44 protein-coding genes are annotated in these 41797 nt (G+C 35.3%); 32 read left to right on the forward strand and 12 right to left on the reverse strand.

What is annotated here, in order from left to right; genetic code table 11:
- The coding region (locus V7M80_RS09690) for a T9SS type A sorting domain-containing protein (protein WP_333695717.1) at positions 1–530 on the forward strand (530 nt) is incomplete at its 5' end.
- 28 nt (positions 531–558) lie between these two features.
- Here V7M80_RS09690 and V7M80_RS09695 read toward each other — a convergent pair.
- Complete coding sequence (locus V7M80_RS09695; RefSeq protein ID WP_333695719.1) at positions 559–930, reverse strand: group III truncated hemoglobin; 372 nt, start codon at positions 928–930, stop codon at positions 559–561.
- 73 nt (positions 931–1003) lie between these two features.
- Entirely contained in the window at positions 1004–3847 is a 2844-nt protein-coding gene (gene gcvP, locus V7M80_RS09700) for an aminomethyl-transferring glycine dehydrogenase (protein WP_333695720.1), read from the reverse strand.
- A gap of 144 nt (positions 3848–3991) precedes the next feature.
- Here gcvP and V7M80_RS09705 point away from each other — a divergent pair, with 144 nt between their 5' ends.
- Positions 3992–4762 (forward strand): hypothetical protein, encoded by a 771-nt coding sequence (locus V7M80_RS09705; protein ID WP_333695722.1) that lies wholly within the window; start codon positions 3992–3994, stop codon positions 4760–4762.
- Positions 4763–4836: 74 nt separating this feature from the next.
- Here V7M80_RS09705 and V7M80_RS09710 read toward each other — a convergent pair whose 3' ends face one another.
- Positions 4837–5340: a GbsR/MarR family transcriptional regulator gene (locus tag V7M80_RS09710; protein WP_333695724.1), complete on the reverse strand. Its 504-nt coding sequence runs from the start codon at positions 5338–5340 to the stop codon at positions 4837–4839.
- A gap of 266 nt (positions 5341–5606) precedes the next feature.
- Between V7M80_RS09710 and V7M80_RS09715 the strand changes: the two genes are divergently transcribed.
- Positions 5607–9560 carry a GEVED domain-containing protein gene (locus V7M80_RS09715; RefSeq protein ID WP_333695726.1) on the forward strand — a complete coding sequence of 1318 codons (3954 nt, stop codon included), beginning with the start codon at positions 5607–5609 and terminating at the stop codon, positions 9558–9560.
- Between the two features lie 296 nt (positions 9561–9856).
- Here V7M80_RS09715 and V7M80_RS09720 read toward each other — a convergent pair whose 3' ends face one another.
- From V7M80_RS09720 to V7M80_RS09740, 5 genes are all read right to left on the reverse strand, one after another.
- Positions 9857–11881, reverse strand: a complete 2025-nt coding sequence (locus V7M80_RS09720) for a M3 family metallopeptidase (protein WP_333695728.1) — start codon at positions 11879–11881, stop codon at positions 9857–9859.
- A gap of 325 nt (positions 11882–12206) precedes the next feature.
- The gene (locus tag V7M80_RS09725) at positions 12207–12440 is read right to left on the reverse strand and encodes a hypothetical protein (RefSeq protein WP_333695730.1); all 234 of its coding nucleotides are present in this window, start codon (positions 12438–12440) and stop codon (positions 12207–12209) included.
- A 15-nt stretch (positions 12441–12455) separates the two neighbouring features.
- Positions 12456–12941: a 5-(carboxyamino)imidazole ribonucleotide mutase gene (purE, locus tag V7M80_RS09730; protein ID WP_333695732.1), complete on the reverse strand. Its 486-nt coding sequence runs from the start codon at positions 12939–12941 to the stop codon at positions 12456–12458.
- A 61-nt stretch (positions 12942–13002) separates the two neighbouring features.
- Entirely contained in the window at positions 13003–14154 is a 1152-nt protein-coding gene (locus V7M80_RS09735; RefSeq protein WP_333695734.1) for a 5-(carboxyamino)imidazole ribonucleotide synthase, read from the reverse strand.
- A 52-nt stretch (positions 14155–14206) separates the two neighbouring features.
- Positions 14207–14752: a hypothetical protein gene (locus tag V7M80_RS09740; protein WP_333695735.1), complete on the reverse strand. Its 546-nt coding sequence runs from the start codon at positions 14750–14752 to the stop codon at positions 14207–14209.
- A 93-nt stretch (positions 14753–14845) separates the two neighbouring features.
- On the opposite strand from V7M80_RS09740, the gene hpt reads away from it, so the two are divergent.
- From hpt to V7M80_RS09775, 7 genes are all read left to right on the forward strand, one after another.
- Positions 14846–15376 carry a hypoxanthine phosphoribosyltransferase gene (hpt, locus tag V7M80_RS09745; RefSeq protein WP_333695736.1) on the forward strand — a complete coding sequence of 177 codons (531 nt, stop codon included), beginning with the start codon at positions 14846–14848 and terminating at the stop codon, positions 15374–15376.
- Between the two features lie 67 nt (positions 15377–15443).
- Positions 15444–16019, forward strand: a complete 576-nt coding sequence (locus V7M80_RS09750; RefSeq protein WP_333695737.1) for an adenylate kinase — start codon at positions 15444–15446, stop codon at positions 16017–16019.
- A 171-nt stretch (positions 16020–16190) separates the two neighbouring features.
- Complete coding sequence (locus V7M80_RS09755) at positions 16191–17414, forward strand: hemolysin family protein (RefSeq protein ID WP_442902347.1); 1224 nt, start codon at positions 16191–16193, stop codon at positions 17412–17414.
- 87 nt (positions 17415–17501) lie between these two features.
- Positions 17502–18506, forward strand: a complete 1005-nt coding sequence (gene obgE / locus V7M80_RS09760) for a GTPase ObgE (RefSeq protein WP_333695740.1) — start codon at positions 17502–17504, stop codon at positions 18504–18506.
- Between the two features lie 169 nt (positions 18507–18675).
- Positions 18676–20823: a S46 family peptidase gene (locus V7M80_RS09765; protein ID WP_333695742.1), complete on the forward strand. Its 2148-nt coding sequence runs from the start codon at positions 18676–18678 to the stop codon at positions 20821–20823.
- 127 nt (positions 20824–20950) lie between these two features.
- On the forward strand, positions 20951–21637 hold the full coding sequence (locus tag V7M80_RS09770; RefSeq protein WP_333695744.1) for a tetratricopeptide repeat protein: 687 nt from the start codon (positions 20951–20953) through the stop codon (positions 21635–21637).
- Positions 21638–21710: 73 nt separating this feature from the next.
- Positions 21711–23066: a UDP-N-acetylmuramate--L-alanine ligase gene (locus tag V7M80_RS09775; protein WP_333695746.1), complete on the forward strand. Its 1356-nt coding sequence runs from the start codon at positions 21711–21713 to the stop codon at positions 23064–23066.
- 76 nt (positions 23067–23142) lie between these two features.
- On the opposite strand, the gene V7M80_RS09780 is transcribed toward V7M80_RS09775, so the two are convergent.
- On the reverse strand, positions 23143–23727 hold the full coding sequence (locus V7M80_RS09780; protein ID WP_333695748.1) for a DUF1287 domain-containing protein: 585 nt from the start codon (positions 23725–23727) through the stop codon (positions 23143–23145).
- Between the two features lie 89 nt (positions 23728–23816).
- On the opposite strand from V7M80_RS09780, the gene radC reads away from it, so the two are divergent.
- The 6 genes from radC to V7M80_RS09810 are packed head-to-tail and all read left to right on the forward strand — an operon-like array spanning position 23817 to position 28610.
- Positions 23817–24512, forward strand: a complete 696-nt coding sequence (radC, locus tag V7M80_RS09785; RefSeq protein WP_333695750.1) for a RadC family protein — start codon at positions 23817–23819, stop codon at positions 24510–24512.
- Positions 24513–24570: 58 nt separating this feature from the next.
- Positions 24571–25200 carry an ABC transporter ATP-binding protein gene (locus V7M80_RS09790; protein ID WP_333695751.1) on the forward strand — a complete coding sequence of 210 codons (630 nt, stop codon included), beginning with the start codon at positions 24571–24573 and terminating at the stop codon, positions 25198–25200.
- Positions 25201–26580, forward strand: coding sequence for an FtsX-like permease family protein (locus tag V7M80_RS09795; protein ID WP_333695752.1), 1380 nt, complete (start codon positions 25201–25203; stop codon positions 26578–26580). It begins immediately after the preceding gene.
- Entirely contained in the window at positions 26573–27145 is a 573-nt protein-coding gene (locus V7M80_RS09800) for a hypothetical protein (RefSeq protein WP_333695753.1), read from the forward strand. The genes V7M80_RS09795 and V7M80_RS09800 overlap by 8 nt, the downstream gene beginning before the upstream one ends.
- 23 nt (positions 27146–27168) lie before the next feature.
- Positions 27169–27861, forward strand: coding sequence for a YjjG family noncanonical pyrimidine nucleotidase (locus V7M80_RS09805; RefSeq protein WP_333695754.1), 693 nt, complete (start codon positions 27169–27171; stop codon positions 27859–27861).
- An 11-nt stretch (positions 27862–27872) separates the two neighbouring features.
- The gene (locus V7M80_RS09810; RefSeq protein WP_333695755.1) at positions 27873–28610 is read left to right on the forward strand and encodes a hypothetical protein; all 738 of its coding nucleotides are present in this window, start codon (positions 27873–27875) and stop codon (positions 28608–28610) included.
- Here V7M80_RS09810 and V7M80_RS09815 read toward each other — a convergent pair.
- Positions 28607–29884 carry a replication-associated recombination protein A gene (locus V7M80_RS09815; RefSeq protein WP_333695756.1) on the reverse strand — a complete coding sequence of 426 codons (1278 nt, stop codon included), beginning with the start codon at positions 29882–29884 and terminating at the stop codon, positions 28607–28609. The genes V7M80_RS09810 and V7M80_RS09815 overlap by 4 nt on opposite strands.
- Positions 29885–29957: 73 nt before the next feature.
- On the opposite strand from V7M80_RS09815, the gene V7M80_RS09820 reads away from it, so the two are divergent.
- Positions 29958–30713, forward strand: coding sequence for a rhomboid family intramembrane serine protease (locus V7M80_RS09820; RefSeq protein WP_333695758.1), 756 nt, complete (start codon positions 29958–29960; stop codon positions 30711–30713).
- 65 nt (positions 30714–30778) lie between these two features.
- On the opposite strand, the gene rlmB is transcribed toward V7M80_RS09820, so the two are convergent.
- On the reverse strand, positions 30779–31513 hold the full coding sequence (gene rlmB / locus V7M80_RS09825) for a 23S rRNA (guanosine(2251)-2'-O)-methyltransferase RlmB (protein WP_333695760.1): 735 nt from the start codon (positions 31511–31513) through the stop codon (positions 30779–30781).
- Positions 31514–31539: 26 nt separating this feature from the next.
- Positions 31540–33168 (reverse strand): hypothetical protein, encoded by a 1629-nt coding sequence (locus tag V7M80_RS09830; RefSeq protein ID WP_333695762.1) that lies wholly within the window; start codon positions 33166–33168, stop codon positions 31540–31542.
- 320 nt (positions 33169–33488) lie between these two features.
- Between V7M80_RS09830 and rpsL the strand changes: the two genes are divergently transcribed.
- The 15 genes from rpsL to V7M80_RS09905 form a co-directional block, all read left to right on the forward strand.
- A complete protein-coding gene (gene rpsL / locus V7M80_RS09835) occupies positions 33489–33893 on the forward strand; it encodes a 30S ribosomal protein S12 (protein WP_333695764.1) in 405 nt (134 codons plus the stop codon).
- A 23-nt stretch (positions 33894–33916) separates the two neighbouring features.
- Entirely contained in the window at positions 33917–34393 is a 477-nt protein-coding gene (rpsG, locus tag V7M80_RS09840; RefSeq protein WP_333695766.1) for a 30S ribosomal protein S7, read from the forward strand.
- A gap of 11 nt (positions 34394–34404) precedes the next feature.
- On the forward strand, positions 34405–36561 hold the full coding sequence (gene fusA, locus V7M80_RS09845; RefSeq protein ID WP_333695768.1) for an elongation factor G: 2157 nt from the start codon (positions 34405–34407) through the stop codon (positions 36559–36561).
- Positions 36562–36573: 12 nt separating this feature from the next.
- Positions 36574–36879, forward strand: coding sequence for a 30S ribosomal protein S10 (gene rpsJ / locus V7M80_RS09850; RefSeq protein WP_023579610.1), 306 nt, complete (start codon positions 36574–36576; stop codon positions 36877–36879).
- A gap of 110 nt (positions 36880–36989) precedes the next feature.
- On the forward strand, positions 36990–37607 hold the full coding sequence (rplC, locus tag V7M80_RS09855) for a 50S ribosomal protein L3 (protein ID WP_333695774.1): 618 nt from the start codon (positions 36990–36992) through the stop codon (positions 37605–37607).
- Positions 37607–38236, forward strand: coding sequence for a 50S ribosomal protein L4 (gene rplD, locus V7M80_RS09860; protein ID WP_333695775.1), 630 nt, complete (start codon positions 37607–37609; stop codon positions 38234–38236). Before rplC ends, rplD begins: the two co-directional genes overlap by 1 nt.
- A gap of 6 nt (positions 38237–38242) precedes the next feature.
- Positions 38243–38533, forward strand: coding sequence for a 50S ribosomal protein L23 (gene rplW / locus V7M80_RS09865; protein WP_333695777.1), 291 nt, complete (start codon positions 38243–38245; stop codon positions 38531–38533).
- A 6-nt stretch (positions 38534–38539) separates the two neighbouring features.
- The gene (rplB, locus tag V7M80_RS09870) at positions 38540–39364 is read left to right on the forward strand and encodes a 50S ribosomal protein L2 (RefSeq protein WP_333695778.1); all 825 of its coding nucleotides are present in this window, start codon (positions 38540–38542) and stop codon (positions 39362–39364) included.
- 10 nt (positions 39365–39374) lie between these two features.
- The gene (gene rpsS / locus V7M80_RS09875; protein WP_026710311.1) at positions 39375–39653 is read left to right on the forward strand and encodes a 30S ribosomal protein S19; all 279 of its coding nucleotides are present in this window, start codon (positions 39375–39377) and stop codon (positions 39651–39653) included.
- A gap of 5 nt (positions 39654–39658) precedes the next feature.
- Positions 39659–40069, forward strand: a complete 411-nt coding sequence (gene rplV, locus V7M80_RS09880) for a 50S ribosomal protein L22 (RefSeq protein WP_333695781.1) — start codon at positions 39659–39661, stop codon at positions 40067–40069.
- A gap of 8 nt (positions 40070–40077) precedes the next feature.
- A complete protein-coding gene (gene rpsC / locus V7M80_RS09885) occupies positions 40078–40809 on the forward strand; it encodes a 30S ribosomal protein S3 (protein ID WP_333695782.1) in 732 nt (243 codons plus the stop codon).
- 19 nt (positions 40810–40828) lie between these two features.
- A complete protein-coding gene (gene rplP, locus V7M80_RS09890) occupies positions 40829–41248 on the forward strand; it encodes a 50S ribosomal protein L16 (RefSeq protein ID WP_008254483.1) in 420 nt (139 codons plus the stop codon).
- Between the two features lie 12 nt (positions 41249–41260).
- Positions 41261–41452 (forward strand): 50S ribosomal protein L29, encoded by a 192-nt coding sequence (gene rpmC / locus V7M80_RS09895; RefSeq protein WP_073583320.1) that lies wholly within the window; start codon positions 41261–41263, stop codon positions 41450–41452.
- 18 nt (positions 41453–41470) lie between these two features.
- A complete protein-coding gene (rpsQ, locus tag V7M80_RS09900) occupies positions 41471–41728 on the forward strand; it encodes a 30S ribosomal protein S17 (protein WP_026725636.1) in 258 nt (85 codons plus the stop codon).
- Positions 41729–41730: 2 nt separating this feature from the next.
- Positions 41731–41797: uL14 family ribosomal protein (locus V7M80_RS09905; RefSeq protein ID WP_333695784.1), on the forward strand; the 67-nt coding region annotated here is incomplete at its 3' end.

Below are 41797 nucleotides of genomic sequence, written 5' to 3' on the forward strand. Positions count from 1 at the left end.
CTTGTTTTGCGAATTCACTTCAGGATGTTTGGTATAGTTTTGTGGCTACCGATCCCATGATGAGTATTTTGGTTACAAATGGAGTAAACCTTAATTTAGGTATGGAAATTTTTGCCGGTTCATGCTCAGGACCAAGTTTTGTATGTGACAACAGTTCGAATAGCACCACTAATGAGTTTTATGAAAGCAACACATTTACGGTAGGTCAAACGTACTATGTGAGAGTTTTTCAAACGGAAACCTCTCTAATTACATCTTTTTTCAATATATGCGTTCAAAATCCAACACTTAGTATAGCTCCTAATACTATTGACTTTGTCAAAATTTATCCAAACCCTGTTACAGATTATATTGAAATCGAAGGTAATATAATTGTTAAAGAAGTTAATTTATTTGCATTAAACGGTCAATTGATTTTGAGTTCTAAACAGAATAAATTTTCAGTTTCAAATTTACCAATTGGAATATACCTCTTGAAAATAGAAGATGAAAATGGAAATATTGCGACCCGAAAAATAATTAAGAATTAATGAAAAAGCGGAATAATTTCCGCTTTTTTTATGATTTTTGAATTTTAATCTGCATCACTGTGGCAATATTTAAGGCCTGCGTTTTAATTTTCTCAGCCTTTTCGCCTTTAAAATTTTCATCAACCGAATTGTTAAAATGAGTCAACCAAATCTGAAATAATTCTGGGGATAAATACGATTTTTCGTTTACATCCAAATGAATCTGTGTCAGGTTGTTGGTGTAACCACCTGTGCCTAAAATGGCTTGCGACCAAAAAGTAACTAAGATGGGCAAATGTTCCTCTAACTTAATTTTGACCACATCGGTAAAAATGTAACTGATTTTTGGGTCGGATAAGAGTTTTTTGTAGAATTCATCTACTAAGAAATATAAATCTTCTTGGGATAAGATGTCTTTCATAAGGAGGATTAGTTTCAGGTTTCAAGTTTCAAGTTGTGAAAACCTGAAACCTGAAACTTGAAACAAATTTTATTTACATATACGCTTCAATAGGAGCACAGCTACATACTAAATTTCTATCGCCATAGGCTTCATCAACACGACGAACACTTGGCCAGAATTTATTTTCAGCAATATATTCTAATGGATAAGCAGCTTGTTCTCTAGTGTAAGGGAAATTCCAATCGTTAGCTGTTATCATCGCCAACGTGTGGGGAGCATTTCTCAAAATATTGTTGGCGTCGTCTTTTGTAGAAGTTTCAATTTCTTTACGAATTGAAATCAATGCATCACAAAAACGATCTAACTCAGCTAAATCTTCCGATTCGGTAGGTTCTACCATCAACGTTCCGGCAACCGGGAAGGAAACCGTTGGAGCATGGAAACCATAATCCATTAAACGTTTGGCAATATCGGTTACTTTGATACCTTTTTCTTCAAATGCTCTGCAATCTAAAATCATTTCGTGAGCTGCTCTTCCCATTTCTCCAGAATATAAAATAGGGTAGTGGGCTTCCAAGCGAGCTTTCATATAATTAGCATTCAAAATAGCATATTGCGTAGCATTTTTTAAGCCTTCGGCACCCAACATCGTGATGTAGCCATACGAAATCAAACAAACCAAAGCAGAACCAAAAGGAGCTGATGAAATAGCCGTTATCGCTTGACTTCCTCCGGTTGGAATGATAGGATTGGTAGGTAAAAAGGGTACGAGTTTTTCGTTTACACAAATAGGGCCAACTCCAGGTCCACCACCACCGTGAGGAATGGCAAAGGTTTTATGTAGATTCAAGTGACAAACATCCGCACCAATAGTGGCGGGATTTGTCAAACCAACCTGTGCATTCATGTTGGCACCATCCATATAAACCAAACCGCCATTATCGTGAATAATTTTGGTAATTTCGCAAATCGCACTTTCAAAAACACCATGTGTAGAAGGATAAGTCACCATCAAACAAGATAAATTTGCTGCGTGCTGTATGGCTTTAGCTCTCAAATCTTCTACATCGATATTTCCATTATCCATGGTTTTGGTAACGATAATTTCCATGCCTGCCATGGCAGCAGAAGCCGGATTGGTTCCGTGTGCAGAAGCCGGAATCAAACACACATTTCTGTGGTTATCGCCTCTAGAAAGATGATAAGCTCTAATAGCCATCAAACCGGCATATTCGCCTTGAGCACCTGAATTGGGTTGTAAAGTTGTACCTTGAAAACCGGTAACCACATTCAATTGCTGCTCTAGTTTTTTTAGCATAATTTGATAACCTTCGGCTTGTTCTATAGGAGCAAAAGGGTGAATGCTGTTCCAATTGGCCATAGATAAAGGCAACATTTCGGCAGCAGCGTTTAATTTCATGGTACAAGAACCTAACGAAATCATCGAGTGATTTAACGATAAATCTTTGCGTTCTAATTTTTTGATATACCGCATCAATTGCGATTCAGAATGATGGTTGTTGAAAACGTCATGTTGTAAGAAAGTAGATTTTCTTACTAAGTTTTCAGGTATCATTGATTCATTGGCTAATTGACTAATGGCCACATTGTCTTTACCAACTGCTTCCGCAAAAATGGAAATAATTTGGTTGATGTCTTTAATTGAAGTCGTTTCATTTAATGAAATTGAAATGGTTTCGGCATCTACATAAAAGAAATTTACTTCATTTTTTTCGGCAATGGCTTTTACTTTTTGAGCATTTGCTTTTACCAAAATGGTATCAAAGAAAGAGGTGTTGGTTTGATAAACGCCTAATTTGTTTAAGGCATCTGCTAAAGTTACGGCAGAAGCGTGCACTTTATTAGCAATATATTTTAAGCCTTTTGGACCGTGATAAACTGCATACATTCCGGCCATAACGGCCAATAATACTTGAGCTGTACAAATATTTGAAGTTGCTTTTTCACGTTTGATGTGTTGTTCGCGTGTGCCCAAAGCCATACGCAAAGCTCTGTTTCCATTAACATCAATAGAAACCCCAATAATTCTTCCGGGCATTGAGCGTTTGTATTCTTCTTTAGTGGCAAAGAAAGCAGCGTGTGGCCCGCCATAACCCATCGGAATTCCAAAACGTTGCGTGGTTCCCACTACTACAGATGCACCCATTTCTCCTGGAGGCGTTAATTGGGCTAATGATAAAATATCGGCAGCAACGGCAACTTTAATTTCTTTTTCAGCTGCTTTTGCAATAAATGCCGAATAGTCATTTACTTGACCAAATTTTCCGGGATATTGAAGAATAGCACCAAAAAATTCGGTTGAAAAATCGAATGTTTCGTGATTTCCAACTACTAATTCAATTTTCAACGGAGTGGCTCTTGTTTGAAGAACCGAAAGTGTTTGAGGTAAAATTTCTTCTGAAACGAAGAATTTATTTACATTGTTTTTCTTTTGATCACGGGTTCTAACATCTAAAAGAAGAGCCATCGCCTCTGCGGCAGCCGTACCTTCGTCAAGCAAAGACGCATTGGCAATTTCCATTCCGGTTAACTCAATAACAGTGGTTTGGAAATTTAAAATGGCTTCCAAACGGCCTTGAGCAATTTCTGCTTGATAAGGAGTGTAAGCTGTGTACCATCCTGGATTTTCAAAAATATTACGTTGAATAACGGCTGGAACAATAGTGGGATGGTAGCCTAATCCGATGTAAGTTTTGAATACTTTATTTTTTTTGCCTAATTCCTGAATGTGATTCAAATATTCATATTCAGTTAGAGCCGGTTCTAAATCTAAGTCTTTTTTTAAACGAATATCATCCGGAATAGTTTCGTAGATGAGTTGTTCAAAATTTTCAACGCCAACGGTTTTAAACATATGATTTAGGTCGCTCTCACGTGGACCTAAATGGCGTAAAGCAAATGCATCTGTTTTCATGTAATTTCTTGAGGTAAATAGGTGTTGTCTTAAGCACACAAAAGTAATTATTACTATTGTAATTTTTCGTTAAACAAGGACTAATATTTTTAGAATTTTTCAACTAAAAAGGGGTTTTATTAACAGAAGTAGTATTTTTGAAATGTGAGATTACTTAAAGCATTATTTGATTTTTACATACAAAGCTCTGTTCATGTGGCTTTGGCTATTTATGCGTTGGTTCGTATCACAGAGGTTTCATTGCGATTGCCGGCTATAGAATCGGTGTCGGTGATGGTTTTTTACGGAACCATTGTTGGGTATAATTTTCTAAAATTTTTTAAACCCTTTCAAAATGGGAATTTCGATTTCAAAAAAAATCGCTTTCTGATTGGATTGACTTTTTTTTCCCTTATTGCTTCAATTTATTATTTTATTCAGTTGCCTAATTCAATTCAAATTTATATTATCAAAATTGGACTTTGGGTTGTTATTTATCCATTCTTCCGAAAATTTGGTTTTTTGAAATTGTTTTGGGTTAGTTTTTGTGTTACGGGAATTACAGCATATACCCCTTTGATTCTCGAAAACGAAATCAAAGTAAGTGGAATTATCGTTCTTATTCAGCGGTTTTTAATTGTCATTAGTTTGCTGGTTCCTTTTGAAATTTTAGATAGTCAAATTGATGATGATTCAATGAAAACCCTTCCACAACGATTTGGAATTTTTACAACTAAAGGGTTTGGAATTGTTCTTTTGTTGCCGTTTATGGGATTGGAATTTTTTAAAGAAAACATTGAAATAGCAACTTTTGTGATAGCCATTATAACGGCATTTTTTATCGGATTTACTACCTTAAAAAGAGATACGTATTACACTTCTTTTTGGGTAGAAAGTGTGCCGATTTTGTGGTGGTTGGTATTGGTTTACACCTGACAGGTTTTTTAAAACCTGTCAGGTGTAATGAATTTTATATTGGATATTTGTTTTCAACAATAGCTTTTAAAAATTTACTTCATAATTTTTACCACCAATTTTGCCAACCAATTGTCTTTGTATTCTGTCATTTTATCCAAAACATTATCGGCTTTTGAGACAAAATCATACAATTTAGTCGTTTGATCTACAAAATGTTTTTCGGCAGCGGTTCCATCTGTTTCCAATGCGGATACTTCTTTCAGGACTTTTAATGCGGGTTTAATTTCACGTTTGCTTCGCTCTCTCGAAATTTTTACGGCCAATTCATCTAAATCTTTTTCGGCTGTAAAAAACTCTTTGCGTTCTCCGGCTTTGTATTCTTTATAGACAATTCCCCAATCCATTAAAGCTCGCAAATTCATCGAAGCATTCCCTCGAGAAATTTGCAATTCATCCATAATATCTTCCATCGAAATCGGTTCGTGTGAAACCATCAACAGTGCGTGAATTTGAGCCATGGTTTTGTTAATGCCCCATTGCGAACCTAAAGCTCCCCAAGTTTGAACAAATTTATTTTTAGCTTCTACAAAATTCATGGTTTGATAAATGTTTTGTTTGTTTTAATAGTGGATTTTAATTATTTGCCAAATTTAAATAAAAGTTTTTAAACTTTCAAAAATAAATGAAAGATATTTTTTAGTTCTAAACTTTTACTTTATTTTTTAAAAGTTTGAAGAATATTTTAAAAAAACTTTTAAAAATTAAATTATTCCAAACTATAACGTTAAACTGTCGAGTAGCAAAGGTGTTTTTTTTTTCAATTTCTTATCTTTATAGCTAATTAACACTATATTTTTTATTAATGAAAAAAATTACTTTAACGCAAAGTTGGGATTGGCTTTTTAATCAATCCGGAAACAACATTTTTTACACCTTGTGTGTTTTTGTTCTACTGCTAGGACAAAGTATGACTGCTCAAACTGTACTATTAAATCCTAATGGTGATGGTGGTTTTGAGAATGGTTCTACATTTGCTGATAACGGATGGACAGCAATAAATGCCGCGACAAACAAATGGACAGTAGGTTCTACACCCGGATGGTTTTCGGGAAATGCCGGAGCCTTTGTTTCTAATAATGGAGGTGTGGATTGGACCTATACCAATAACCAAATTAACAGGTCATCTTTTTACAGAGATATTGCTTTTCCTTCCAATGCATTATCGGTAACCCTTTCTTTTGATTGGAGAGCAAATGGAAACGATGGGAATTGGGATAATCTAGTAGTTTATCTGATGGACACATCAATTGAGCCTACTCTTGACGGTCCGGTTGGAACGGCTACAACTACAACAGGTTGGCCTGGATATACAAATGGTACAACCGGCTATTTTTTGTTGCAACGTAATGGAACGGTAGTGCCTACAACAACAACCAATGTAACTTATACCTTAACAGCTGCTCAATTGGCTTATGTTGCGGGTTCTACCAAAAGATTAGTTTTTGTTTGGAAAAATGATGTGTCTGGCGGAACTAATCCACCTGCATCTGTAGATAACATTTCTGTAGTAGCTTTTGCATGTGGTGCTCCTTCTGCATTAACAATTGCCGGATTGACTACAAGTTCTGCAAATATTTCATGGACAGCTTCTCCTTCAAATCCGTCTGAAGGGTATCAATACGAATTGAGAACAAGTGGTGCTGTAGGAAGCGGCTCTACAGGTTTGGTAGAAAGTGGAAATACATTAAACACTTCTTTAGCTTTTTCCAACTTAACGATTAGCACATCTTATACTTTATTTGTAAGATCAAGATGTGGAGTCAATGATTTTAGTTCTTGGATTTCTATACCTTTTTTTACAAATTATTGTATTCCTTCCTCCACGTTATCCTCTACCTACATAAATAATTTCACCACAACTGGAGGTAGTACAAATATTTCAAATTTAGCTTCAGGTTATACAACAGGAGGTTATCAAGACAACTACAATACCCAAACAGTGAGTCAATTTCCTACCGGAGTTATCAATTTTACCAGTGAAATTGTTGGGGGTACTGTGGGAACCAGTATCTGGGTAGATTGGAATAACGATTTAATTTTTGACAATGCCACAGAGCGTGTATTTGTAACCAGTGCCTATGGGAATAATCAAACTGGAAGTTTTGTAGTTCCTGCAGGAATCCCTCAAGGAAATTACAGAATGAGAGTTAGAATAGATTTTAATAGTATAACTCCAGATCCTTGTGCTAGTACTAATACTAGAACAGAAACTGAAGATTATAAATTGACAGTTACCGATATACCTGCTTGTTTGCCTCCAACTAATGTAACAGGTGTTGCATCTTCTGCCTTTTCAGGAACGGTAAATTGGGTAGCATCAATCACAAACGCTAGTAATGGTTATCAATATTATATAGCTACAACGAATACGCCTCCAACTGCTCAAACAACACCTTCAGGTAGCGTTGGAGCGGGACAACTTAGTGCTACAATTTCTGATTTAACACCCAGAACCATTTATTACGTTTGGGTAAGAAGTAACTGTAATTCCGAAGTAAGTGATTGGTCCTTAACTAGAGCTACTTTTGAAACCGAGTGCGATCCGCCAGTATTAACAAGTACTACTCCAGGTTCAATTTGTGGTCAAGGCTCTGTACAGTTGGCCGCTACGTCAAACATCGGTATAACCAGATGGTATGCTAATGCAACAGGTGGACTTCCATTATTTGTTGGGAATAATTTTTCAACCCCTAATATTTCACAAACTACTTCTTTTTGGGCCGAAGCAACTGTAGGACCACAACAAACATCAGGAAAATTAGCTCCACCTTCAACTGCTACAGGAAGTACACTTACCAACTGGGGTATTGTTTTTAATGCAACTGAGTCTTTTAAATTAGAATCGGTTTCACTTTATTCTACAACAGCTGGTACAGTTGATATTAAAATTACAAACTCAAGTTTGACAGAAATTTATGCAACCGGAAGTGTTCCAATTGCTGCAGGAGGTACTACAACTCCAAATATCATTCCTATAAACTATAAGTTACCTGCCGGTAATGGGTATAGAATTTTAGTTAAATCTTCTTCTGGAGTTAACTTAATCAGAGACGGTGTATCATTAGCCTTCCCATATGTTGGAACAGATGGTGTAGTAACCGTAACGGCATCAGAGTGGGGTGGAACAACCACATCTACCTATTATTATTTTTATGATTTAAAATATTCAACGGGTTGTTCTTCAGAAAGAGTTGAAGTTGTAGCTACCGTTAATGCTTCACCTCAATTGGCATTAAGTAGTTCTTCGGCTGAAATATGTCCTGGTTTTTCTACTCCGGCAATTACCTTAACATCAGGTCAAGTAGAGTACGATACATTCCAATGGTCTCCTGCTAGTGGAGTTTCGGGGAATTCTGTTGATGGTTGGGTTTTTGCTCCAACTACAACTACAACCTATACTTTGAATGCATCTCAATCTGCCGGTAGTTTATGTCAAACATCAACTACTTTCAACGTAAATGTTAATTTAGAACCGGTTATATCAGCTTCTAATGCCGAGATTTGTCAAGGTGGTTCAGCCAATTTAACAGCTAATGTAATTACTACGGCAACTATTGGAACTGCAGAAACGTTGACTTCTGCTACAACACAACCAACAGCTTTCTGTAACCGATGGGATCAATATTGGAACCAAACTATATTTACTGCTGCAGAATTACAAGCGGCTGGTTTATCTGCCGGTACCATTAATTCTATTACTTACAATATAACAACTTTAGGTTCGGGTACCAATGTTACGAATTTCTCAATTCGTATCGGAACTACCAATAATACCATAATTAGTGCATTCCAAACCACTGGTTTGAGTGTAGTTTATGGTCCTGCAACATACAACCACGCTATAGGGTTTAATACCATTGTTTTTGATACACCTTATGTATGGGATGGTATTTCTAATATTATTCTTGACGTTCGACAAGATGGTGAAGATTCAACCAATAATGCAATAACTTATTTTACAGCTACGGCTCAGCCTATGACTATCTCGGCGATTACCAGCGTAGATAGTGCCGTGAATACTTTGCAAAATTTAGTTCAAGCTGGAACAGCTGTACCATCAACTTCTTTACAAAGGTTAAATGTTATATTTGAAGGAACCGGAGACGCTTCAACAGTTAATTGGTTGTGGACTCCTGGAGATTTTACTACTTCTACAATAGCTGTTTCTCCTTCTGCTTCTACAAGTTATACCGTTAGAGCTACAAATCCTACTACCGGTTGTTTCAAAGAACAAGTTGTTTTGGTTACGGTTAATACCGTTGATGCTCCAACCGGAGAATCTAATCAAGCTTTCCAAGTTGACGATTTAGCAGACGCTACTATTGCTGATTTGGTTGTAACCGGTAATGATGTAGAATGGTATGCCTCAGAGGCCGATGCTTTAAACGGGGCTAATGCCTTGACAGTTACAACTCAATTGGTAAACGGTCAAACCTATTATGCCGTTCAAACTTCAGATCAAGGTTGTAGAAGTGCTAGTTTTGCAGTAACTGTTACCGTAACTTTGGGAGCTAATTCATTTGATTTAGCCGGGTTAAAATATTATCCAAACCCCGTTACTAATGTTCTTCAAGTAGAATATACTGCTCCTATTGTATCTTTAGAATTGTATAACATGATAGGTCAAAAAGTTTCCTTTCAAAATGTTAATGCTCTTCAAGGGTCTTTGGAAATGGGTAAACTACCAACCGGAACTTATTTTGTAAAAGTTCAAACTGAAAATGCTTCAAAAACGATCAAAATAGTGAAAAACTAATTTCGATTAGCAAGTATAGAAAAGCCACCGCAAGGTGGCTTTTTTTTGTTATTCCTGTTTTAATTTGTAGGGCGTTCCCCTCCGCAAGCTACGGGTCAGGCTTTTCGTTACAAGTCCGCGTTCGTCGTGCCTCCTCTCTGTGGGCTTTCCACTGCAATCCTTAACGCGGTGAAGAAAGAGTAATTAGAAGTTGTTTGTTATTATCAAATGGGTATTTAAATTGTTTAATCAAAACATTATTTACAAAAAAAACCGAAGCACTAACTTCGGTTTCAAATATCTAATAATCTAACAATCTATACCAACCCCGCCCTTTTCAACAACGCTTCCACTTTTGGTTCCTGACCTCTGAACTTTTTATACAATTCCATCGGCAATTCGGTTCCGCCTTTTGATAGAACATTGTCTTTGAATTTGGTTGCTACTTCCGAATTAAAAATGCCTTTTTCCTGAAAATAAGCAAACGCATCGGCATCCAATACCTCCGCCCATTTGTAACTGTAATAACCTGAGGAATAACCCCCTTGAAAAATATGCGAAAACGACGTACTCATGCAATTTTCCTCCACATCCGGATACAAAGAAGTGCCTTCAAATGCCGCTTTTTCAAACGCTTTTACATCGGCAATCGTTTGTGATTTTCCGTGATACGCCATGTCTAAAAGTCCAAAACTCAATTGACGCAAAGTTGCCATTCCTTCCAAGAAACTCGCACTTTCTTTTATTTTTTCAACAAAATGTTGCGGAATCACTTCGCCGGTTAAATAATGCTTCGCAAACAAAGCCAAGGCTTCGGGTTCGTAGCACCAGTTTTCCATGATTTGACTCGGCAATTCTACAAAATCCCAATATACCGAAGTTCCGGATAAACTCGGATAGGTCGTATTCGCTAGCATTCCATGCAACGCGTGACCAAATTCGTGAAACAATGTAGTCACTTCGTTAAAAGTGAGAAGTGAAGGTTTGGTTTCCGTTGGTGGCGTAAAATTGCATACAATAGAAACGTGCGGTCTTTCGTTCACCCCATTTTTAATGTATTGAGGTTTAAAAGAGGTCATCCAAGCACCGTTACGTTTACCTTTTCTAGGAAAAAAATCGGCATAAAAAATAGCCACTAATTCATCTTGAAAATCTAATACTTCAAACGTTTGTACATCGTTGTGGTATTTGTCAATATCATAAACTTCCTTGAATCTGATTCCGAATAATTTTTCGGCAATCGTAAAAGCACCGTTCAACACATTTTCCAATTTGAAATACGGTTTCAGTAATTCATCATCCAAACTGAATAATTTTTGTTTCAATTTTTCCGAATAGTAGGCTCCGTCCCATTTTTCTAATTGTTCAATGCCGTCCAATTCTTTCGCAAAAGCTGTCAATTCGGTAAACTCTTTTTGAGCTGCGGGTTTGGCTTTTTCCAACAAATCATTCAAAAAAGATTTAACTTTATCCGGATGTTGAGCCATTCGTTCTTCCAAGACAAAATGCGAATGCGATTCATAACCCAATAAATTCGCTCGTTTATGACGTAATTCCACAATGCGTTTCACATTTTCTTTGTTGTCAAATTCATTATTTTGAAAAGCTTTTTTTCCGGCCGCAATGGCGATTTCTTTTCGCAATTCACGATTGTCTACATAGGTCACAAATGGTAAATAACTCGGAAAATCCAACGTAAAAACCCAACCATTCAAACCTTTTGATTTGGCCAAACTCGCGGCCATTTCTTTAGCTCCATCGGGTAATCCTTTTAAATTGGCTTCGTGGGTAATGTGCAATTGGTAGTTATTGGTTTCCGCTAACACATTTTCGCCATACGTCAATTTTAGCTTGGCTAATTCGGTGTCAATTTCACGTAATTTCAATTTATCTTCTTCCGAAAGTAAAGCTCCATTTCGTGAAAAACCTTTGAATTTTTTATCTAATAAAGTGGCTTGTTCAGTTGTTAAAGTCAGTTTGTCTTTTTGATCATACACTGCTTTCACGCGTTTGAACAACTCATCATTCAAGGCAATATCATTGCTAAACTCCGTTAACATGGGCGAAACTTCCTGAGCAATTTTCTGCATTTCATCACAAGTTTCGGCTGAATTCAAATTAAAGAAAATAGAAGATAATCGGTCTAACGTTTCACCGGAATAATCGAGTGCTTCAATTGTATTTTCAAAAGTTGGAACTTCCGGGTTTTTTATAATAGCATCAATTTCAGCTTTTGCTTGAGCAATCGTTGCTTCAAAAGCCGGTTTATAATCGGCTAATTGTATTTGCGAAAAAGGTGCGGTGTTGTGTTTGGTTTCGAAATTTTGAGTAAGTGTTTTCATAGTTATTGCGAGGAGCGAAGCAATCTCATTCCGTATTTTTATAATTTAAAATTTTCAAAATCTTGGTAGGTATTCCAAAAACGAAGTAATTCTAATTGATTGGAATTGATTTTATAATAAAGTGTAATATGTTTTGTAATCACTACTTTATGAACATTCTTATAATGAGTTCAAATAAATTCAACATTTTTCAGTGTTAATAGTTGAATGGTTTCCTCTACTTTTCAATAAAGTTGAGCGTTACCTGAAATGACCATTCTGCGTCCAAATAATCAATATTTTGCCAATAGTCTTTTTCAGCTTGTGGAGACCAAATGACATTCATTTATTTAAAATATTTTGAATACCGATTTTTGGTTTCTTCCATCACCATATTATGAGGAATTCCTTCCTTGTTTTCAAGTGAAACAATGGCTTCATCAATTGCTTTTTTTTGATTTTCAGTCAAAGTAGATTTGGATTGAACCAAATGAATAATTTCTTCAATCAATTCAGGATTTTCGAGGTCCAAGATAACCTTTGCCAGTTCTATTTTTGAAGTTTTAATATCCATATTCATTTTTATCAAAGATAATTATTTTTTCAATCCTTCCGAAGCTTTCAAAACCGCTTCTTTCAAACTTTCTTTATAAAAAACAATTTTATCCAACACACATTTATCGTGACTTCCAATAATTTGTGCTGCTAAAATTCCGGCATTTTTGGCTCCGTTCAAAGCGACTGTTGCTACCGGAACACCACCCGGCATTTGCAAAATTGACAAAACCGAATCCCAACCATCAATTGAATTACTGGATTTTACCGGAACGCCAATCACAGGTAACGGTGACATCGAAGCGACCATTCCCGGTAAATGGGCCGCACCACCGGCTCCGGCAATAATCACCGAAATGCCACGCGTGTGAGCATTTTTACTAAAATCAAACAATTTTTCCGGTGTTCGGTGTGCCGAAACAATATCCACTTCGGTTTCGATATCAAATCCTTTTAAGATGTCGATGGCTTCCTGCATGACCGGCATGTCGGAAATACTTCCCATTATGATGGCTACTTTGCTCATTGGTTTTTTGTTTCAAGTTTAAGGTTTCAAGTTAATTCGGTTTAACAGCCAACTGCGACTGTCAACTGCGACTAACCACTCTAATACTATTCTTCACTTCTTCTGCCACTTTTCTGGCTACCTTCATATCTTCATTCACAATCGTGACATGTCCCATTTTGCGAAAAGGTCGGGTTTCTCTTTTGCCATAAAGATGAGGTGTTACACCATCAATAGCCATAATTTTTTCAATGTTTTCATAAACTACAGGTCCGGAAAAACCTTCTTCACCCACCAAATTTACCATTATTCCGGCAACTTTGCTAGCGGTATTTCCCAAAGGTAAATCTAAAATGGCTCGCAAATGATTTTCAAATTGCGAAGTATAACTGGCTTCAATGCTGTAATGTCCCGAATTGTGTGGGCGTGGAGCGACTTCATTTACTAAAATGGCATCATTTTCGGTTTGAAACATTTCCACGGCTAACAATCCCACATGATTGAAAACTTCCGAAACTTTTAACGCAATTTCTTGAGCTTTTTGAGCTACTTTTTCGTCAATTCGAGCCGGACAAATCACATATTCTACTTGATTGGCTTCAGGATGAAATTCCATTTCCACCACCGGATAAGTTTTCACTTCGCCGGAAACGGAGCGAACAACAATAACGGCCAATTCATTTTTAAACGGAATCATTTCCTCGATAAGGCAAGGCGTTTCGGGCAAACTTTCAATATCGTTTTCAGATTTTAAAATTTTTACACCATAGCCATCGTAGCCAAATCGGTCTTGTTTCCAAACGCAAGGAAATGTCAATTTTTCTTTTTGTAATTCTAAATCTCCTTTCGATTCAAAAAGTAACGCGTTTGCTGTCGGAATTTTATTTTCTAGGTATAACTTTTTCTGTGTAATTTTACTTTGAATATTTCGTAAAGTCTTTGGCGAAGGAAATACTTTTTTGCCCTCTGTTTCCAATTGATCCAAGGCATCTAAATTGACATTTTCAATTTCAATGGTAAGTACATCTACTTTTTTTCCAAATTGATAAACAGTGTCAAAATCAAGCAAATTTCCAACTTCAAAATAATGAGTTCCAAACTGACAAGGAGCAGCTGCACTTGGGTCTAACGCATAAGTTTGAATATCAAATTTTCGGGTTTCAGCCAAAAGCATCTTGCCCAATTGGCCTCCTCCTAAAATGCCTAATTTAAAATCGGATGAAAAATAATTCATGGTGTTGTGTTGTTGTTGGGCAAAGATAAGTAACAATTTATGGATTGAAAACTTATTTCATTCTTTTCAAAATATTCTTTGCCGCCGCTTTGTAACCGGCAGAATGATTTGCATAATCCTGACTCAAAATGGGTTTCAATTCCTCGTGAATCCAATCGTATTTTTTTCCAAAAATGAACAACGCTTTCATAGCGTAAGCCTTAGAAGCTACTTTTTCATCCTGAATTAATCGGTCAATTAAAGCTTCAATCAATAGATGTTCTTGTTCTTGCGATAATTTTATGCCGTTTTTTCGATGATTGCTTTTGGCTAAAAACATTGCTATGCGAGTGGCAGGTCGTAATGAAGAATCATTTTTAATTTGAGGTAAAACTTCACAAAACGCATCCAAAAAAGGAACCAGTAATTTCAATTTTTTCTCACCAACCAAATCCAAACTCCAAAAAGCTTTCACGTGCAATTCATGGTGAATATCAAAAGCTATTTCAATGAGTTCCTGCAAATTTTCATCACTCTTCATGGCTAAATTACTAATTGTAACTCTGCTTTTTACATGAGCCGTTCCTGATTCAATTTTTTGATAGAGTTTCGAATTCATTTGGTAAATATACCAATTTTGCAAAAAAGTAAGGATTCTTACTTCTTAATACTCAATACTTCCTTAAATTTGCAACGTATTAAAAAACACAACATGATACATCTTCACGATAAATCGTTTGAACCTTTCATTTCATCAGAAGAAATTGATTTTGCCATCTCTAATTTAGCCAAGCAAATGGATGATGATTTTTTTGATGAAGTGCCTGTTTTTATTGGCGTTTTGAATGGTGCTTTTATGGTATTTTCTGATTTGATGAAAAAATACCGAGGCATGTGCGAGGTAAATTTTGTAAAAATGTCTTCCTATGAAGGAACCCAAAGCACTAATCAAGTGAAACAATTGATTGGTTTAAATGAAAGTTTGGAAGGAAAAACAGTTGTTATTGTAGAAGATATCATTGATACCGGAAACACCATTGAAGAACTCAAAGCCATTTTTAAAGAGAAAAAAGTAAAACACCTTAAAATTGCCACCTTGTTTCTGAAGCCGGACGCTTATAAAAAAGACATCAAAATTGATTATGTCGGGATACGAATTCCAAACAAATTCATCGTAGGATATGGACTGGATTATGATGGATTGGGCAGAAATTTACCAGACGTATATCAACTTGCAGAATAAAATCTAACTACCTATTCCGATGGTTATCGGAACTAACAATACAACAATCTAATAATCTAAATTAAAAATGATTAACATCGTTCTTTTCGGAAAACCGGGTGCGGGAAAAGGCACACAAGCAGAATTTTTAAAAGCAAAGTACAATTTAACCCATTTATCTACGGGTGATATTTTTCGTTTTAATATTAAAAATGACACGGATTTAGGCAAATTAGCCAAAACGTTCATGGACAAAGGCGATTTAGTTCCGGATGAAGTGACCATTCAAATGTTGCAAAGCGAAGTAGATAAAAACCCTGATTCTGCCGGATTTTTATTTGACGGTTTCCCAAGAACAATTGCTCAAGCAGAGGCTTTGGATGCTTTTTTAACAACCAAAAATCAAGAAATTACGGCCACTGTTGCTTTAGAAGCGGATGACGAGATATTAGTTCAACGTTTATTAGAAAGAGGAAAAACTTCTGGAAGACCAGACGATCAAGACGAAGAAAAAATTAGAAATAGATACCAAGAATACAACGAAAAAACGGCTCCGTTAATGGACTATTACAAAAAACAAGGTAAATTTCATGCGGTAAACGGAATAGGAACCATTGCTGAGGTAACCGAACGATTGAATTTGGTATTCGATAACTTGAAATAAATCTCATTTTATCTAAAAAAAACGCCTATTTAGTGCTGTTTTTTTTAGATATTTGCAAAATCAAAAGGAGCTTCATCCGGTTCATCGGAAATGGTGCTCTTTTTTTGCTAAAAAATAGACATGGAAATTGTAATTATTTTATTTTTAATTGTATTAAATGGCGTTTTTTCGATGTCGGAAATTGCATTAATTTCAGCACGGAAAAATCGTTTGGAAACTGCAGCTAAGAAAGGAAATCCGGCAGCTAAAGCAGCTTTAGATTTAGCCAATTCTCCCAATAAGTTTCTATCTACTGTTCAAATTGGTATTACTTTAATTGGGATTTTAACCGGTATTTATTCCGGAGATAAAATAACAACCGATGTTCAAAATTTTGTAGCGGGATTTGAAATACTAAAACCTTATGCTAATTCGGTTGCTGTAGGTATTGTCGTGGTAATTTTGACCTTCTTTTCACTTGTTCTGGGCGAATTGGTTCCCAAAAGAATAGGTTTAAATTATCCTGAGGCCATTGCCAAAGCTGTCGCCGTACCTATGAAAATCATTTCAAAAATTACGGCTCCGTTTATTTGGTTATTGACTGTTTCAACAGAATTTATATTAGATATATTCCGAATCAAACCAACCGCCGACGGAAAAGTAACCGAAGAAGAAATCAAAGCCATCATCAAAGAAGGAACTGAAGTTGGAGAAGTCCAAGAAATTGAGCAAGATATTGTTGAGCGAGTTTTTCATATTGGCGATAGAAAAGTAAATTCGCTTATGACGCACCGAAAATCGGTTGATTATTTATCGTTGGATGATTCACCTGATGAATTGAAAAATAAAGTTTTGAATGACTTACATTCCTTTTATCCGGTTTGCCAAGAAAATTTAGATGAAATTATTGGAATCGTTTCTCTAAAAGAATTATTCTTGAATTTTGATAAAGGCCTTTTTGATTTAAAAGCCATGCTGAAAGACCCGGTATATTTTATCGAGCATACCTCGGCCTACAAAGCATTGGAAGTATTTAAAAAATCAAAAGTGCATTATGCCTTAGTGGTTGATGAACATGGTGTTTTTCAGGGAATTATTACTTTAAATGATATCTTGGAAGCTTTGGTAGGAAATGCTTCTGATTTTTATGATGAGGAATTTCAATTAGTAGCCAGAGAAGATGGTTCATGGTTGGTAGATGGTCATTACTCGTTACATGATTTCCTAACTTATTTTGATATGGATGAACATATTAATGATTATGAAGTGACTACGGTTAGTGGATTTATCATCACCGAATTAGGCGATATTCCTAAAACCGGACAAAAATTGATTTGGAATAAATTGGAGTTTGAAGTAATAGATATGGATGGTGTCAAAATTGATAAAATTCTAATCAAAAATTTAAAAGAATAAAAAACAGTTATCAGTTGGCAGTTATCAGTGTCCAATTAAATATTTTTATTTCAGATAACCGACAACAGAAAGCAGAAAACAAAAAAAATGACAGAGGGAAATTTCGTAGACTACGTAAAAATATATGTTTCATCCGGAAAAGGAGGGAAGGGTTCTTCACATCTTCACCGAGAAAAGTTCATTGAAAAAGGGGGGCCAGATGGTGGCGATGGAGGGCGTGGTGGTCACGTATATTTGAAAGGGAATAAAAATTTGTGGACACTTTTTCATTTGAAATTTGTCAAACATATTCGTGCCGGTCATGGCGGAGATGGTGGTAGTTCAAGAAGTACAGGTCACGATGGAGAAGATAAATATGTTGAAGTGCCGCTAGGGACGGTAGTTCGCGATCAAGAAACTGGGGAAGTACTTTTTGAAATTACCGAGCACGATGAAGTAAAAATCGTAGCCGAAGGCGGAAAAGGCGGATTAGGGAACTGGCATTTCCGTTCGGCAACCAACCAAACGCCACGCTATGCTCAACCCGGTATGCCCGTTAAAGAAGTAGATATCATTTTAGAATTAAAAGTGCTGGCCGATGTTGGTTTAGTTGGTTTTCCAAATGCAGGAAAATCTACGTTACTTTCTGTATTGACATCTGCAAAACCTAAAATTGCCGATTATCCATTTACTACCCTAAAACCCAATTTAGGAATTGTTGCTTACCGAGATTTCCAATCGTTTGTAATGGCCGATATTCCAGGAATTATAGAGGGTGCCGCCGAAGGGAAAGGTTTGGGTCATTATTTTTTACGTCATATAGAACGAAATTCCATATTGTTATTTTTAGTTCCTGCAGATGCAGCCGATATCAAAAAAGAATACGAAATTTTGTTAGACGAACTTCGACGTTATAATCCAGAAATGTTGGATAAAGACCGAATTTTGGTGGTTTCCAAATGCGATATGTTAGATGAGGAACTCAAAGCAGAACTTGAAAAACAAATGAAAAAAGAGTTCAAAGGAACCCAATATCATTTTATTTCTTCTGTAGCTCAACAAGGCTTGCAAGAATTAAAAGATATGTTGTGGAAAATGTTGAATGAGCAATAATTTGAAAAATTATATATTTCTTACAAAAGCATCCTGAGAAGGGTGCTTTTTTTATGGAATTCTAAAAAATAAGTTAAAAAATAGAAATACCTAATTGAATTTTGAAACAAAAAAGAAGTTCTGAATACAAAATAAAGTATATTCGCAAACAGTAAAAATGAATCAAAAAATGAAAAAAATTATTTTAAGTTTTGTAGCATTAATTGCTTTTGCTCCGGCAACAATTTTTGCTAACGAAGGCATGTGGTTTTTGATGCATATTCAACGTCTAAACCAGCGTGATATGCAAAAAATGGGATTGCAATTAACCGCAGAAGAAATTTACAGCATTAACAATTCCAGTTTAAAAGATGCAATCGTTCAATTTAATGGAGGTTGTACAGCAGAGATGATTTCCAAAGATGGTTTGGTATTAACCAATCACCACTGTGGTTATGATGCTATTGCTGAATTGTCTTCACCGGAAAGCAATTACTTGCGTGACGGATTTTGGGCTCAAAATCGCAAAGCAGAATTGAAACCCAAAAGTTTGTATGTGCGTTTCTTCGTTCGTATGGATGATGTTACCAAAAGAATTTTGAGTTTGGTAAATGATAAAATGACAGAGGCAGAACGTGAAGCTGCTATCAATAAAGAAATTGCTAAGATTCAAAAAGAAAATGATGGTGGTGGAAAATATACCGTTTCTGTACGTTCCTTTTTTCAAGGAAATGAATACTACTATTTTGTTTATGAAGATTACAAAGATGTTCGCTTGGTAGGAACACCAACTGAAAGCATTGGTAAATTTGGTGGCGATACCGATAACTGGGAATGGCCTCGTCATACCGGTGATTTTGCATTATTTAGAGTGTATGCGGATGCCAATGGAAATCCGGCCGAATATTCAGAAAATAATGTGCCTTTAAAGCCGAAACACCATTTACCCATCAGTCTTAAAGGGGTTCAAGAAAATGATTTTGCCATGATTCTAGGTTATCCGGGTCGTACCAACCGTTGGATGCCGGCAGAAGGCATTGAGCAAAATGTAAAATTTGCTTATCCGGCTTGGGTAGAAGGTTCAAAAATGTCAATGGACAAAATGAAAGTGCACATGGACAAAGATGATGCGGTTCGTTTGAATTATGCGTCAAAATACGCTTCAATTGCCAATTACTGGAAAAACAGGCAGGGTATGATTGATGCCTTGTCAAAATTCAAAACAGCTGATTCTAAAAGAAAAGTAGAGAAAAAATTCGATTCTTGGGCTAATAGCAGTAAGAACAAAGCTCAATACGGTTCAGTAATAAAAGACATTAATGCTTATTATGCTATGACAAATGAAAAAGCTATGCATGATAATTATTTAATGACATTTTTAAGAGGGTCTTCTTTTGGAACTATGCCCGGTAGATTAGGAAATCAATTGGTTGCTTTTGCCAAAGCAGAAGCTGCTCAAAGAGCACAAATGAAACCGCGATTGGCAGAAATGATTGAAGGAACATTTGAGACCATTTATTTACCTTTAGAAAAAGATGTTTTAGCCGGACAATTAGGTTTATATGCCGAAAAAGCTAAGGCTTTTGGTTTAGCACCAAGTGTTCAATCTTTAGTTGACAACAAAACCGATTTAACAGCTTATGCTTCAAATATCATAGATTTAAGTTTGTTTACATCAAAAGAAAGATTGTTGGCATTCTTAGAAATACCTAGTGAAGAATTGGTTAAAAACGATCCTTTGTTCAAACTTTCTTCAGATTTAATTGATCATTACGGTAAAAAATCAGACGAATTGAAAGCAGCTGAAGAAAAATACCAAGCCGGTTTTAGAAAATTAGTCGCTGGTTTGAGAGAATCTAAATTAAGTCCGATTTTATATCCGGATGCCAATTCAACTTTGCGTTTAACCTACGGGAAAGTTCGTGCCTTACCGGCAGATAAGAGAAATGATGCCAAAATCAATAACTACACAACCTTAGAAGGAATGGTGAAAAAACACAAAGCAGGTGATCCTGAATTTGATTTGTCACAGCCTTTAATTGATTTGTATAACAAAAAAGATTTTGGTCAATATGCAGATAAAGCGGGTTACATGCCGGTGAATTTCCTTTCGGATAATGATATTACCGGTGGTAATTCAGGTTCTCCGGTATTAAATGGAAAAGGAGAATTAATCGGATTAGCGTTTGACGGAAACATCGAAGCCATGGCCGGAGATGTTATTTTTGATGACAAATTACAAAGAACAATCAATGTAGATATTCGTTTCGTATTGTTTATCATTGATAAATATGCCGGAGCCAAACATATTATTGACGAATTGACAATCGTTAGATAAGGTTTATTATTAATTCAGTTAAAAGAATCTGCTTCAGTTTTGGAGCAGATTTTTTTTGTGGTAAAGATTTCTAAAAAAGTTCGTTTAATGAGTTCAATTATTTATTTTTGATACATAAATACGAAACATGAAGTGGCTATTATTTTTTTGTTTGATGGTGTCAAATCTACTTTATTCTAATTCAGATTTTGAAAAGGCAGAACAGCTTTTTGTCAAAGGGAATTTATCTGAAGCCAAGTTGCTTTTTGAAAAATATTTAAAAGAAAACCCCAACCATTCCAAATCTATAGAATATTTAGGAGATATTGCCGGAGCCGAAAAAAAATGGGATGAAGCCATTTTACATTATAAAAAACTACGGAATCAGTTTCCTAAAAATGCCAATTATCACTATAAGTTTGGTGGAGCACTTGGTATGAAGGCCAAAGAATCCAATAAATTTAAAGCTTTAGGAATGATAGATGAAATTGAGAAATCTTTTTTAACGGCAGCGTCTCTTGATGAAAAGCATATCGATTCAAGATGGGCCCTGGTTATGCTATATATTGAATTGCCCGGAATTGTTGGTGGAAGTGAAACAAAAGCTCAGAAATATGCCAATGAATTAATGAATTTGTCTAAGATTGATGGCCATTTAGCAAAAGGTTTTATAGATGAATATTTTAAAAGATTTACCAAAGCAGAAATTCATTACCTCAAAGCCCATGAGTTAGGCAATTCTAAAACCACATTTCAAAAATTATACGATTTGTATCGATTTAAGTTGAAACAACCGCAAAAAGCAGAGGATTTAAAAAAGAAATTTGAAAAATAGTAATACGTTGTCTGTTGTTCGTTTTCAGTTAACCGACAACCGACAACCAATTACTGATAACCCAATACAGAAAATGAGAACGCACTTTATCGCTATTGGCGGAGCCGCCATGCACAATTTAGCTCTTGCATTACACCATAAAGGATATCACGTTACCGGAAGTGACGATGCTATTTTTGAACCTTCCAAATCACGTTTAGCAAAATTCGGATTGTTGCCTGATGAGTTGGGATGGTTTCCTGAAAAAATCACAACAGATATCGAAGCGATTATTCTGGGAATGCACGCCAAAGCCGATAACCCTGAATTGTTGAAGGCGAAAGAATTAGGTTTGAAAATTTATTCCTATCCGGAATTTTTATACGAACAATCCAAAAATAAAACCCGTGTGGTAATTGGAGGTTCGCATGGAAAAACAACCATTACTTCGATGATTTTACACGTCATGCATTACCACAATATTGAAGTTGATTATATGGTAGGAGCACAGTTGGAAGGTTTTGATACGATGGTTCATCTTACCGAAAAAAATGATTTTATCGTTTTAGAAGGCGATGAGTATTTGTCTTCTCCAATTGACAGAAGACCCAAATTTCATTTGTATCAACCCAATATCGCTTTGCTTTCAGGAATTGCTTGGGATCATATTAATGTGTTTCCGACATTTGAAAATTATGTAGAACAGTTCGAAATTTTTGTCAATCAAATTACCAAAGGCGGAATATTAGTTTATAATGAAGAAGATGAAACGGTGAAAAAAGTTGCCGAAGAAACGACGAATACCATCCGAAGATTGCCCTATCAAACTCCGAATTATTCCGTTGAAAATGGTACAACTTATCTCGATACTCCTGAAGGACCCATGCCCATTGAAGTATTTGGAGCTCACAATTTGAACAATCTTGCGGGTGCGAAATGGATTTGCCAAAATATGGGGGTCGATGAAGCCGATTTTTATGAAGCAATTGCCAGTTTTAAAGGAGCATCCAAACGATTAGAGAAAATTGCAGAAGGAAAAGGAAAAGTAGCCTACAAAGATTTTGCTCATTCGCCCAGTAAAGTTTCGGCAACTACAAAAGCAGTGAAGAATCAGTATCCGGACAGAAAATTAATTGCTTGTCTAGAGTTGCATACCTACAGCAGTTTGAATGCCGAATTTCTAAAAGAATACGAAGGAGCTTTGGATGCTGCCGATGTTGCTGTTGTGTTTTATTCACCCGATGCAGTTAAAATCAAACAATTGGAAGAAGTAACGTATGACCAAATCGCACAATCGTTCAAACGAAATGATTTGATAATTTACACCAATCCAACCGAATTTAAAGATTTTTTATTTTCAACAAATTTAGATAATTCTGCTTTGTTGTTAATGAGTTCAGGGAATTATGGTGGATTGAATTTTGAGGAGGTGAAGGAATTAGTCAATTAGACAATTAGCCAATGTGGCCATGTTAGATTAATTAGCAATATGAATTGACATATTGACTAATTGGCATATTGCCACATTATCCACCGTAACGAAAATGCCCCACAATCTTCCAACTAAACAAACAATCCTCTAAAACTTGTCCGCTACCCAAATTGTGAACAATCAAATTGCGTTTGCCATCTGCAGATTTTTTGTGTGTTACAATTCCGATGTGCGGAAGTTTATCTCCAATCATCCAAGTGACTAAATCACCGGTTTTGTAATCGGAAGGATTTTGAGATACAGTTAGTTTTTCTCCTTTTCGTTCAAAAAACACTTCCAAATTGGGAACTCTACGGTGATCGATATTAGTATCCGGTTTTTTCAACCCCCATTTTTTTAAGTTTGGGTATTTGGAGAAATTGGCTTTCAAATCTTCATGTACTTCTTTTTGCAAATCGATTCCCAATTTCCGATAAGCTCTAATAATCACATCCGTACAAACCCCTTTGTTTTTGGGAACATCACCATTGGGATATTTAATGCCAACATAGGATGGATCATAAGTAACTTTGTCATTGGTTAATTCTATAGCCGCATAAGCAAGTTTTTGATAAAACGAAGGATTTGGATAGGTGTTAAATCCGATTACAATTGCGGTGAGAAATAAAATGGACCTCATTTTTTTTTTAATGGTATAACGATTTTTTTCAGATAAATATTGCAATATGTTATCGTTTGATTTACATTTATATTTTAAACGCCAAACCGATGGATTCTAACACCCCTTTTTCAATAAAATTCTGGGCAGATGATGATAAACCCAGGGAAAAATTAGTTCTTAAAGGAAAAGAGGCTCTCAGCGATGCGGAGTTATTAGCCATAATTATTGGTTCCGGGAGCCGAAATGAAAGTGCAGTAGCCTTAAGTAAACGTATTTTAGCTCATGTCAATAACAATTTAACTGCACTGGGAAAGCTCAATTTAAAACAGCTTACTACTTTTAAAGGAATTGGCGAGGCAAAAGCCATTTCCATCATTGCAGCCACTGAATTAGGGAGGCGTAGACGTGCAGAGGAGGCCCCGAACTTGGTGAAAATTATCTCCAGTAAAATAGTTTTCGATATAATGCAACCCATTATTGGAGAGCTCCCACATGAAGAGTTTTGGGTAATATTTCTCAATAATTCCAATCAAGTACTGCATAAATCTCAATTAAGTAAAGGCGGAATTACCGGAACCGTAGTAGATACCCGTTTGGTTTTAAAAATGGCTCTTGAGTACAATGCGGTTTCTTTGATTTTGGTACACAATCACCCTTCGGGAAAGTTAAAAGCCAGTGATTCTGATATAGAAGTAACCCAAAAAATTAAGTTAGCAGCAAGACAGTTGGATATGAATTTGTTAGATCATGTAATCATAACCGAAAAGGGGTATTTAAGTTTTGTAGATGAACAAATTTTTTAGAAAGGATTAACATCCTTTTTTTAAATATTCAGTATCTTTCCGATCAAATTTAGCAAAAATGATATTGACTCGAAATTTAACCTTTTCCTATAATTCATCGCAACAATTTTCATTTCCGGATATAGAAAATAAAGCTACTGAAACTTTACTTATAACTGGTAATTCCGGAAAAGGGAAAACTACTTTATTACACCTTTTAGGTGGTTTACTCAGACCATCATCGGGTGAAATAACTATTGAAAGTACCAACATTTCTTCTTTATCCGAAAAGGAATTGGATCGCTTTCGAGGAAAAAATATTGGCTTAGTTTTACAACAATCGCATTTTGTTACATCTTTAAATGTACTTGAAAATATGGTTTTAGCTTCTTGGTTGGCAACAGGAAAAAAGGCAACAGAAAAAGCAAAATCACTTTTAAAACAATTAGATTTAGAAGATCAGATGTATAAATTACCTTCCAATTTAAGTGTTGGACAACAACAACGTGTTTCCATTGCAAGGGCACTAATAAATGAACCAAAGTTACTTTTAGCCGATGAACCCACCTCAAGTTTAGATGATGAAAATGCGTTTAAAGTTGCAGATTTACTGGCAAAGTTGTCTAAAGAATACAATGCTGCCTTGATCATTGTGACACACGACCAGAGATTGAAAGATAAATTTTCTAACCAAATTAACTTAAACTAAATGATAGCAAAATTAGCTTGGAAAAACCTTTGGTTTAAGCCTTTAAATACCGTTTTAAGTTTGGTTCTATTAACCGCATCGGTGGCCATAATTTCATTGTTGATTTTATTACAAGAACAATTTGAAAAACAGTTTTCGAGTAATATAGACGGAGTCGATTTGGTTTTAGGTGCTCAAGGTAGCCCACTGCAATTAATACTTTCTTCTGTTTATCATGTTGACGCTCCAACCGGAAATATTGATTACAAAGAAGCCGAGGTTTGGATGAAACATCCCTTTGTTGAAACGGCAATACCCTTGGCCTTTGGTGACAATTATCGCGGATTTAAGATTGTGGGAACTACACCAGATTACCTTAAAAAGTATACCGCAACCCTTTCTCAAGGCAAAGTTTTTGAAAAGAATTTTGAAGTAGTTATCGGCAGTGAAATTGCTCAAAAACTAAATATCAAACTCGGAGATAAATTTTTTGGGACGCATGGCGATGCCGAAGAAGGTCACGTGCATGAGGAATATGCGTATGTAGTAGTTGGAATTGCATCGCCAACAGGCAAAGTAATAGACAATTTAATTATGTGTACAGTTGAAAGTGTTTGGGAAATGCATTCCGGACACGGTCATGGTGGAGAAGTACATTCAAATGATGAAAATCCTGCTCACGGTGAAGAAGGGCATATTCATGTTGAGGGAGACGAACACGATCATGACGAACACGTTCACGACGAAAATTGCAATCACGATCACGAAGATTCTAAAAATCCCGCTCACGGTGAAGAAGGTCTCGTACATGAAGATGGTGACGAACACGAACACGACCACAATCATGATGAAACCAAGGAAATTACGGCTGTTTTAATAAAATTTAAAAATAAAATGGGCATTATTTCATGGCCTAGAATGATAGCTCAAAATACCAAAATGCAAGCCGCACTTCCTGCCATTGAGATTAACCGATTATTTTCGTTATTCGGAATAGGGTTGCAAGCCTTACAATATTTGGCCTATGGAATTATGCTGATTTCAGGTATAAGTATTTTCATTGCTTTGTATAATCGGTTGAAAGAGCGTAAGTATGAATTTGCTTTATTACGAATTTCCGGAGCAAGCCGTTTGCAATTACTTGTATTGGTTCTTTGGGAAAGCTTGTTGCTTTGTACAGCCGGATTTTTATTTGGTACGTTTTTTGGAAGAATGGCACTACTAGCTATTTCAAGCACCACAGATGAGCAATATAAAATGACATTTAACCCCTTTGTATTTCTTTGGCAAAAAGAAGGAATGCTGTTTTTAGTTACTATCTTTGTGGGTGTTTTGGCTGCCGTCATACCCGCTGTAAAAGCCTATCGTTTAAATATTTCAAAAACCCTAGCAAATGCGTAAGTTTTCATTTTTTTTGGCTCTCATTGTTGTTTTAATTTTGGTGTCTAATCTAAGTTTCACCCCGAAAAATAAGGTTTTAGCATCTGCAGAAAAAGAGCAAGTTGTACTTCAACAAGCCAGTTTTTTATCTCCTTTTTCAATTGAAAATTCATTTCGAAGAGAAAAATTTGATATTCAAGGACATCCGGATACTTTAACATGGAAATTATTGGGTGTTATTAAGTATGTAAAAAAGCCTGATAAAGATTATCCGGACGGAGTAATGTTTCCTATAATAAATTCGGAATTGAAAACTAAAAACAAAAAAAGAATAGTGATGAGTGGCTTTATCATTCCTATAGATAATGTCTCTTATGCACTCAGTAAAAATGTTTTTGCTTCTTGTTTTTTTTGTGGTCAAGCCGGCCCCGAAACGATAATGGGCATAAAGTTTAAAGGTACAACTCCTAAATTAAAAACCGATCAATACGTTACACTTGAAGGAACTTTTCGATACAATGATAATGATGTAAATGATTGGATTTATCATATCGATAACGCCGTAATAGTAAAAGGAGGAAAATAAAAAAGCAAGTGAATTTAGTAAAAATGAAGTTGTTTCAACATAAAACAGACTTGTTTTTTGATTTAGATCATACCTTGTGGGATTTCGAAAAAAATTCGGCATTAGCTTTTGAAACTATTTTTGAAAAGCACCAATTCGATATCAGACTTTCCAATTTTTTATTGCATTACGTTCCCACGAATATTAAATACTGGAAACTTTACAGAGAAGAAAAAATCACTCAAAATGAACTTCGTTATTTTCGTTTAAAAGAAGTTTTTGATTTAATGCAGCAAGAAGTTGATAATTCTCTCATACATTTGCTTTCAAAAGAATATATAGAGTATTTGCCACAATTTAATCATCTTTATGAGGGAACATTTGAAATATTGGACTATTTAAAAGAAAATTACAATTTGCATATTATCACAAACGGATTTGAAAGCGTTCAGTTGGGTAAAATTCGAAATTCCAATTTAGAATCCTATTTTACTACGATCACGCATTCTGATTTGGCTGGTGTAAAAAAACCCAATCCCAAAATATTTGAATTCGCTTTAAATTATGCTCAAACTTCACCCGGAAATTCCGTTATGATTGGAGATAGTTTGGAAGCAGATATTTATGGAGCGTTATCCATAGGTATGGATGCGATTTATTTTAATGAATTTCAAGTTCCAACAGAATCGTCAATTCATCAGGTAAATCAATTAGCTAATTTGAAGCAATTTTTTTAAAAATTATATTTATGAAAACCCTTTTAACCACATTTCTATTCCTAGTTACAGGTTTTGCAATGGCTCAGCAGCCTTTATCTGATTTTCAATATGTTATTGTACCCAAAAAGTATGATTTCCAAAAGTCAGAAAATGAGTTCAGATTGAACACTATGACAAAATTTAATTTAGAGAAAATGGGTTTTGTGTGTTATTATGAAGGAGATATAATTCCAAAAGAATTAGCTATGAATCCTTGTAAACTATTAAAAGTAGATGTGGTAAAAGACAATACGCTTACTTGGACAAGGTTATTTGTAGTCTTGAAAGATTGTCAAAATCAAATTATTGCAAAAAGCGAACTTGGAAAAAGCAAACAAAAGGATTTAAAATTAGGTTATACTGAAGCTTTCAATGAGGCTTTTGTTTCTCTTTTAGCAATGAATTACAAGTATTCCGGTGATAACTCTTCTACTGTTCAGGTGGTAGAAAAGTCAGAGGTTGATAAAACACCTATTGTTGAAGTTGTGGTGCCTAATGAAACTGAAGCGGGCAATTTTTTATTTGCTCAACCCATTCAAAATGGATTTCAACTAGTAGATTCGTCCCCTAAAATTGTATTTAAATTGCAAAAAACCAATCTTCAAAATGTTTTTTTTGCTACAAAAGGATCACAAACAGGAGTAATTTTTTTGAAATCAAATCATTGGTATTTTGAATACTACCAAAATGAAAAATTGATTTCAGAAATTGTAAAAATAAAATTTTAATATCCGTATTTGTCTTTCCACCGGTTTTTTAAAAAAGCACGCAATTCTTTTTCTCGGGCATTGTTACCAGGCTCATAGAAAGAAGTGTTTTGAATTTCATCTGGTAAAAATTCTTGCTCTGCAAAGTTGTTGTCAAAATCATGAGCGTATTTGTATTCGTCGCCATAACCTAATTCTTTCATCAATTTGGTAGGAGCATTTCGCAAATGCAAGGGAACAGGTAAATCACCGGTTTGCTTTACAATTTGTTGAGCTTTTCCTATGGCCAAATAACTTGCATTGCTTTTGGCAGAAGTAGCCAAATATATCGCACATTGACTCAAAATAATCCGACTTTCCGGATAGCCAATTGTAGTTACAGCTTGAAAAGTATTGTTTGCCATAATCAATGCTGTTGGATTGGCATTTCCAATATCTTCACTGGCTAAAATGAGCATTCTTCGAGCAATAAACTTTACATCTTCGCCACCTTCAATCATTCTGGCAAGCCAATACACAGCACCATTTGGGTCGCTTCCGCGAATAGATTTTATGAAAGCCGAAACAATATCATAATGTTGTTCGCCCGTTTTATCATATAAAACCGTGTTTTTTTGAACCAATTGCATTACTTTTTCATTCGTAATTTCTATGGTATTTTCTTCGGTTGCATTAATAATCAATTCAAAAATATTCAACAATTTTCTTCCATCACCACCGGAAAGTCGTAAAAGGGCTTCAGTTTCTTTCAGGTTTATATTTTTGGTTTTTAAAATTTCATCATGCTCAATGGCTCGATATAACAATTGCTCTAGATCTTCTTTGGAGAAAGCATTTAATACATAAACCTGACATCTTGACAATAATGCAGGAATCACTTCAAAACTTGGGTTTTCGGTAGTGGCACCTATAAGCGTAACCCAACCTTTTTCAACCGCAGCCAGCAGTGAATCTTGTTGCGATTTGCTGAAGCGATGAATCTCATCAATAAACAAAATCGGGTTTTTCGCAGTAAATAATCCTCCACTTGTTTTGGCTTTGTCAATGACTTCTCGAATGTCTTTTACCCCAGAATTAATAGCACTTAACGTAAAAAATGGTCGTTTGCTTTCTTGAGCCATAATTTGAGCCAAAGTTGTTTTTCCGGTTCCGGGTGGTCCCCAAAGAATTAAACTGGGAATGATTCCTTTCGCAATTTGATGCGTCAAAGAACCTTGTTTACCAACCAAGTGCAACTGACTGATGTATTCCGATAAATGTTGAGGCCGAATGCGTTCGGCAAGTGGTGCTTCCATGGTGTAAAAATACGGTTTTCTGACAAAAAAGCATTACTTTCGTTTTGGATGCATTTTTGATATGATAGTTTTTATGAAACAAAAATCTTTCATTTTTTCTACTTCAGTAATCGCTTGGCCTTTATTTTTTGTATTGGCCTTATGGATTGTATTTTGGGTAGAAGTCAGATTCAAAATTGATTTAAGTACTTATGGAATATTACCTAGAACATGGAATGGTTTGAAAGGTGTTGTATTAAGTCCGTTTTTGCATGGCGATATCAAACATTTATATAATAATTCCATTCCTTTGTTGTTTTTAATAGCGTCTATACGTTATTTTTATAGAGAAGTTTCATTTCATGTACTGGTGTTTGGTATACTTTTTTCTGGCTTAGGGACCTGGATCATTGGTCGAGAAAGTTATCATATAGGTGCGAGTGGGTTGATTTATGTTTTAGTAAGTTTTATATTCTTTAAAGGAATCCAAACCGGATATTACCGCTTGGTAGCTTTGTCTTTATTGATTGTGATGCTTTACGGTGGTATGGTTTGGTATATTTTTCCGGAAGTTGATAATCAAGTTTCTTGGGAAGGGCATTTGGCAGGATTCATCACCGGGTTTCTGTTTTCTTTAGTTTATAAAGCAGAAAAATATAAAAAACCAATTCGTTACGAATGGGAAAAACCGGATTTTAATCCGGAGAACGATCCGTTTATGAAACGTTTTGATGAAAATGGAAATTTTGTAAATCCGCCAAAACCGGTAGAAGTTGTGGAGGAGATTACATTTTTCAATGTAGATAAAAATGTGTTTTATGAATATAAATCGGAGAAAGAGAAAGAGTGATTGTTTGGGTTTTTATGTCTGACAGGTTTTAAAAACCTTTCAGGTAAAAAAGTTTATTTTATTTATTACTTTCTCTGTCTTACTACTTCATATAAAAAAGCACCGCAAGCAACAGAAACATTCAAAGATGAAATCGTACCAAACATTGGAAGTTTTGCTTTTTCATCAACAATTTTCAACACCGAAGGATTTACACCTCTGTCTTCACTACCCATAATAATGGCTAATGGTTCACTTAGCGAAAGATCATAAATAGAATCGTCTGTTTTTTCAGTTGCGGCTATGGTTTTGATACCGGAACCTTGAAGGTAAAAAATAGCGTCCTTTATATGTTCCACTTTACAAATAGGTACATTAAAAACGGCACCGGCACTAGTTTTTACAGTGTCGCCATTTACTGGAGCTGCACCTTGTTTACCAATGATAATTCCGTCAACACCGGTACATTCAGCTGTTCGAATGATGGCTCCAAAGTTACGAGCATCTGAAAGTTGATCTAAAATTAGAAATAATGGAGTTTTTCCGCTATCAACAACATTTGTCACTAATGTTTCTAGGTCAACAAAAGAAATAGGAGCAATGCTAGCCACTGCACCTTGATGATTTTTTGAAGTCAATCGATTCAGTTTTTCAACCGGAACATAGGTAAAATTGATTTTATTGGCTTTCATGGTTTTCATCAAATCCCGCATTAAATCACCTTGAGCCTCTTTTTGAATAAACACTTTGTCTACTTCTCTTCCGGATTGAATCGCTTCAATAATAGCTCTAATTCCAAAAATCTGATTGTCTTTTTCCATGGGGCAAAGGTAAGATTTTTTATGAATCAAAAACGCGTATTAAAACTGATTTGTACAATAGAGTTTGAAAGTTTTATTTCTTGATTACGCAAACTACCATTGGCATAAACTAAGTTAAAAAAACCATTTTTTGTAAGTAGTCCAAAGCCAAAACCTAACCCCAATAGTCCTTCGTTAGTCTTGTTGGTTTGATCTTGAAAATACCCATAATCTATTATGGAGTGAAGGTATAAATCCCTAGACAGGATAAATCTGTATTCCGTTAAAATATAGCTGAAAAAATTTCCTTGTAAACTATTTTCATTAAATCCTCGAATGGAGTTGATACCGCCAAAACGGTAAAGTTCATTTATTAAATAGTTTTCGCTTTTTAAATAAAAAGATAGCGATTTCAGTTGGATATTGTTTTTTTGATTTAAATAAAAATGATGTTGAAATTCTAATTGCGAAAAAAATTGATTTTCATTGGCAATTTTAGAATTTCTTTTACCCAACCCCAATTTAAATTTTAATATAGTTTTATCTGGGAATAAAATGTCTTCAGGCTTTCTTTTTAAGTATTCAAATTCTGAGGTATAAAACGTGTTTTTGAAGTCGCTTATGAAAGACGAGTTAAGGTTTTGAATATCGCTTGATTCGGTGGATTGATAGCCTAAATAGAGACGAGTGTTGTAATTAAAAAGATAGCCAAAGTCAAATTTAGTTCGAGTGTTTTGAAAAGTGCTGTCTTGTTTGAATAATTGCAATTCTGTTTTTAAGCCAAATGAGGAATTGAAAAGGTAAGGAATTTGTAGTCCGGCATTGAAAGTTGTTTGTTCGTTTCCGTCACTTTTCCAATACAAATGGAATTGTTCCCCCGAATTAAGTATATTGTGTAGCAGTAAATCAAGATATCCATTGAAATTTATTTTATCACTTTCTTGATTTGTAAAGCCTATAAAACCTTCAAATCTATTAGCCTTAGCTTTTTCTAAATAAATGTATATTTTAGTTGAGTCTTGAGTGAATAAAATTTGAGGTGATTGGGTTTGAGTAACAAATTTATAATCATTAATGTTTTTTGAAAGTTGATCAATGTTGTTTTGATTGAAATCTTGTTTCTGGTAATTTTTCTTTAAGTTCTTCAAATGGCTTTGCGGAAATTTTGAATATCCTTCAATAATAATTTCGCTTAAAATTCTTTTATTACCCGGGTTGATTTCTAAGTTGGCTACCAAAATATCTTCCTGAGCTCTAAAATTGGTTAATCGAACTTGAACCAAAGAAAATCCTTTGGCTTCCCATTTTTTTACAGTTTCATTCAAAAAGTTTTCCGCTTCATCCAAAGGGATTTTTTGAAAAATTGTATCACCTATATATATATGTAGAGATTTTGTTTTTTTTCCTAAGCTAAAATTAAAAACAAAGATTGAATCGTTTTCCTTTTTATAGTCGAGAGATTGGACTTCTAAATAGCCCTGTCTAAGAAGTTTTTCTTCAAATAATTTGGTTTCGTTTAAAAGCGATAAGGCGTTTTCAAATTTTTTTTTGTACCCTATAGAATCAATAACTCTATTTTCTTTTTGAAGTGTGCTTTCAATTCGAAGCGTAAGTTTTTGTGCCTGTAAATGAAGACATACAAAGAGGTTAAAGAGAATACAAAAAAAAAGCTTCAAAATTGGATTTCTTTTAAATGAAGATAACGCAAATATATTAATAATGGTGTTGAGTGTGTTGCGATAATTTAATAGTAAAAGTTAAAAATTTGTTTTATAAAAAGGGTAAAATGTTTTTGGTACATGTATTTTATTTTTTTAGGTTTTATAATCATTAGAAAAAAGGATACATCCAAAGTATTTTGTGGAGTAATCCTTTTGCAAAATCCAACTTAAAGAAAATAAATAAATTATGATTTGTTTTGCTAAAAAAAATTACTACATTTGCAACCCCTTAAAATAGGGTAATTTTAAAAACATAGAAATTTTTAGTATTAATTATGCCAACAATTCAACAATTAGTAAGAACAGGGAGAGCCCAAATAACTAAGAAGAGTAAATCGGCTGCTTTAGATTCTTGTCCTCAAAGAAGAGGTGTGTGTACTCGTGTTTACACAACAACTCCTAAGAAACCAAACTCAGCAATGAGAAAGGTAGCTAGGGTTCGTTTAACAAACGGAAACGAGGTGAATGCATACATTCCTGGAGAAGGTCACAATCTACAAGAGCACTCGATAGTATTAGTTAGAGGCGGAAGGGTAAAAGATTTACCAGGTGTACGATACCATATTGTACGCGGTGCGTTAGATACTGCAGGTGTTGCAGGAAGAACACAACGTCGTTCTAAGTATGGTGCAAAACGTCCAAAACCAGGTCAAGCTCCAGCACCCGCAAAGAAAAAGTAATTAAAAACTTTTAAAGAAAAGACATGAGAAAAAGACAGGCCAAAAAAAGACCTCTTTTACCAGATCCAAAATTTAACGATCAATTGGTAACACGTTTTGTGAATAACTTAATGTGGGATGGAAAAAAATCAACTGCTTTCAAAGTATTCTATGATGCTTTAGAAATTGTTGAAACAAAAAAACAAGATGCTGAAAAATCTTCCTTGGAAGTTTGGAAAGATGCATTAACAAACGTTATGCCTCACGTAGAAGTTCGTTCACGAAGAGTGGGTGGAGCTACTTTTCAAATCCCAATGCAAATTCGTCCAGATAGAAAAATATCTATGGCGATGAAGTGGATGATTTTGTACGCTCGTAGAAGAAACGAAAAATCAATGGCTGCAAAGCTGGCGTCAGAAATTTTAGCTGCGGCTAAAGAAGAAGGTGCTGCTGTGAAGAAAAGAATGGATACTCACAAAATGGCAGAAGCTAATAAAGCTTTCTCTCACTTTAGATTTTAATTCATAAAGAAATGGCTAGAGATTTAAAATACACAAGAAATATCGGAATTGCTGCTCATATTGATGCTGGTAAAACTACCACAACAGAGCGTATTCTTTTTTATACAGGTAAATCACATAAAATTGGTGAGGTGCACGATGGTGCTGCAACAATGGACTGGATGGCACAAGAGCAAGAAAGAGGTATCACTATTACTTCTGCTGCAACAACTTGTGAGTGGAATTTCCCAACGAACCAAGGTAAAGTTTTACCAGAATCTAAACCGTACCACTTTAACATTATTGATACTCCCGGACACGTTGACTTTACTGTAGAGGTAAATCGTTCGTTACGTGTATTGGATGGATTGGTATTTTTGTTTAGTGCAGTTGATGGTGTTGAACCTCAATCTGAAACCAACTGGAGATTGGCTGATCAATATAGAGTGCCTCGTATGGGATTCGTAAACAAAATGGATCGCCAAGGTTCTAACTTTTTGGCTGTATGCCAACAAGTAAAAGATATGTTGAAATCTAATGCAGTTGCAATCACTCTACCAATTGGAGAAGAGGCTGATTTCAAAGGAGTAGTAGATTTAGTGAAAAATCAAGCTATTGTATGGCATGATGAAACCCAAGGAGCTACTTTTGATATCGTTGACATTCCAGCAGATATGGTTGCAGAGGTTAAAGAATACCGTTCTAAACTTATAGAAGAGATTGCAACTTATGACGAAAACTTGTTAGACAAGTACATGGAAGACGAAAACTCTATCACAGAGGAAGAAATCAACAATGCATTACGTGCTGCAACTATCGACATGGCTATCATTCCAATGATTTGTGGTTCTTCTTTCAAAAATAAAGGAGTTCAGTTCATGTTGGATGCGGTTTGTAAATATTTGCCTTCTCCTTTAGATAAAGAAGGAATTGAAGGTATTCATCCTGATGATAAAGATCTTTTAGAAGAAGATCAAAAGAAAATTATGCGTCGTCCTGATCCAAAGGAGCCATTTGCTGCTTTAGCATTTAAAATTGCTACTGACCCTTATGTAGGTCGTTTAGCTTTCTTCCGTGCTTATTCAGGTCGTTTAGATGCTGGTTCCTATATTTTGAATACACGTTCAGGAAACAAAGAAAGAATTTCTCGTATCTATCAAATGCACGCTAATAAACAAAACCCAATCGATTTTATTGAGGCTGGAGATATTGGTGCTGCTGTAGGTTTCAAAGATATCAAGACAGGTGATACAATGTGTGACGAAAAACACCCAATCATCCTTGAGTCTATGAAATTCCCCGATCCGGTAATTGGTATTGCTATTGAACCTAAAACAAAAGCTGACGTTGATAAAATGGGTATGGCTTTAGCAAAACTTGCAGAAGAAGATCCTACGTTTACCGTTAGAACAGATGAGGCTTCAGGTCAAACAATCATCTCGGGTATGGGTGAGTTACACTTAGATATCTTAGTAGATCGTATGAAACGTGAATTCAAGGTAGAAGTAAACCAAGGAGAACCGCAAGTAGAGTACAAAGAAGCTTTCACAAAATCTGCACAACACAGAGAAGTTTATAAAAAACAATCTGGAGGTAGAGGTAAATTTGGAGATATCGTTTTCCGATTAGAGCCTGCCGATGAAGTAGATGGTAAAACTCCAGTAGGATTACAGTTTGTTAATGAAGTAAAAGGGGGTAACGTTCCTAAAGAATATATTCCTGCTGTAGAAAAAGGTTTCAAAGAAGCTATGAAACAAGGACCTTTGGCCGGATATACTGTAGATAGCTTAAAAGTTACTTTGTTGGATGGTTCTTTCCACCCTGTGGATTCGGATGCACTTTCCTTCGAATTGGCTGCTAAAATGGGTTACAAAGAAGTAGCTAAAGCTGCTGGAGCTGTAATTCTTGAGCCAATCATGAAAATTGAGGTTATTACTCCAGAAGAAAACATGGGTGATATTGTTGGAGATTTGAACCGTAGAAGAGGTCAAGTAAACGACATGGGTGATAGAAATGGTGCTAAAACTATTAAAGCCAATGTTCCACTTTCAGAAATGTTTGGATATGTAACTACTTTAAGAACATTGTCTTCAGGTAGAGCAACTTCAACTATGGAATTTTCACATTACGAACAAACTCCTTCAAATATTTCAGAGGAGGTTATCAAAAAAGCAAAAGGTAACGCTTAATTCTTAACGAAAATGAGTCAAAAAATCAGAATAAAATTAAAATCTTACGATCACATGTTGGTTGATAAATCAGCTGAAAAAATCGTAAAAACGGTAAAAAGTACCGGAGCTGTTGTAACAGGACCAATTCCGTTACCAACTCACAAAAAAATATTCACAGTATTGCGTTCTCCTCACGTTAATAAAAAATCAAGAGAACAATTTGAAGTGAGTTCATACAAAAGATTGTTAGACATCTATTCTTCTTCTTCTAAAACCATTGATGCTTTAATGAAATTAGAGTTGCCAAGTGGAGTAGAAGTTGAAATTAAAGTGTGATAAATGTCAAAGATGAAAGTATTAAGTATTAAGAAATTTTCTTAATGCTTAATACTCTTGTCTTCATACAAAGTAAAAGAGAATTTTTAATCATTTATAAATAATTTAATATGTCTGGGTTAATTGGTAAAAAAATCGGCATGACCAGCATCTTTGATGAAAACGGGAAAAATATTCCTTGTACAGTAATCGAAGCTGGACCTTGTGTCGTTACCCAAGTCAGAACCAAAGAGGTTGACGGGTATGAAGCGTTTCAACTTGGTTTCGATGACAAAGCAGAAAAACAAGCTACTAAAGCGGCATTAGGTCACTTTAAGAAAGCAGGTACTACTGCCAAAAAGAAAGTCGTTGAATTTCAAGATTTTGAAACAGAGTATAAATTAGGTGATTTAATCACTGTAGATCTATTCAGCGAAGGAGAATTTGTTGATGTACAAGGTGTATCAAAAGGTAAAGGTTTCCAAGGTGTTGTAAAACGTCACGGTTTTGGTGGTGTTGGACAAGCTACACATGGTCAACATAACCGTTTAAGAGCACCAGGTTCTGTTGGAGCTTCTTCTTATCCATCTCGTGTATTCAAAGGTATGCGTATGGCCGGAAGAACTGGTGGTGATAATGTAACAATTCAAAACCTTAGAGTTTTAAAAGTAGTAGCAGAGAAAAATCTACTTGTTATTAAAGGATGTGTTCCTGGACATAAAAACTCTTATGTAATCATTCAGAAGTAATGGAAGTAAAAGTTTTAGATATCAACGGAAAAGAAACAGGTAGAAAAGTTCAACTTTCAGACGCTGTTTTCGCTATTGAGCCTAACAAGCATGCAATCTATTTAGATGTAAAACAATATCTTGCTAATCAAAGACAAGGTACTCACAAATCTAAAGAGAGAGCAGAAGTTACAGGTAGTACTCGTAAAATTAAAAAACAAAAAGGTACAGGTACTGCTCGTGCAGGAAGTGTTAAAAATCCATTGTTTAAAGGTGGGGGAACAGTTTTCGGTCCAAGACCAAGAAGCTATTCTTTCAAATTAAACAAAGCTTTGAAAAGATTAGCACGTAAATCGGTCTTATCACAAAAGCTTGCGGATTCAGATTTAATTGTGTTAGAAGATTTTAGTTTTGATACTCCAAATACTAAGAATTTTATTTCAATTCTTAAGGCTTTAGGATTGGAAAATAAAAAATCTTTATTTGTGTTGGGTGATTCAAATAAAAATGTATATTTGTCGTCACGCAATTTAAAAGCCTCTAATGTTGTAACTACTTCAGAATTAAGCACTTATACGATTTTAAACACAAATAAATTGGTGCTATTGGAAGGTTCGTTAGAAGGAATTGAAGAAAATTTAAGTAAATAATAGGCCATGAGTATCATAATTAAACCTATCATAACTGAAAAAATTACCAAACAAGGTGAGTTAGACAATCGTTATGGTTTTGTAGTGGATAAGAAAGCAAACAAAATTCAAATCAAAAATGCAGTTGAAGCTGCTTTTGGAGTTACTATTGTTGCAGTTAACACTATGAATGTAAGACCTGATCGTTCTGTAAAATACACTAAGAGTGGTATGATTAGTGCTAAAACAAATGCTTATAAAAAAGCTGTTGTTCAAGTACAAGAAGGAGAAACAATTGATTTTTACAACAATATCTAATAAGAAATGTCAGTTAGAAAATTAAAACCTATTACCCCGGGTCAGCGTTTTAGAGTTGTTAATGGTTTTGACGCCATTACAACTGATAAGCCGGAAAAGTCATTATTGGCACCGAAAAAAAACTCAGGAGGTAGAAATAGTCAAGGAAAAATGACCATGCGTTACACAGGCGGTGGTCACAAACAAAAGTACCGTGTTATCGATTTCAAAAGAACTAAAGCAGATGTTCCTGCTACAGTGAAATCTATTGAATACGATCCAAACAGAACTGCATTTATCGCTCTATTGAGCTATGCAGACGGTGCAAAAACTTATGTAATTGCTCAAAATGGATTAAATGTAGGTCAGACAGTTGTGTCTGGTGAAAATGCATCTCCTGAAATTGGAAATGCTCTGCCTTTAAGTAAAATTCCATTAGGAACCGTAATTTCATGTATAGAACTTCGTCCTGGTCAAGGTGCTACCATAGCTCGTTCAGCTGGTACTTTTGCTCAATTAATGGCTCGTGACGGTAAGTATGCAACCATTAAAATGCCTTCTGGTGAAACAAGATTGATTTTGTTAACTTGTATGGCTACTATTGGTGCTGTCTCTAATTCAGATCATCAATTGATTGTTTCTGGTAAAGCCGGTAGATCAAGATGGTTAGGTAGAAGACCAAGAACCAGACCAGTTGCAATGAACCCTGTAGATCACCCAATGGGTGGTGGTGAAGGACGATCATCTGGAGGTCACCCACGCTCTAGAAAAGGTATTCCTGCAAAAGGTTACAGAACCCGTTCTAAAGTTAGCCCAAGTAATAAGTATATTGTTGAACGCAGAAAGAAATAATTAGATAGACATGGCACGTTCATTAAAGAAAGGACCTTTTGTACATTACAAATTAGATAAGAAAGTTCTTGAAAATGTAGAAAAATCAAACAAAGCAGTGATCAAAACTTGGTCTAGAGCTTCTATGATAACTCCAGATTTCGTAGGACAAACTATCGCAGTACACAATGGTCGTCAGTTTGTTCCGGTTTATGTAACTGAGAACATGGTAGGTCATAAGTTAGGAGAGTTTTCACCAACAAGATCATTTAGAGGTCATGCAGGTGCTAAAAATAAAGGTAAAAAATAGAAGCAATGGGAGTTCGTAAAAGAGAAACAGCAGATGCGAGAAAAGAGGCTAATAAGTCGATAGCTTTCGCGAAATTGAATAACTGCCCTACTTCACCTAGAAAAATGCGCTTAGTTGCAGACTTGGTAAGAGGTCAGAAAGTGGAAAAAGCACTAAACGTACTTCGTTTTAGTCAAAAAGAAGCTTCAAGAAAATTAGAAAAATTATTGTTATCAGCAATTGCTAACTGGCAATCTAAAAATGCTGATGCAAGTATTGAAGAAGCAGCTTTATTTGTAAAAGAAATCCGTGTAGATGGTGGAATGATGTTAAAAAGATTACGTCCAGCACCACAAGGAAGAGCTCACAGAATTAGAAAACGTTCAAATCACGTAACAATCGTGTTAGGAACTAGTAATAACACACAAAGCAATTAATAAACAGTATGGGACAAAAGACAAATCCAATTGGAAATCGCCTTGGTATCATCAGAGGATGGGATTCAAACTGGTATGGTGGAAATGATTACGGTGATAAAATCGCTGAAGATCACAAAATCAGAAAGTATATCCATGCTCGTTTATCAAAAGCTAGTGTATCAAAAGTAATCATCGAGAGAACTTTAAAACTTGTAACCGTTACTATCACTACTGCTAGACCTGGTATCATTATCGGAAAAGGTGGTCAAGAGGTAGACAAGTTAAAAGAAGAACTTAAGAAAATTACTGACAAAGAAGTTCAAATCAACATCTTTGAAATCAAAAGACCTGAGTTAGATGCTTACTTAGTAGCAACTTCTATCGCTCGTCAAATTGAAAGCAGAATCTCTTACAGAAGAGCTATTAAAATGGCTATCGCGGCTGCAATGAGAATGAATGCTGAAGGTATCAAAGTTATGATTTCTGGACGTTTAAACGGTGCTGAAATGGCACGTTCTGAACACTTTAAAGAAGGTAGAATTCCTTTGTCAACTTTCAGAGCTGATATTGATTATTCATTAGCTGAAGCGCATACTACTTATGGTAGAATGGGTATCAAAGTATGGATAATGAAAGGTGAGGTTTATGGGAAAAGAGATCTTTCTCCGTTAGTTGGTATGGACAAAAAACAGTCTAAATCATCAGGATCATCTGCTCCAAAAAGAGAAGGTAAACCAAACGCACGCAAAAGAAAGTAATTATTTAAACTAAAGAAAAATGTTACAGCCTAAAAGAACAAAATACCGTAAGGTACAGAAAGGTAGAATGAAAGGCGTTTCTCAAAGAGGACACGAGCTTTCTAACGGAATGTTTGGTATCAAATCTTTAGATTCTTCATTTATTACTTCTCGTCAAATTGAAGCAGCTCGTATCGCAGCAACACGTTTCATGAAAAGAGAGGGTCAATTATGGATCAAAATATTTCCAGATAAGCCTATTACAAAGAAACCATTAGAAGTACGTATGGGTAAAGGTAAAGGTGCAGTTGAATATTGGGCTGCAGTTGTTAAACCTGGTAAAATTATGTTTGAAGTTGGAGGCGTGCCTCTATCAGTTGCTAAAGAAGCATTACGCTTAGCAGCTCAAAAACTTCCTGTTAAAACTAAGTTTATCGTTGCTAGAGATTTCGAAGCATAATCAAAATTTATTATGAAACAATCAGAAATTAAAAATCTATCTGCAGCTGAGTTACAAGAACAACTTAGTCAGTTAAAGAAAACGTATACCGACCTAAAAAATGCTCATGCAATATCTCCAATTCAAAATCCTCTTCAGTTAAGAACTTTAAGAAGATCAGTTGCGAGATTACACACAGAGTTAACTAAAAGAGAGTTACAATAATTGTACACTAGCTGAAAGATGGAAAAAAGAAATTTAAGAAAAGAGAGAATTGGTGTGGTGACTTCAAACAAAATGGAGAAATCTATTGTTGTGTCACAAACTACAAAAGTGAAACACCCATTATACGGTAAGTTCGTGTTGAAAACTAAGAAATATGTTGCACACGACGAAACAAACGATTGTAACATTGGAGATACTGTAAGAATTATGGAAACACGTCCATTAAGTAAATCTAAATGTTGGAGATTAGTTGAAATCATTGAAAGAGCGAAGTAATTATGGTACAACAAGAATCAAGATTAAAAGTAGCAGATAACACAGGAGCCAAAGAAGTTTTGACTATCC

It is taken from the genome of Flavobacterium sp., from assembly GCF_036759525.1.
Taxonomy (GTDB): domain Bacteria; phylum Bacteroidota; class Bacteroidia; order Flavobacteriales; family Flavobacteriaceae; genus Flavobacterium.

Excerpts from the sequence above, each read along its gene's own strand:
- rpsJ (WP_023579610.1), top strand. The coding sequence starts at position 36,574 with ATGAGTCAAAAAATCAGAATAAAATTAAAATCTTACGATCACATGTTG.
- obgE (WP_333695740.1), top strand. The coding sequence starts at position 17,502 with ATGACAGAGGGAAATTTCGTAGACTACGTAAAAATATATGTTTCATCC.
- V7M80_RS09815 (WP_333695756.1), bottom strand. The coding sequence starts at position 29,884 with ATGGAAGCACCACTTGCCGAACGCATTCGGCCTCAACATTTATCGGAA.
- rpsQ (WP_026725636.1), top strand. The coding sequence starts at position 41,471 with ATGGAAAAAAGAAATTTAAGAAAAGAGAGAATTGGTGTGGTGACTTCA.
- V7M80_RS09795 (WP_333695752.1), top strand. The coding sequence starts at position 25,201 with ATGATAGCAAAATTAGCTTGGAAAAACCTTTGGTTTAAGCCTTTAAAT.
- V7M80_RS09805 (WP_333695754.1), top strand. The coding sequence starts at position 27,169 with ATGAAGTTGTTTCAACATAAAACAGACTTGTTTTTTGATTTAGATCAT.
- rpsS (WP_026710311.1), top strand. The coding sequence starts at position 39,375 with ATGGCACGTTCATTAAAGAAAGGACCTTTTGTACATTACAAATTAGAT.
- V7M80_RS09755 (WP_442902347.1), top strand. The coding sequence starts at position 16,191 with ATGTCGGAAATTGCATTAATTTCAGCACGGAAAAATCGTTTGGAAACT.
- V7M80_RS09740 (WP_333695735.1), bottom strand. The coding sequence starts at position 14,752 with ATGAATTCGAAACTCTATCAAAAAATTGAATCAGGAACGGCTCATGTA.
- rplV (WP_333695781.1), top strand. The coding sequence starts at position 39,659 with ATGGGAGTTCGTAAAAGAGAAACAGCAGATGCGAGAAAAGAGGCTAAT.
- V7M80_RS09725 (WP_333695730.1), bottom strand. The coding sequence starts at position 12,440 with ATGAATATGGATATTAAAACTTCAAAAATAGAACTGGCAAAGGTTATC.
- V7M80_RS09770 (WP_333695744.1), top strand. The coding sequence starts at position 20,951 with ATGAAGTGGCTATTATTTTTTTGTTTGATGGTGTCAAATCTACTTTAT.
- rplC (WP_333695774.1), top strand. The coding sequence starts at position 36,990 with ATGTCTGGGTTAATTGGTAAAAAAATCGGCATGACCAGCATCTTTGAT.
- V7M80_RS09750 (WP_333695737.1), top strand. The coding sequence starts at position 15,444 with ATGATTAACATCGTTCTTTTCGGAAAACCGGGTGCGGGAAAAGGCACA.
- rplP (WP_008254483.1), top strand. The coding sequence starts at position 40,829 with ATGTTACAGCCTAAAAGAACAAAATACCGTAAGGTACAGAAAGGTAGA.
- radC (WP_333695750.1), top strand. The coding sequence starts at position 23,817 with ATGGATTCTAACACCCCTTTTTCAATAAAATTCTGGGCAGATGATGAT.
- V7M80_RS09800 (WP_333695753.1), top strand. The coding sequence starts at position 26,573 with ATGCGTAAGTTTTCATTTTTTTTGGCTCTCATTGTTGTTTTAATTTTG.
- V7M80_RS09820 (WP_333695758.1), top strand. The coding sequence starts at position 29,958 with ATGAAACAAAAATCTTTCATTTTTTCTACTTCAGTAATCGCTTGGCCT.
- V7M80_RS09715 (WP_333695726.1), top strand. The coding sequence starts at position 5,607 with ATGAAAAAAATTACTTTAACGCAAAGTTGGGATTGGCTTTTTAATCAA.
- V7M80_RS09735 (WP_333695734.1), bottom strand. The coding sequence starts at position 14,154 with ATGAATTATTTTTCATCCGATTTTAAATTAGGCATTTTAGGAGGAGGC.
- V7M80_RS09710 (WP_333695724.1), bottom strand. The coding sequence starts at position 5,340 with ATGAATTTTGTAGAAGCTAAAAATAAATTTGTTCAAACTTGGGGAGCT.
- rplD (WP_333695775.1), top strand. The coding sequence starts at position 37,607 with ATGGAAGTAAAAGTTTTAGATATCAACGGAAAAGAAACAGGTAGAAAA.
- purE (WP_333695732.1), bottom strand. The coding sequence starts at position 12,941 with ATGAGCAAAGTAGCCATCATAATGGGAAGTATTTCCGACATGCCGGTC.
- rpmC (WP_073583320.1), top strand. The coding sequence starts at position 41,261 with ATGAAACAATCAGAAATTAAAAATCTATCTGCAGCTGAGTTACAAGAA.
- V7M80_RS09790 (WP_333695751.1), top strand. The coding sequence starts at position 24,571 with ATGATATTGACTCGAAATTTAACCTTTTCCTATAATTCATCGCAACAA.
- V7M80_RS09810 (WP_333695755.1), top strand. The coding sequence starts at position 27,873 with ATGAAAACCCTTTTAACCACATTTCTATTCCTAGTTACAGGTTTTGCA.
- V7M80_RS09780 (WP_333695748.1), bottom strand. The coding sequence starts at position 23,727 with ATGAGGTCCATTTTATTTCTCACCGCAATTGTAATCGGATTTAACACC.
- gcvP (WP_333695720.1), bottom strand. The coding sequence starts at position 3,847 with ATGAAAACAGATGCATTTGCTTTACGCCATTTAGGTCCACGTGAGAGC.
- rplB (WP_333695778.1), top strand. The coding sequence starts at position 38,540 with ATGTCAGTTAGAAAATTAAAACCTATTACCCCGGGTCAGCGTTTTAGA.
- fusA (WP_333695768.1), top strand. The coding sequence starts at position 34,405 with ATGGCTAGAGATTTAAAATACACAAGAAATATCGGAATTGCTGCTCAT.
- rplW (WP_333695777.1), top strand. The coding sequence starts at position 38,243 with ATGAGTATCATAATTAAACCTATCATAACTGAAAAAATTACCAAACAA.
- hpt (WP_333695736.1), top strand. The coding sequence starts at position 14,846 with ATGATACATCTTCACGATAAATCGTTTGAACCTTTCATTTCATCAGAA.
- rlmB (WP_333695760.1), bottom strand. The coding sequence starts at position 31,513 with ATGGAAAAAGACAATCAGATTTTTGGAATTAGAGCTATTATTGAAGCG.
- V7M80_RS09695 (WP_333695719.1), bottom strand. The coding sequence starts at position 930 with ATGAAAGACATCTTATCCCAAGAAGATTTATATTTCTTAGTAGATGAA.
- rpsG (WP_333695766.1), top strand. The coding sequence starts at position 33,917 with ATGAGAAAAAGACAGGCCAAAAAAAGACCTCTTTTACCAGATCCAAAA.
- rpsC (WP_333695782.1), top strand. The coding sequence starts at position 40,078 with ATGGGACAAAAGACAAATCCAATTGGAAATCGCCTTGGTATCATCAGA.
- V7M80_RS09720 (WP_333695728.1), bottom strand. The coding sequence starts at position 11,881 with ATGAAAACACTTACTCAAAATTTCGAAACCAAACACAACACCGCACCT.
- V7M80_RS09765 (WP_333695742.1), top strand. The coding sequence starts at position 18,676 with ATGAAAAAAATTATTTTAAGTTTTGTAGCATTAATTGCTTTTGCTCCG.
- V7M80_RS09775 (WP_333695746.1), top strand. The coding sequence starts at position 21,711 with ATGAGAACGCACTTTATCGCTATTGGCGGAGCCGCCATGCACAATTTA.
- rpsL (WP_333695764.1), top strand. The coding sequence starts at position 33,489 with ATGCCAACAATTCAACAATTAGTAAGAACAGGGAGAGCCCAAATAACT.